The following is a 57,671-nucleotide window of genomic DNA, read 5'->3' as shown; positions in this document are numbered from 1 at the left end:
TCGGGGTCATTAAATGAAACTTGCTCTGCTAATGCATAATTAGGAAGTAACGCAGAAGACACTGCTGACACGGTTAAACCAGCAACACCAAGGGTGGATAGCCTTCGGATAAAAGTTCGTCGATCTATGTCACCGTGCGCATATTCGTCATACCAATCAAATGCAGATTGGGGGATAACAGGCAGTTCTGAACGATTTCTCATATTGGCTCCATCAACTGAATGCAGAAAGGTAGTATGTAATTTAGACTAATAATATGAACTAAACTAAGTTTCTTTACGTATGTTTACTCAGATTGGATGAGAGAGTTTGAGAAATGACCATTAATTCGGAATGTCTTTCAAGCAATGCAGGTTCAGTAACTGGATTTCCTCACTTCATCACAGGAGGTGGACGTCGTTTAGGGCTGGCGATCATCAAGCACCTTGTGCACCAAGGTGAGCAAGTGATAATGAGTTACCGCACCCATTCTAAAGAAGTGGATGAGTTAAGATCGCTTGGAGTTCATTGCATCAAAGCTGACTTCACATCTAAGAAGCAACTCGAAAAACTTATTTCTGAGATTCGAGCCGAGTATTCAGGACTTAGAAGCATTATACATAATGCTTCAGATTGGGCATCGGAAGCGGATGAGTTAGATCTGTACAGATTAATGGAACGTATGTGGCAAGTTCATGTGGCAGCACCATATCAAATTAATATGTCGTTACAACCTTTGCTCTGTCATGCAGCGGATCAAATAGGTATTGCTACGGACATCATCCACTTGACGGACTTTGTTGCTGAAAAAGGTAGTGATAAGCATATTGCGTACGCATCGAGTAAAGCAGGCCTCGCAAATTTAAGTGTATCCTTCTCACGCCAGCTAGCGCCAAAGGTCAAAGTGAATGCTATCGCGCCTTCTCTTTTAATGTTTCAAGAAGGCGACAATAAGGAATATCAGCAGAAAGCTTTAAAAAAATCGCTATTATGCCTAGAACCAGGTGAACAGGAAGGGGTTGCAGCGGTACAATACCTTCTGAATAGTCGTTACATGACTGGGCGTACATTGGCTTTAGATGGTGGTCGTCACTTAGCTTAGAAGTTTTGGCGTACCAAGTACATGTTAGACGAATTAGTGAGACAGGTATCGATATGACTACTGCAACGGCAGAAACAAGCAACGTTAGCCCTTTTGCGCTTTCAGCAGAGGCTTCTAAAGTTCGTGATGCTTTGATCAAGCATGGCCTAGAAACGCCAATGATTGATAATGGCTTAACCACCGAAGAAAAGTACCAACGAATCAAGTCAGCATTTGAAGATGTTGTTTACACACTAGGCCTAGACTTAACAGACGACAGTTTATGTGAAACGCCGCATCGTATCGCTAAGATGTATGTTAAAGAAATCTTTTCCGGCTTGGACTATAGCCAGTTTCCTAAGATCACAGTCATCGAGAATAAAATGAAAGTGGATGAGATGGTGAAGGTGAGCGATATCTCTTTCACTAGCACCTGTGAGCATCACTTTGTGACGATTGATGGATTGGCAAAAGTAGCGTATTTGCCTAAAAACAAAATCATTGGTCTTTCTAAAATAAATCGAATCGTACGTTTTTTTGGGCAGCGACCTCAGGTGCAAGAACGACTCACTCAACAGGTACTTGTAACATTACAAACGCTGCTAGAGACTGATAACGTGGCGGTGAGTATCGATGCGACGCATTATTGTGTGAAAGCTCGTGGTGTTATGGATGCCAGCTCATCGACTCAGACGACTGCATTAGGCGGGTTATTTAAGCGCAGTGACAAAACGCGAAGTGAGTTTTTAGCCAAATAAAATGGCTTGAGCATGTCTGAATAAGTTATACAAAGGGGACCTAGTGTCCCCTTTGTATTTTATGCATAGGAGAAGGAGGCTAGCTAACTGCTAATTGAGCGCGATCCTTTTGCTTAACAAACCACTCATTGAGATACAGAGCAAAAATAATAATCCCGCCACCAAATGCCAAACGAATGATGTCAGCATCACGGTTCCAGAATAGTACGTTCACCAAGATGCCGGCAGGAATCAAAAGGTTGTTTGCGACAGCCAATGCCCCCACATTTACCAATGTAGCACCCTTGTTCCAAGCAAAGTAACCGATACCCGATGCGATAACCCCTAGGTATACAAGAATACTCCATTGTAAAGTGGTGGTTGGTAGCTTCTCTGTATTGCCCAATAGTGCAAAGCAAGGCAGTACCACTAAAAAAGCACCAATGAAGAACCAGCCAAATAGCGTTAGCTGAGGCAGTTCGGAGGTTTGCTTTGCCATTAAGCGCTTATAACAGACTTGGCCTAAACCAAAGCAAAGGTTAGCACCTTGAACCAACAGAAAACCTTGAATGAAGCCTTCGTCTATTCCTTGATAGCGGATGCCAACTGCGCCTAAAACCGCAATGATGGCGCTGATAATGTAGCCAGAATGAAAACGTTTTTCCAAAATATCATTGATCAAAGCAATGTATATTGGTGTCATGACGGTAAAGAGTAATACTTCTGGAACTGAAAGGTGAAGAAATGACTGATAGTAAAAACCATACATAACGCCCAATTGACAGGCTCCAATTAGCATTAGCTTTATCGCCAATGGTTTTGGTGTTTGTCGAAACTTCATGAATGGTAGGAAGACCAGCATTGCCAATGTCACTCGCATTAAGACAGAAAACCAAGAATCAACCTGACCCGCTAAATACACACCTATCAGGCTAAAAGAGAAAGCCCAAAGTCCTGTCATTGCCAGTAAAATCCACATATTTGTAAACTCCTTGAATACGTCGCGCGAGTATAGATACCTTGGAATATTTAGTAAACTACAGTTGTTTTATATGGTTTACTATAGGTTTTATATTGATCGATTTTATGCTTTTTAAAATTTCTTTTTAGAAATCTATTGACCTTAAAAGACCGTTCCATATAATACGCTCCATTCCTTGCGGGAGTGGTGGAATTGGTAGACACGCTGGATTTAGGTTCCAGTGCTTCACGGCGTGAGAGTTCGAGTCTCTCCTTCCGCACCAAATTTAAAAGGCTGATCTAAATGTAGATCAGCCTTTTTGGTTTTTGTCATATGTACATGATTTTCAAGTGATTTTTAAATTCTAAAAATCACTTGACCTGATGAAGTGAATCCCTATAATACGCTTCATTCTTTGCGGGAGTGGTGGAATTGGTAGACACGCTGGATTTAGGTTCCAGTGCTTCACGGCGTGAGAGTTCGAGTCTCTCCTTCCGCACCAAATTTAAAAAAGCCGATCTATTTATAGATCGGCTTTTTTTATGCCTAAAACTTATTGTTGCTGAGCTAATACTATTTAGTAGTTAAACAAGTTTCATTTAGCTACTTTTCTTCGTTTTCCAGCGTATTTCGATGCAATAAGGTTGGGAAAAGGTACATCCAAAGCCCTACTACAGCGATTGTTCCAAAGCCCCCTAATACGATCGCTGGTACAACGCCAAACAATGCTGCCGTTGCCCCTGATTCAAATTCACCTAATTGGTTAGAGCTACCAATGAAAATCGAATTTGCAGCGCTAACACGACCACGCATATCATCGGGAGTCTCCAACTGCACTAGGGTTGAGCGGATAACTACGCTGATCATGTCTGATGCGCCTAATATAAACAAAGCAATCATTGACAGAATTAAGTGCTCTGATAGGCCAAATAAAATGGTAGCGGCACCAAAGGTTGCCACAGCAACATACATGATTTTGCCAACACTGTGAGTTAGCGGATGCCGTGCTAAATAGATCGACATAAGCAAAGCGCCAATGGCTGGCGCACAGCGTAATAGGCCTAAACCCCATGGGCCCGTATGTAAAATATCTTTTGCGACGATTGGTAGTAAAGCGGTTGCACCACCTAGAAGTACTGCAAACATGTCTAAAGAAACAGAACCCAAAATGAGTTTGTTGTTCTTTATAAAGCGAAGGCCACCCAATAAATGGTGTAAATCAACAGGTTGCTTAGCTTTTGCGACATAATTGTAGTGTAAGAAAAATAAGATGCAGCAAGAGACTAGAAAGCAAACCATGCTCGTCAAATAAAGTGTGGGTGCTACGAGTAAGTAAATCACCCCGCCTAGAGCTGGCCCTGCGATCACTGATATTTCTCGTGCTGAAGCAATGGCGCTTACTGCTCTTGATAGCAGTTCTGGAGGTATCAAGTTAGGTAATATTGCTTGGCCAGCGGGCATTTCAAAAGCTCGTGCTGTACCTATCATGACCGCACATCCATAAATCATCGTCGATGAAATAGTCTCGGTAAAGTTACCGTATGCAAGTATGCCAACAGTGGAGGCCATGATTAAGCGTGTACATATGCAAATAATGCGTCTGTTGTACCGATCTGCTACGTGACCGACTACAAGAGTTAGTATAAGTTGAGGCAGAAACTGGAAAAGGCCGACCAGTCCAAGGGCCATCGCACTGCCCGTAAGGTCATATATTTGCCAACCAATTCCTACGCTTAACATTTGAAATGCAAAAGAAGAGGCAATTTGTCCAATCCAGAAGTGTACAAAATTCTTTTGCTTGAATAACGAGGCAGGAATAGATGACATAGCTGTCCTTGGCAATAAAACGTAGGGTGTAGTGAATCATATCAACTAAATTTTGCAAATCTAGAGAGCATAATTCATATGCTCTCTTTATGCTTTTTTGGCGTTTTATTGTGTGCTGCTATCTAGTTTAGTTGGTTTTGAACTTGTCTCGGAGAAAGACCGAAATGTTGATGAAAACGGCGACTGAAATGACTCAGGCTTTGATAGCCAAGTTCCATACTGACTTCTGTGACAGAGCGACGTTGTTTCAAATATGAAAGTGCGATATTCATGCGACGTTGGTGTTGGTATTCGTTGGGTGTACAGCCCAAATGGCGCTTAAAAGTTTGATAAAAACGACTACGGCTCATGCAGGCCAGCTTGCTTAAATGATCGATGTCTAATGGTTGTGATAGGTTGCTTTCAATAAAACTTAAAGCATTCGTTAAACCATTTGCATCTGGGATCGTTTTTGTAAATTGAAGAAATGCCTCACGGCCATGATGTCGTAAAATACGTGTTACCAATTCACTGACACCAAAGTCAACTAATAGGTCTCTATCTGGGTCATTTTGAACAAAGTCACTTACCAGTCGATCAAGGACTTGTTGAGTGCCCTGCGTATGTAGGGTATGTAAGGGTTTGTTTGGATCAATAGGAGCCAATCCATCAACATTAGTAACATCATTCATTCGGTCACAAATTTGTGCGATACGCTCTTGAGAAATCTCCACTGTCAGGCAAGTAGTAGGGCGATCGATCTGCGCTTCAGGAAAATCAATCAGAACCTCTTCTTTTGGTGCCAAGATAAAAGATTCATGGGGTAGAAACGTGATGTCTTGCTCGTATTGGGTGTGCATGACTTTCGCGCCGGTCACCATTCCACAGTAAAGCAGAGCATCCGATTTCAAACTGACTTTATTGGCTTGCTCATAGGTATCATAAATACTCAGTTCAGAATGAGGTCCTGCAAAACAAACTCTATTTTCGACAAGTTTGGTTGGTTGCCGATGCAGAATTAAGTTTGTTGTTGAATGAGACATACACACCTCTTTAATTGTTGTTTGATGGCGGTGTTACAAAGTACTAAAACATCATTAACCCAAATTATAGCTGATGGTCAACTTTTATGGACTTACAGACAACTAATTTAGACTGTCAGGCAAGTAAGTTTGAATTCATGAGTCTACATTGAAAGTCATTGTTAAATATAAAACAAAACAACAATAACGGAGTAAACAGTATGATCTATGCTAAACCAGGTTCTGAAGGCAGCGTTGTTACCTTTAATGAGCAGTACGAAAACTTTATCGGTGGCGAATGGGTAGCACCTGTTAAAGGGCAGTACTTTGATAACGTTAGTCCAGTCGATGGTAAACCATTTTGTCGTATTCCACGATCTACTGAAGAAGATATCAATCTTGCTCTTGATGCAGCGCATGCTGCGAAATCGGCTTGGGCAAAAACATCTGTTCAAGCGCGTTCTCACATTCTATTAAAAATCGCAGATCGCATCGAAGCCAATCTTGAGGCATTAGCGGTTGCAGAAACTTGGGATAATGGTAAAGCAGTTCGCGAAACTCTAGCGGCAGATGTTCCTTTAAGTGCTGACCACTTCCGTTATTTCGCAGGTTGTGTTCGTGCTCAAGAAGGCTCAATTGGTGAAATTGATGAGAACACTGTTGCCTATCATTTCCATGAACCTCTAGGTGTGGTTGGTCAAATTATTCCTTGGAACTTCCCGCTACTTATGGCGGCTTGGAAGTTGGCTCCTGCGCTTGCGGCGGGTAACTGTGTCATTCTTAAACCAGCGGAACAAACGCCTGCCTCAATTCTAGTATTAGCAGACCTAATTAAAGATCTACTACCAGCGGGTGTACTGAACATCGTAAACGGCTATGGTGCCGAAGCAGGCCAAGCATTAGCGACAAGCACTCGCATTGCGAAAATTGCTTTCACTGGTTCAACACCTGTTGGTTCACACATTATGAAGTGTGCAGCAGAAAATATTATTCCATCTACAGTAGAGCTTGGTGGTAAATCCCCAAACATCTACTTTAAAGACATCATGAATGCGGAAGATGAATTCATCAGCAAGTGTGTTGAAGGTACCGTTCTAGCATTCTTTAACCAAGGTGAAGTATGTACTTGCCCGTCACGTTTATTGATTCAAGAAGATATTTACGATGACTTCATCAAGCTAGTCGTTGAGCGTATTGGTCAAATCAAGCGCGGCAACCCTCTTGATACTGAGACAATGGTCGGTGCTCAAGCTTCCCAAGAGCAGTTCGATAAGATTCTAAGTTACCTACAAATTGGTCGAGATGAAGGTGCAGAAGTTCTAATCGGTGGTGATTCGGAAGTGATTGAAGGCTTTAACGATGGTTACTACATCAAGCCAACGCTTCTGAAAGGTTCAAACGATATGCGTGTCTTCCAAGAAGAGATTTTCGGCCCTGTTGTAGCTGTGACAACGTTTAAAGACGAAGCAGAAGCGCTAGCGATTGCGAACGATACTGAGTTTGGTTTGGGGGCAGGTGTTTGGACGCGCGATACAAATCTTGCTTACCGAATGGGACGTGGCATTGAAGCGGGCCGTGTATGGATGAACTGCTACCACCAATACCCTGCACACGCGGCGTTTGGTGGCTACAAGAAATCTGGTGTAGGCCGTGAAACGCATAAGATGATGTTAGATCACTACCAGCAAACTAAGAACATGTTAGTGAGCTACGATATCAACCCATTAGGTTTCTTCTAAGGTCTTCTTTTACCCTGAGAATTGGCCCCCCAATTCTACTTTTGGCCCCCGTAAGGGGGCTTTTTTTTGGGGTTTATCTAGGTAATATCGCAATACCTTGTCTCTTGTAATATTTCTGTCATATAAAAGACATATAAATGTCACCAAAATGAAACATGCAAAAAATATTTGATTGGAATTTTCTCATTTAACCTAGCTTTGGGTTTTTATGAAAAACTTCTGAGTGTAGAATGGCGCACGTTTCAATTTGATGAAATTTGATGGATTAGTTTTTACATCGCTGGAAAAGTTGCTTGGGGTAGAGTAACCGGTTTTAAACCAACCAGTGTCGTTTAATAACTTAAGAAGACTCTTTTATGGATCTCGCAAATTACGGCTCAGAATCAAAGACCAGTCGCGGCAGTGAAGTTGTCCGCATTCTTATCGCGTTAGCGTTCGTTTTGGTAGCAGGCTTTTATGCTTACAGCCACGGCGAAGGTGTTTCTAACGTGTCCATCCTAGCTATTGCCGCTGCGTTTGGTGCCTACATGGCTCTGAATATCGGTGCCAATGACGTTGCGAATAACGTTGGTCCGGCGGTAGGTTCGAAAGCTCTGTCTATGGCAGGTGCGATCTTAATCGCTGCGATTTTTGAGGCGGCTGGTGCAATCATTGCTGGTGGTAGTGTCGTTGGCACTATTAAGAAAGGCATCATCAACCCTAATGCGATTGCTGATACAGCGACTTTCATTTGGATAATGATGGCTGCACTATTAGCAGGTGCTATCTGGCTGAACTTGGCAACTTACTTGGGAGCTCCGGTATCAACGACACACTCGATTGTTGGTGGTGTAATGGGGGCTGGTATTGCCGCTGGTGGCTGGGGTATTGCTAACTGGAGCCAAGTTGGTGCCATTGTTGCTAGCTGGGTAATTTCCCCTGCGTTAGGCGGTATCATTGCGGCGACGTTCTTGATTTACATTAAGCGCTCTATCACTTATCAAAGTGACATGATTGCAGCAGCGAAGAAAGTGGTTCCGCTTTTGGTGTCACTAATGGTCTGGGCATTTGCTACTTACTTGGCAATGAAAGGTCTAAAGAAGATCTGGAAGCTAGATATCATTACTGCTTTGATCATCGGTTTTGGCCTTGCTCTGACAGCTTACTTTGTTGTACGTCCATTGGTTGATCGTGCGGCTGAGTCTTTGAAAAATGAAAAAGATGCTGTCAATAGCTTGTTTACGATCCCATTGATTGTCTCAGCTGCATTACTAAGCTTTGCGCATGGTGCAAACGATGTTGCTAACGCTATCGGACCGTTGGCTGCGATTAACGATGCTTTGCTTCACGGGGGTGTATCCTCTAAAGCGGCTATCCCATTATGGGTAATGCTGGTAGGTGGTGTTGGTATCGCAATTGGTTTAGCATTATTCGGACCTAAGTTGATCAAAACAGTAGGCTCTGAAATCACTGAGCTTGATAAGACGCGTGCATTCTGTGTAGCAATGGCGGCGGCAATTACAGTAATCATTGCATCTCAGTTAGGTTTGCCTGTTAGTTCTACGCACATCGCGGTAGGTGGTATCTTCGGTGTTGGTTTCCTTCGTGAGTATTTGAAGCTGTCATACGAGAAGAAGCTTGCTCAGATTGAAAAACATTCTGCAAACTCTGGTCTAGGTGCTGATGAAACTCATGCATTCGTAGAACGCTTTAAAATGGCTGACGTAGAAGAGAAACGTGCGATTCTACGTGAAGTTAAAGCGCTACAGTCTTCAGCTCCGATCTCAAAAGAAGAGCGTAAGAGCCTTAAGAAGGCGACCAAGAAAGAGTTGGTAAAACGTTCTGCTTTACTTCGAATTGCCGCAGCATGGATCATTACTGTTCCAGCGTCAGCATTGTTGTCAGCAATTATTTTCTATGCGCTGCTTGGTTTCTCTGTAGCGTAACCAGCAAAAGCCTTTAGGAAAAAATTAAAAAACCGACCATGCATTATGGTCGGTTTTTTTATATGCTTAAGAAGGTTGAATTCATTAGGCGGAAGCATTGTGTCGACAAGTTTTCTAGTGACTATTATCGTCGGTGCTGCACTGGCTATAGCTGTCGTTTTAATTAGCGTTGGCGTGTTGCGTTTCTACAGTGAGCGTCAAGCTCAGCAACGACAGGAACTGGAACAGCTTGAAAAGCGTTGTGGCCGAATTGCCGACCTGCTTACTATTCTTACTGACCGTTATTTGCCTTTAACAACAAAAGTCGTTCTAGTTGAGTACTTAATTTCGAGTATTTCAACCCTTACTCGCCACAAAATGGCGCGCTCTTTAGAGCCAGAATTACCTGGCTTTATTCAACTTTTAGAAGAGCTAAAAATTGGTCAGCAAGCATCAATTAAGGATAAGGTGCAGACACATGTTCAACTCTCTCAGGTTCAACAGGGCTTACAGTCAATTCCTTTGCTATATCGTGGGCTTGTTAATAGTCAGCTTGTTGATAAAGCAACCGCTAAGGACCAAGTGACTCAAATTCGTTTTTCATTTTGTTTAGCGCATCATGACTTATTGCTAAAAGAAGCTGAGGCATGCTTAGAGTTGGATAAAAAAGCTGCTGCACTCGACAAATTACGATTAGCATTGGCTGAAATGGAGAAAGTCGTTACCTTTGAGCAGTCTGGGCCCGTGATAGAATCATTAAATTCCAGCATTCAGCGCATTGAAAACGAATTATTTGGAAAAAGCTCTAGAGTAAGCTAAGTCCTTTTGATATAAGAAATAAATAATAGAATTACTTTATTCTAACGGCGGCTTGGAAATAGAAACTTATGACGGCAATTATCGTAACGCTACTGTTGTTGATCATCGGTGGCTTTATTGCGTTTGCTATATTCCTACAACTGCGAGAGCAAGCTAGAATTGAACGATTGCGTAAGGCAGCGTTACTGAATAACCAATTACGCCAAGTGCGTCGTTATTTGGATGAAATGCCCGCCCAATATCAGCCTAAAGACATGCGGATATGGCTTTATAGTCGAATGATAGGTTTGTGTGATGAACTGCTGGCTATTCAAGCGGATGAGCAACTTTCTAGACGAAGGCGTTTCCTACAAGACGAAATGACTCAATTTCAAAGTAGCAAAGAGAAGCGTCGAGCAAAGCCTGTTGTAGATGAAATTCAGATCATGGAGCTTAAACGTTTGTTTGAGTCATTTCATGGTTATCTTCAGTCGACGAAATCTAATAAGCAAATCAGTGAAGAGGCTTTTGCTCGTTTTGACGAAATGCTTCACTGGTTCCGATATAAGGTTAATGCTGATCATCATGCCTACTTAGCGCGTCAGTTTTTTTTAACTCATAAAATGGACGATGCCATTAATGAATATAAAGAGGCTATTAATCAATTAAAGCCAATTGAAGAAAAAACTGAAGCGGCTGAGTTGATTAATAAATTCACTGAGACTATTCAAGAGATTGAAGATGATATGGCGCTGCAGCAACGGGAAGCTGAGCTGGAGGCCGAATCAAAAGGTGACAATGAGGCAGAGGAAGCCCTAGATGATGAATGGCAGAAATTTATCGACGATGGCGAGTTTCAACGAAAAAAACATTTCTGATTTCTACAAGACGCTTTTCATTAAATTTTCGTTGCGTCCCACAATGACTTCTGGCAAGTTCACGAGTATTTCTTAACAACCTTGTGGATGTAGGTATGAGCTTGGCCCTCCTGTCGGTTTTTATCCCGACTTTCTTTTTTGTATCAATCACTCCTGGCATGTGTATGACGTTAGCCATGACACTCGGAATGACTGTGGGGGTGAGACGGTCTCTTTGGATGATGGTAGGGGAGTTAACTGGGGTTGGTCTAGTCGCAGCCTTATCAGCTTTTGGTGTTGCTGCATTACTACTTAATTATCCTACGGTATTCACTGTCTTTAAGTACGCTGGAGGAGTGTATCTGGCCTATATTGGCGTACAAATGTGGTTGTCACGCGGTAAAATGGCGATCAAAATGGATGATGATGAAAAAAGAGCCAGTATTTTTGATCTCATATCCCAAGGGTTTATAACTGCTATTGCAAACCCTAAGGGCTGGGCCTTCTTCGTCGCTTTGCTACCTCCCTTTTTACATCCTGAACTACCGTTAGCAAATCAACTGGTCAGCCTCATTGCAATCATTCTTTTGCTCGAGTTTTGCTGTTTACTCATTTATGCGTCGGGTGGTCGAACTATGCGCTCACTATTAATGAAAAGCGGTAATGTGCGCATTATGAATCGAATTGCTGGCACTTTAATGATCGGTGTTGGTATTTGGCTTGCACTCGGTTAAGTGTTTGTTCTTGATTTTCTGGGTGAGCGCTTAGCCCCTGTTTTATCATTGGCTCTGGAGGGGCGTTTCTTCTTAAAGGTACGTTTAGTGGTCGGTGCCTTGGGGAGGTTGGTAAAGTTACTTATAGAGCCTTGACGAGCGCCTAAAATTAAATGGTCCAGCGCCTGATAAAGCTCATCCATAAAATGCTGGTATGGGGTAATATTCTTGCTAATATCATTCAGCATTGCCTCCCATTTTGCAGTCATATCTGGCACAGTGGCACTTTCCGGCAGAGCTTCAATTAGCGCTCTTCCAGTTGATGTTGAGTGAATTTGCTTGCCTTCTCTTTGTAAAAAGCTGCGTTTAAAGAGTAACTCAATGATGCCTGCACGAGTGCCTTCTGTACCGAGACCATCGGTTTCTTTCAAAATGGCTTTAATGGCTTTATCACTGACAAAGCGGTTGATACCTGTCATGGCAGCAAGCAACGTTGCATCGGTAAAGGCATCAGGTGGAGTTGTCTGCTTGGCCAATACTTCCCCTTGAAGACAATGAACTTGCTGTCCTACAGTCAATTGCGGTAATTCTGGCTCTTCTTTCTTGTTGCTAGGCATTAAAGATTTCCAGCCTTCTTTAACAACCGTAACGCCTTGGGCAGTAAATTGCCCCCCTTCAATTTCAATTATAATTTTAGTAGCGAGATATTCATAAGCTGGCATAAATTGAATAAGGTACTGACGGGCGATTAACTCGAAGATCTTCCGTTCGTCGTGGTTGAGTTTCTCGAAGGCGCCTAGTTGTTGTGTTGGAATAATGGCATGGTGAGCGCCAACCTGCTTATCATTCCAGGCTTTACTTTTTTGTGCGGGGTTCGCTTGCTGTGCGGCCTTTTGATATGGCAGAGACAAATCTTTAAGCTTTGCTAAGATGCTACTCGCTTGGGAAAACTGTTCAGAAGGTAAATAGCGGCAATCTGAGCGCGGGTAAGTAATCATTTGATGTCGCTCGTAGAGCGCCTGACATGTATCGAGTACCTTCTGAGCATTCATAGAGAAGGCTTTTGCCGCATCTATTTGCAACGCTGAAAGATTGTAAGGCAATGGGGCATTTTGTTTTTTAGGTATCTTATCAAACTGTTTTACAAAACCTGGTTTATCAGTGATCCGTCGAGCTACGTTTTCAGCAAGGGGGCGACTGAGCACTCGTCCTTCTTCGTCTTGATAGGGGGCGCAAGCTTCACTAGGTTGCCACTTGGCTTGGAAGGGCAAAGTATCTGTCTCAAGGTGTGCTACAACTTGGTAGAAGTCTTTTGGCACAAATGCTTCACGCTCTTTATCGCGTTTAACGACAAGTCCAAGAACAGGGGTCTGCACGCGACCGACCGAAAGCACACCATTATAACCGGCTTGACGGCCTTTTATGGTGTACGCGCGAGTGAGATTAATGCCATATAACCAATCTGCACGTGCGCGAGCTAGAGCAGAACGTGATAACGCTGAGAACTCTTTATTTGGCCGAAGTTTATTTAGGGATTTTTTTACGGCAGCAGTGGTTAAATCACTCACTAAAAGGCGCTGTGTTTGCTCAAGTTTATATTTTGGAATCTTTGCAAAATGGAGCACTTCATCGACAAGAAGTTGCCCTTCGCGGTCTGGGTCACCCGCGTGAACAATTGTCTGGGCATTTTTGAGTAGTTTTCGAACGACACTGAGCTGCTTTTTGGTATTACTTTTTGCCTTCCACTGCCATTCTTGTGGAATGATCGGTAGGTGGTCTAACTGCCATTGCTTATAATGAGGTGCGTAATCTTGTGGTTCCGCCAATTCTAATAAATGACCAATGCACCAAGTGACGCAATCGCCATTAGGCAATTCAATATAGCCATCGTGCTTTTTTTGGGGGTTGGGGAGGGCGTTGGCAATAGCGCGCGCAAGACTCGGTTTTTCTGCGATATATAAAATCATGGATGCACAAAATTTGTTACGTATATGTTTATTTATACAGTATTTTGTGCACCCAAGTCTATTGTAGTCGTTTACTTGAGAATTGGTACGACAAGAACTGGAATGCGGCTGTGATGAACGACTTTATTTGCAGTAGAGCCAATAACCATTTGGCCAATTTTACTGTGTGTGCGGCTGTTCATTACAATTAAGTCTGCACCGACTTTTTCAGCTGTTTTTTCAATGGCTTCTGCTGGTACGCCATTGACGACTTCAACTCTAGGTGCTTCCGTTAGGTTCTGCATCTCGTCTGCATGAGTTTTAGTAAACTCAGTTAGGTAAGCTTGAATGCGCTCATTAACAGTTTTGATTGCCTCGTCACGCATATTCTTAACCGTCTCTTCAGACATGTAATTATGAATCATATTAGCAGCTTGCGCGCTAATAGGCTCCATCGCATGCATTAGAACAACTTTAGCCTGATTTGAAATCGCAAGATTCATAACCAATTCCATAGCTTGAGTGGTTTTAGGCTCTAAATCGCATGCATATAAAATAGTGTTGATCTTAGGTAACATCGCTTATCTCCTTACATCGGATAATGATGTAGTCTAATCCTTCTTGACCAACTTGAAGTGACTTACATCAAGAAGTTTCTCGACTTATAAAAAATTCTTCTGGTTAAGGGTGTCATGATAGCCATCTACGATAAAACCAAGTGCTGCGGCAGTCAGTATAGTCCCCACAAAAAAGATCGTGGACCATTTCTGCTGTGTTGGGGTGGGGCTTACAAGCGAAGAAACGATTTTTTTCATGATCAGCTTCCTGTTAATACCATTTAATATTAATGATAATTAATATCATTAATGGTGTCTATAGTTTGTTTCTAAGCAGGTTGTCGGCATTATTGGGCGGTTATGGTATCCTTGCCGCCGAATTTATAACGACACAAAAGAGATTACATTATGTCTGAACTGTCTTTTGACACAAACGAAGCGAAAATCGCGTACGGTATCGGTCGTCAGATCGGTGATCAACTACGTGGTAGCGATCTTGGTGAATTATCTTTGGATCATCTATTTGCAGCCATTAAAGATGCGCTAAACGAACAGCCAATGGCGGTGCCTGCGGCAGAACTTGAAGCGGCTTTTGCTGAGCTTCAAGAAAAAATGGAAGCGAAATCTAAAGCTGCAGCGGCAGAAACTGTTGCAGAAGGCGAAGCTTTCCTTGCTGAAAACAAAGCACGCGAAGGTGTTCAAGTAACTGAATCTGGTCTTCAGTTTGAAGTGATCGAAGAGGGCACAGGAAATCAACCAGTTGCGTCTTCTACTGTTCGTGTTCACTACGAAGGTCGCCTAGTTGATGGTCAGGTATTCGACAGCTCTATCGCTCGTGGCGAGCCGATTGAGTTCCCTCTAGCTGGCGTTATTGCTGGCTGGACAGAAGGTCTTCAACTGATGAAGGAAGGCGCTAAGTACCGCTTCGCAATCCCTTCTGATCTTGCTTACGGCGCCCAAGGTGCTGGTGCGATGATCAAACCACATTCTGTATTGGTATTTGACGTTGAGCTAATCGCCATCGTTTAATCATCGGTACAAATAAAAATAGGAGCTTCGGCTCCTATTTTTTGACTCTCAAAATTCAGATTAAATATCACGAATCATTTTCACGTGAGGTTTGCCTGCTTCTAAGAAGATTTTTCCGTCTGTTTTAAAGCCATGGGTTTGATAGAAGAGCTGCACATCAACCATTGCATGAAGAAAAACCTGCTTAAGCTGCATTTCTCTAGCCACTTGAATGGCTCGACGTAAAAGCAAATTGCCATTACCTTGATGTCGGTAATTGGGTAAGACTGCTAAACGACCAATCTGACCATCTTCTGTTAAACGGCACACGCCAACAGGCACAGCAGTGGTGCCAAAGGCGACAAAGTGAACGGCATTTTCATCTTTAGCATCCCATTCATCTTGCTCATCAATGCCAAGTTCTAGAATGAACACTTGGCGTCGAACAAAGGTTAATTGCGCTTTACTACTGTTCCAATCAGATGTCAGTACTTTCATGCCGTTATTCGTCCTCGTAGGGCAGGGCTACCAATGCTTGGTGCTGAAGTAAAAAACGGAGAATTTCTGGTAATTGATCATGACGACTAAGATCTAAACCACTGAAGTCGAATTCTTCTTGATCGCAGATCGCTTGAACAAAATCAATCAGCGTTGCGTCTATTTCTAATGCGTTACCGTTACAGTATAGCGTGCAAGTGGTCATTTGTTCTTCATGATAATAACAAATGCGAGCGTCACCTGGTCGGATAAAAGTGTCACCTTTAAGGGCCTGTTCAAATGTCCCGTCTAGCTCGTCTTCGTTAAGTTGCGCACTGTACTCTGGGTATTTACTTTCGCTCATGGTTTCACCAAGCCAATTTGCCAGCAAAGTTGGTGAGTCGATCAACGACAGTAGCTTTTGTTTCAAGTGCTCAATATCACTCGCTTGGATTTGCGCATGGTGATCACGCTCTAATGGCTCTGGCGCGGCGAATCGATTCTTCTCATTGATCTCCTCACAAACCTTATCGGTAATACCTTGTAAGGCTGATTGAGCCGAGGGTGCACGGAAGCCAACAGAGAAGGTCATGCATTCGCTATCCAGGGCGCGGCCATTATGAGCAAAGTTAGGTGGCAAATATAATATGTCGCCTGCTTCTAATTCATAATCTTGCATTGGGTCGACATCAAAGTTGTCTAAAATATGAAGTCTGATCCCTTCAATATTTGAATCTTGATATTGCTCAGGTGCGAGTACTTGCCAGCGGCGTTTGCCTGCCATTTGTACTAAAAAGACGTCGTATTGGTCGTAGTGAGGGCCAACGCTACCGCCTTCCGTTGCATAGCTCACCATGACATCATCGACACGCCAGCTAGGTAGGAAGTTAAAACGTTCTTTTAGAGCTTGAACTTCTGGTACCCAATGGTCCACAGCTTGAACAAGCAGTGTCCACTCCTGTTCCGGTAGCTCTGCAAAGGTGTCTTCGTCGAACGGCCCTTGTAGTAATTGCCAAGGCGTTTCGCCTTGCTCGATAACGATACGGGATTCGACTTCTTCTTCCATAGCAAGTCCTGCCAACTCATCTGCACTAATTGGTAGCTCGATGTCTTTTGCTCCGCCGCGAATCAACAAAGGTTTCTTTTGCCAATAGTCTTGGTAGAAGGTTTTTGCACTAATACCAGCTAGGATGGTTAGAGGCGTATCGATATTCATAAAAAATTCTCATCAAAAAAAGAGCCGTTATAAAACGGCTCTTTGTATATAAGAAATAGCATTGGTTCTGAATTAGCCGCGAATCGCTTTCGCTTGAGCTACTGCATTACCAATGTAGTTTGATGGTGTTAGAGCTTTAAGCTCTTCTTTTGCTTGCTCTGGAAGTTCAAGCTTATCAACAAACTCTTGCATGATTTCTTGGTTGATTGTGCGGCCACGAGTTAGCTCTTTTAGCTTCTCGTATGGTGCTTCGATACCGAAACGACGCATCACGGTTTGGATTGGCTCAGCCAATACTTCCCAAGAGTTGTCTAGGTCTTCGTTTAGGCGAACGGCGTTAATTTCTAGTTTGCTGATGCCTTTTAGGGACGCTTGGTAAGCGATCAAGCTGTGGCCAAGGCCCACACCTAGGTTACGAAGAACCGTAGAGTCTGTTAGATCACGCTGCCAGCGAGAAATAGGCAGTTTTGCGCTTAGGTGGCCCATGATTGCGTTCGCGATGCCCAAGTTACCCTCAGAGTTCTCAAAGTCGATCGGGTTAACTTTGTGTGGCATAGTCGAAGAACCGATTTCGCCAGCGATCGTTTTCTGTTTGAAGTAACCTAGAGAAATGTAGCCCCAAACGTCACGGTCGAAGTCGATTAGGATGGTGTTAAAACGACAAATCGCATCGTAAAGTTCAGCGATGTAATCGTGTGGTTCGATCTGAGTCGTGTAAGGGTTGAACGTCAAACCCAAAGACGTTACGAACTTCTCAGCGTGTGCTTGCCAGTCAACTTGTGGGTAAGCAGAAAGGTGAGCATTATAGTTACCAACAGCACCGTTGATTTTACCAAGGAACTCAACAGCTTCCACTTGCTTGATTTGACGTGCAAGACGCGCTGCTACGTTCGCCATTTCTTTACCTACCGTACTAGGTGACGCAGTCTGACCGTGGGTACGAGAAAGGATAGATTGTTCAGCATGCTCGATGGCCAATTCTTCGATGGCAGCAAGGACTGCTTTCATTTCAGGAACGATGGCTTCAGCAAGTGCTTCGTTTAGCATCAATGCATGGGACAGGTTATTAATGTCCTCAGATGTACAAGCAAAGTGTACGAATTCAGAAACGGCAGCCAGCTCAGCGTTGTCGGCAATTTTACCTTTAATGAAGTACTCAACCGCTTTAACGTCGTGGTTGGTTGTTTTTTCGATGTCTTTGATGGCTTGAGCATCGGCTTCAGAGAAGTTTGCCGCTAGTTCATCAAGAATCGCATTTGCTTCAGCACTTAGTGCTGGTACTTCAGAGATTTCAGGGTGCGCAGCAAGCGCTTGAAGCCAACGTACTTCCACGATAACACGCATACGTAGTAGGCCGTACTCACTAACAGAGCGACGTAGCGCGTCAGTTTTAGAGCCGTAACGACCGTCGATCGGGGAAATCGCATTTAAGCTGGTTAATTGCATTGAGTAAACGCCTCGAACATGGTTTTTCAGGGAGCGGTTATTATAGGGGAAAGCCAAAGTCTGTGCCACGTTAACGGTTTGTAAATACAGCTGATTTAGTTCGACAAAACATTACATTAATGTTTTTTATAAAAAGAGAAGGGTTTAATATTATTCGTGCACGGTTTTTGTGCGTATTTAAGTGGGGATGGTTATGACAATCAGTCGTTTGTATGGCTTAGTGATTGGTGCAGTGTTATTAGTTCTAGCAGCGCTATATGCCTTGACAGAATATGGACTAACAGTAAATAAAGATGCGATTCAAAAAGAAGTGACATTAGCTAACGCCATGGGCGCTATGAAAGATACTCGCTACTACACAGTACAAGTACAGCAGTTTCTTACTGACATGGGCGCAACTCGAGGCGACGACGCTCTACCTGAAGCACAAGCCAGTTTAAAAGGTGCAAAAGAAAGTTTGGACTCTCTTGCAACCATTCTTCCTGAATACTCTGCTCAAGTATCATCCTTAAAGGGCAGTTTGGATCAGCTTTATCAATCCGGTTATACCATGGCTCTAGCCTATATCAACCAAGGCACTGAGGCTGGAAATGCGCTTATGAAAGGTGCTGGTGGTCTAGATGAAGCCTCAATTGCTCTTGCTGATGAGTTGAATAGTGTATCTGAGCAGATACAAGAGCTTCTCAATCAAAGTTCAAAGGATTCCATTGAAAAAATACATAGTACAGAAAATGTCTCTTTAATCAGTGCATTAGTATCTGCATTACTAATTGTTGGGGTATTGCTTATTCTACGTCATCGTACGCTACCTGATATCCGTAAACTGGAGCACTCGCTTCATGATATCGCTCAAGGTGCTCGTGATTTAACGGTGCGTTTAGATGAAGCTGGCAAGGATGAGTTGGCAGATGTTGCTAAGAGTTTTAACCGTTTCATCGCTAATTTAAATACCCTGATTGGTACGGTGCAAAGTCAATCCCATGAACTATCTAGTGTTGGCGAGCAAATGTTACAAGCCTCAGAGCGCACTCGCTCAGGCATGGAAGAGTTGCAGCATGAAACACTGGGGATTGCAGGAGCTGTTGAGGAGATGCAAGGCACCATTCGTTATGTTGCTGAAGGTGCGGATCAAACTGCGAATGCAGCAAAAGAGTCAGATGAATATGCTCGAGAAGTAACGGTCATTGTCTCTGATAATGCTTCCTCCATTACTCGTTTGGCGCACGGTGTAGACAGTGCCGCATCGGCTTTACAGTCATTGGAGAGCCAAACGGCAGATGTTGGCTCAATCTTAGATGTTATCCGAGACATTGCGGATCAGACCAATTTGTTAGCGTTGAACGCAGCTATCGAAGCAGCTCGCGCGGGTGAACAGGGGCGAGGTTTCGCGGTGGTGGCAGATGAAGTGAGAACGCTGGCTCAACGAACGCAAGAGTCTACCGAACAAATACAAGATATGATCACGAAACTGCAAGCTGGTGCTCATGAAGCAGTGAAAGTAATGTCGGCAAGTAAACAGCAAGCCGAAGAAACCGTCGCGAAATCAAGTGAAGCAACGGAAGCGCTTACGAAAATAGCATCGACTATCTCAAGTATGTCCGCGAAGGCGACAGAAATAGCAACCGCCATGGAGCAGCAAGCGGCAACGGCACAAACCATTGATGGTCGTATTCGCATGATACGTGATGAGGCTATGACCACTAGCGCCAATGCAACGCAAACCAATCAAGCCTCTAAAACGGTTTTAGATCAGGCATCTTCGTTGAGTAATTTAGTCGACTCTTACCGAGTTTAAACTTTCTTGCAATGAACAAAGGCGTCTTATGACGCCTTTGTTGTTTCTAATACTTTTCCTCGCAAATTTGAGCGTCGGTTTTAGTCTCTCTAAAGTCGTTTCCAGCCTCTAAACGTTTTTTTCTTAGTCATAAACTGAGTTCATCAGAAGGTCTTCCTTCCCCTAATCCTATCTTTGTAATAAAGGAAAAAACGATGAACGCAGCAGAATTACATGATCAAGCCATTGTGATCGATGGCTTAATTTGTGCGAAATGGAATCGCGAACTGTTTGAAGACATGGCAAAAGGAAAGTTAACTGCCGCGAACTGCACTGTGTCGTTTTGGGAAAATTTTGAAGGCACGGTTCGCAACATCGTGGAAATGAACCAGCTAATCGAAGCCAACAGCGATTTACTCACAAAAGTCTACACGACCAAAGACATTCTTCGTGCGAAAGAAGAAGGGAAGACTGGGGTGATGATGGGCTTTCAGAATGCCCACGCGTTTGAGGACCAGATTGGCTATGTTCAGGTTTTTAAAGACCTTGGCGTTGGCATTGTTCAAATGTGTTACAACACGCAAAACTTAGTAGGTACGGGATGTTATGAGCGTGATGGCGGTTTATCCGGCTTTGGACGTGAAATTGTCGCCGAAATGAACCGAGTGGGTATGTTGTGCGACCTGTCTCATGTGGGGCCTAACACTGCTAAAGAAGTCATCATCGAATCGAAAAAGCCTGTTGCTTACTCGCATTGCCTTCCTTCTGGTCTAAAAGAGCACCCACGAAATCGTTCTGACGAAGAGTTGAAGTTCATCGCCGATAACGGTGGCTTCGTTGGGGTAACCATGTTTACGCCGTTCCTACGTGCTGGGGTTAACGCAACCGTCGATGATTACGTTGAAGCGATTCAATATGTCTACAACATCGTGGGTGAAGATGCGATCGGTATTGGTACCGACTTTACCCAAGGCCACGGGGAAGATTTCTTTGAATACCTAACCCATGACAAAGGCTATGCCCGTCGATTAACACGTTTCGGTGAAATCATTAACCCAAAAGGCATTCGTACAGTTGGAGAGTTCCCAAATCTAACGGAAGCGCTTTTGCGTCATGGTTTTACTGAACGCCAAGTCTGCAAAATCATGGGTGAAAACTGGGTCAACTTGTTACGTGAAATCTGGGGTGAGTAGCAATTAACCAAAGTGTCGAAAAACGTCTTTTCGATAGGGCATAGAGTCGATTTCGGAAAAGTGACTAGCCTGTCGATTTGATTAAATGATGTCTTAACACGCGATATGCGATCCAGAACAGCAGAATTTGAGGTTTAAAAAATGGGTGTACACGCTCCTGAAATGCCAATTGAAGTAGATGATGAAACTGGGGTTTGGACAACGGATGCGTTGCCTATGCTGTATGTGCCACGTCATTTCTTTGTAAACAATCACATGGGAATCGAAGACGAAATTGGCGCAGAACGATACGCGGAGATTCTTTATAAAGCAGGTTACAAGTCTGCTTACTTCTGGTGTGAACAAGAAGCAGAGTGTCATGGGATTTCTGGCGCTGATGTATGGCATCACTATCTAAAACGTCTTTCTCAGCGCGGTTGGGGCTTCTTTATCACCGAGGAACTAGACATCGAGAAAGGCACTGCAAAAGTGAGATTAGAGAACTCTGCTTTTGTTTACCACTATGAAAAAATCCATGGAAAAAAAGTCAATCGCAAGATTGATTACATGTTTACTGGTTGGTTTGCAGGTGCCTTAGACCAGATTGCAGAAGCCCAAGGGTTAGCTGTTCGTACCAAAGCAGAGCAAACACAGTGCGCAGCAGAGGAAGGTTGCGATGTGGGTTACTTCGAAGTAACGCCGCTTTAATTATTACTAAAAATTGTCAGTCTATTGTTTGAGAAAGGCGGGGTTCTACTATGTCCCAGTTTGATGTGCTGTTTCAGCCACTAAATATTAATAAATTAACCATTCGTAACCGTATTGTCAGTACGGCTCACGCAGAAGTGTATGCAACGGATGGAGGCATGACGACGGATCGTTATGTGAAATACTATGAAGAAAAAGCCAAAGGTGGATGTGGCTTGTGTATTTGTGGTGGTTCCAGTGTTGTCTCGATTGACAGCCCGCAGAGTTGGTGGAGCTCTGTGAACCTATCAACAGACCGTATTATCCCGCATTTTCAGAACTTAGCTGATGCTGTGCATAAACACGGCGGCAAAATCATGATTCAGATTTCCCATATGGGACGTCGCTCCCGTTGGGACGGTGAAAACTGGCCTAACTTAATGTCGCCATCTGGTATCCGTGAGCCGGTTCACCGCGCGACGTGTAAAACCATCGAAGTGGAAGAAATATGGCGCGTCATCGGCGACTTCGCACAAGCGGCGCGTCGTGCGAAAGAAGGCGGCCTAGACGGTGTGGAACTGTCGGCAGTACACCAACACATGATCGACCAATTCTGGTCACCACGTGTCAACAAACGTACTGACGAATGGGGTGGTACTTTCGAAGGTCGTATGAAGTTTGGTCTAGAAGTAGCAAAAGCTGTTCGTGCAGAAGTGGGTCCAGACTTCGTTGTGGGGATGCGTATCACGGGTGACGAGTTCCATCCAGACGGTCTTAACCACGACGATATGAAACAAATCGCTAAGTACTACGATGACACGGGCCTAATCGACTACTTCGGTGTAGTAGGTTCTGGTTGTGACACGCACAATACGCTAGCAAACGTCATTCCAAACATGAGCTACCCACCAGAGCCATTCCTACACTTGGCAGCGGGTATTAAAGAAGTCGTCAGTGTTCCTGTCATTCACGCACAGAACATCAAAGATCCTAACCAAGCGAAACGTATCATCGAAGCAGGTTATGTAGACTTTGTTGGTATGACTCGTGCGCACATTGCTGACCCGCACTTCATTGCCAAGATTAAAATGGATCAAGTGGATCAGATTCGTCAGTGTGTGGGTGCAAACTACTGTATCGACCGTCAGTACCAAGGTCTTGATGTGCTTTGTATTCAAAACGCGGCGACGTCTCGTGAATACATGGGCATGCCTCATATTATCGAAAAAACCGAAGGACCAGTGCGCAACGTCGTTATAGTGGGTGGTGGCCCTGGTGGTATGGAAGCGGCACGTGTTGCAGCTGAACGTGGTCATAAGGTGACTTTGCTAGAGCGTAATGACGAATTGGGTGGGCAAATCACCATTGCATCGAAAGCCCCTCAACGAGATCAAATCGCAGGTATTACTCGTTGGTTAGTTATGGAGCTTGATCGTCTAGGCGTAGAGGTGAAAACCGGTGTGGCAGCCGATGTATCCGTAATCCGTGATTTACAACCTGATGTTTGTATCTTAGCGACGGGTGGTCGTCCATTCGTTGAACAAAACCCAGAATGGGGCGCTGAGGAAGGTCTAAGTGTGTCGAGCTGGGATGTGTTAACTGGCAAAGTTGAGCCAGGTAAAAATGTCCTGATCTACGACACCATTTGTGAATTCTCAGGTATGTCAGCAGCAGACTTCTTGGCTTCCAAAGGCTCTCTAGTTGAGCTTGTCACCGATGATATTAAGCCAGGTGTTGGTATCGGTGGTACGACATTCCCAACTTACTACCGTTCTTTATATGAGAAAGAAGTCATCATGACCTCTGACTTCCTGTTAGAAAAAGTATATCGCGAAGGTGACAACTTAGTGGCAGTGCTTGAGAACGAGTACACAGGTCAACGCGAAGAGCGTGTGGTAGACCAAGTGGTAATCGAGAACGGCACACGTCCAAACGAAGAGTTGTACTACGAGCTTAAAGGTGAATCTCGTAACAAGGGACAGATTGATGTGGAGGCTTTGTTCGACATCAAACCGCAACCAATTCTTTCTGAAAGTGGTGACGGCATGATCCTGTGGCGCCTAGGTGACTGTGTCTCACAGCGTAACACTCATGCGGCGATGTACGATGCCTTGCGCTTGTGTAAAGACCTTTAACCGTTTAGCCATTCAAAACTAAATCAAAATACTGAACCCAAGAGGCGGCACTACGCCGCCTCTTTAATGTTACATGGGGTGAAAGATGGTTATCGACTGGTTACCTTCTATTCTTATTGTTGTGCTGTTGCTATTAGGCGTAATTGGCATGCTTCGCCGAGCGAGTCTATGGCGCGCGGGACAACCAGAAAAAGTCAATATCATCGCTGGTCTAATGGCGATGCCAGGGCGCTACCTAAAAGATTTGCACCACGTGGTAGAACGCGACAAATACATGTCGAAGACTCACGTTGCAACGGGTGGTGGCTTTGTTCTGTCTATGGTGCTGGTGCTAGTGGTACACGTTTTCAAAGTTCAACAGCAGATTGTTGCTTGGGCTTTGCTTGGCGCACTATTGCTAATGCTTGTGGGTGCCTTCTTTGTATTCAAACGTCGTCTTAATCCACCTGAGCGCCTTTCTAAAGGTCCTTGGATGCGTTTGCCGAAGAGTTTGATCACGTTTGCTGTAACCTTCATCGTGCTGACGCTTCCTGCTGCGGGTATCTTGCCAGAAGGTACTGGCGGTATTGCTCTGATAATGGTGCTTAGCATTGGCGTCATCATTGGTCTTGGCGAGTTGTTATTCGGCATGGGCTGGGGTGGTCCAATGAAGCACGCTTTCGCGGGTGCGCTTCACTTAGCTTTTCACCGCCGTCCAGAGCGTTTTGGGGGTGGTCGTTCGACAGGTCTTAAGCCGGTTGATCTGACTTCTGCTGTGATCGGTGTAGCTAAACCAAGTGATTTTAAATGGAACCAGCTACTAGGTTTCGATGCTTGTGTTCAGTGTGGTAAGTGTCAGGCAATGTGCCCTGCTTTTGCTGCGGGACAGCCGCTGAACCCGAAAAAATTGATCCAAGATATGGTGGTGGGTCTTGCTGGTGGTACCGATGCGAATTACGCCGGCAGTCCATATCCTGGCAAAGAAGTAGGTCAGGCAAAAGGCAATCCAAACGAGATCATCACAGCGGGTCTTGTGAGCCAAGAAACCCTTTGGTCATGTACCACTTGTCGAGCCTGTGTAGAAGAGTGCCCAATGATGATTGAGCACGTCGATGCCATCGTTGACATGCGTCGTTTCCTAACCATGGAAAAAGGCGAGACACCAAATAAAGGTTCTGAAGTTCTAGAAAACATCATCGCGACAGACAACCCTGGTGGTTACGCGCCTGGTAGCCGTACTAACTGGGCGGCTGACCAAAACCTTCCGGTTATGAAAGACAAGAAAGAAGTCGACGTTCTATTCTGGGTGTCTGACGGTGCCTTTGATATGCGTAGCCAGCGTATCCTACGCGCCTTCGTTAAGCTTATGAAGGCGGCTAACGTTGATGTAGCGATTCTTGGTGATGAAGAGCGTGACAGTGGTGACGTAGCTCGTCGCCTAGGGGATGATGCAACGTTCCAAAGCCTTGCTAAACGTAACTTGGCGACTCTAGGTCAATACAAGTTCAACAAGATTGTGACAACCGATCCACACGCTTACCACTGTCTACGTAACGAATACGCTGATTTTGATAAAGATGGTGCCTTGGCAGGTGTTGAAGTGTTGCACCACACGACATTCTTGAACCAACTCGTTCAGTCTGGCGCGCTAAAACTTGACGCTTTCAAAGGCGGCAAAGTCACTTACCACGATCCATGTTACCTAGGTCGTTACAACGGTGAGTACGAAGCGCCGCGTGATCTATTACGTTCATTGGGTATTGAAATTGCTGAAATGGAACGCTCCGGTTTCCGTTCACGTTGTTGTGGCGGTGGCGGTGGTGCACCGATCACGGATATCCCTGGTGAACGCCGTATTGCAGACATGCGTATGGAAGATGCGAGTGCTACGGGTGCTGAGCTTGTGGCAGTAGGTTGTCAGCAATGTACCGCCATGCTTGAGGGGGTCGTTGAGCCTCGTCCACAAGTGAAAGACATCTCTGAAATCCTAGTGGATCAATTGATAGAGGAGGTTCACTAATGAGTGACATCATTCGTCGTGACCCACGTGCAGAATGGATTATGCGTAACCGTCTGCACCCACTGCATGAGCAATACGCAAGTCAAGAAGAGGGCGGCGAAGTTCGTGGTCCATCTGGCTTGATTCGTAAGTTCCCGCATAAAGTTGGCTTTATCGGTCCAAACGGTATTAAACGTATCGACCGTCTTAAAGGTAACGCAACTGCACCGAAAGGTAAGCGTTCTGCTGCAGCGCAAGAGGTTCAATTGCCTCTGCATAAAGTGGATAGCCCTGATTACTACATCATGGTGGTGGCGGATATGGTCGGTGGCCGTCTAACAGGCCACGATAAAGACATCCTAGGTCTTGCTCACAAGCTGATTGCTGAACAAGGCGGCAACGGTGCGGTTGTTGCCGTGTGCTTCGGGGAAGTGAAAGAAGAACACTTCGATACCGCCGGTGTTGACCGCGTACTGCATATCGAAGGTGAAGCTTTTGAAGGTTACGCGCCTGAAGCACGTGTACAAGCACTTGCTAAAGTGGAAGCACAATACACGGTTAAGCACTGGTTATTCCCAGACAGTATCCACGGTGGTTGTGACCTAGCTTCTCGTTTGGCTGCTCGTCTAGGTGAGCGTCCAGCGACTCAAGCCTGGCAAGTTAATGCTGAGCAAACCGTAAGCCGCGGTGCGTCTGCGAGCTTAGACATTACACGTCAAACACCTAAGATTCTGATGCTGCTTGAAGAGTGTGCTGACGCCATTGACGAAACGCGCCATGAAGCGACGCCAATGTCCCTTGATGATGTATCTGTTGCTGCAGCAACCATCAAAGACAAAGGTCTAATGGCTGTGGATCCTAATGCGATCCCAATGGCCGAAGCCGAGTTTATCTTGTCTGCAGGTAACGGTATCCATAACTGGGATCAGTTCCACGAAGCTGCACAAGTATTGGGTGCAACTGAAGGTGCCAGCCGTGTGGCGGTCGACGATGGCTTTATGCCACGTTCACGTCAGGTGGGTGCAACGGGTACTTGGGTGACAGCGCGAGTATACGTGGCAGTGGGTATCTCTGGTGCGATTCAGCACATGCAGGGTATCGGTCAAGTAGACAAAGTGGTTGCCATCAACACCGATGCAGGCTGTGACATGGTGAAACGTGCTGCGTTGAGCGTTATCGGTGACAGTGAAGAAATTCTAGCTGAGCTGATGAAGCTCGTTGCTGAACACAAGCAAACAAGCTTAAGCGATCAAGCGGAGGAGAATAGCAATGCCGCATAAAGTCATTTCTTTAATCTCTGTCGGTCGTCACCCGCAATCAGGCCGTTCTCGTCGTGCAGATCAGGACAGCCGTGCAGTAGAGCTTGGTCTAAAGCTCGCTGGTACCGGTCTAGATGTGGTTCATGCTGGAAACTCAGAAGAACCAGTTCTACGTCAATATGCTGGTATGGGGTTGCCAAAAGTGACGGTTTTGGAACAAGCGGAAAGTGCAGACGCATTGCCCGCATTGTCTAACTACTTGAAAGCTGAAAAAGCGGATATCGTGTTAACGGGTGTTCGCTCTGAAAGTGGTGAGTCATCGGGTATGACGCCATACCTTCTTGCAGAGCAACTAGGCTGGCCAATTGTTGCTCGTGTGGCGGACATTGTTGAAATCAAAGACGGTGAAGCACAGGTGCTACTGGCGCTTCCGCGTGGTCAGCGTCGTCAAGTAACGGTTAAGCTGCCGTTTATTGCATCGATTGATAATGCGGCGCAAGCGGCACGTCAAAGTGCATACGGTCCTGGCCTACGTGCCAAAATGGCTGCGCAAACGGGCTCAACAGAAGAAGATAATGTTCGTGTTAACTGGAGCGAGGCGCCAGCGAAAGCGCGTCCTAAGCGTTTGAAAGTTGTTAAAGCAAAAACCGCGGCAGATCGTTTCAAAGCGGCGACCGCTAAGCCACAAGGCGGATCGGGTAAAGTCATGAAAAACGAATCTGCACAGGAAAAAGCGCAAGCGATCTTTGATTTATTAATTGAAGAGAAAGTGATTCGCTAGCCCTATGATTAAAGGGGATGGCGTCTATCCATTCCCTTTAATTTACGTTACCTTTCTAAGCTATTATCCCGTCAAGATATAGAGAGTAATGGACAATGATGATTGTAGATTTGATTGATGAAGTGGACTTCAAAGAAAAAATGCTAGGAATTGGTGTACCTGCCAAGGACTGTCAAACGTTGGCCGCGACGGAGCAAACAACCAAAGATTGGTTAACTTCAAATCCAAATAACATCTCTGTATTGAAATCAGCCGTAGATGAATTAATTGCAACGCAAGCTACAATCTTACCTGAAGTTCATCAAGTCATGGCGCGCCTGTTACAGAACGATTAATCTTTTCTGATAAGAAATTAGTATTTTCTTATATTTAAGGCGTAAAGCGTTCAAACAATAAAAAAATCCTTTCTTCCCTTAACATCCTGTTTTTTATGCTTTATTTTAGAGCGGGAAAATGGTGTTCAGACACAAGTTAATAGTCTTTGCCCCATTAACAAGCACTCAGAAATTCAGCATATTTTAATGTCTATGCTTAAAATCAATGGTCGTCGTAACTGGTCATTATGTGTTCTAACGCTGTCGCATTTGGACACCAAGTAAGCAAATAGTCGTCGTACTATCACAGTACGGTGCAAAAAATGTGCGCTCGTAAACAAGCTCAAAATCAGAGCTTAAGACTAAAACTATTACATAAAACAGTGACTGTTCACCTAGACTCGAATGCTGGTGTGTCTAGGTGAGCGGTTGTTGATTCAACTAGGTGGAGTAACTTAATGGATCCAAAAATGAAGAGACGCCCAAAGTCGACGGATTACACGTCCGACTATAAAGCGGGGCAGGATAACGTCCAGATATTAGGGATGGATGTTAACAACCCCGTGTTTACGACAAGTGCATTAGTGATTATCGGCTTTATTGCATTTGCGCTACTTTTCCCTGCTGCTGCGAAAGAGTGGTTAAATGGTGCCAAAGGTTGGTCTATCAATTCCTTTGACTGGTTATTTATGATAGGCGGGAATATTTTCGTTCTGTTCTGTTTGGCTTTGATTCTGCTTCCTGTCGGTAAAGTGCGTCTTGGTGGTAGTGAAGCTCGCCCTGAGTTTACGACATTGTCTTGGTTCTCAATGCTATTTGCAGCGGGTATGGGTATCGGCTTGATGTTCTGGTCCGTGGCTGAGCCGGTAGCTTACTTTACAGACTGGTGGGGAACACCGCTTAATGTCGAGGCTCGTACAGATGAGGCCGCTTCTGCTGCCATGGGCGCAACCATGTTCCACTGGGGCTTACACCCATGGGCAATCTACGGTGTTGTAGCACTAGCACTGGCGTTCTTCTCATTCAACAAAGGTTTACCATTAACGATTCGTTCAGCATTCTATCCACTAATAGGTGAGCGTTGCTGGGGGCCAATCGGTCATGTCATCGATATCATTGCCGTTATTGCTACAATCTTTGGTCTGGCAACATCTCTTGGTCTCGGTGCGACACAAGCCGCAGGTGGTTTGAACTTCCTGTTCGGTGTTGAGAATACTATTTCAACTCAGATCGGCATCATCATCGTTGTGACAAGTATCGCAGTGCTATCGGTTATGCGTGGCCTTGATGGCGGCGTGAAAGTGTTGAGTAATATCAACATGACATTGGCTGCCGTTTTAGTATTGTTTGTAGCTATCTTCGGTTCACTGATTGGTTTCTTCGGCCACCTATTTAGCACCACAGTGTCTTACGTTGAGTACATTATTCCGCTTAGTAACTGGATTGGTCGCGACGACAACAAATTCTATGAAGGCTGGACGGTATTCTACTGGGCATGGTGGGTGAGCTGGTCGCCATTCGTAGGTATGTTCATCGCACGTGTCTCTAAAGGCCGTACAGTTCGCGAATTCATGATCGCAGTATTGTTGGTGCCAACGTTGGTATCTATTATTTGGATGTCTGCTTTTGGTGGCCAAGCGATCGATCAAGTACAAGGCGGCGTAGGTGCTCTTGCAGGCGGTCTAGGTGATGTATCTAGTGCGATGTTCCAGATGCTTGAAAATCTACCACTTAGTACACTGACGTCTATTGTTGCGATCATTTTGGTGTTGGTGTTCTTTATCACTTCATCTGATTCTGGTTCGCTGGTAATCGACTCGATTACTGCTGGTGGTAAAGTAGAAACACCTGTACCACAGCGTATTTTCTGGGCGTCAATGGTTGGTCTAATCGCTGGTGTACTATTGTTTGGCGGTGGCTCTGAAGCATTGAGCTCTCTACAAGCTGGTGCAGTGACAACAGGTTTACCGTTTACCGTCATCTTGCTACTGATGTGTGTAAGTATTTACAAAGGCTTGCGTTCAGAGCTTTATTAATACGTTCCTAACTAGCTAAGCGCTTAACAAAAACCGTTGTAGGGAACTGCAACGGTTTTTTGTTGGCATATGCACCGTTTCTGAGCAATAAATTTTATTTATGTTGTTTTTGCACCTTATTTGCTTGTTTCTAAATGTTTCTGAAGAGTTTTTTTTTGTTAATTAATTGATTCTAAATAACTTTTTAAATTCTTACTTCGACTGTTCTGGCAAGGTGCTTGCCTTATACAAGGTAATGCTTATGAACTATTGGAGTAACTAATGGAGACGTTTTTATCATCCTATGAGAATAAACTAAAGTCGTGGATTTATGATGTTAACTATTATGAAAAAAATCTTAAGTCCCTGAGTAGTTGGTGGGCACGTATTGCATTATTAGGAAAAATAAATAGCTTAGATGTTGCCGCTACAATATTGGATGATATGGACAGTGCCCGATCTCGGTTCCACCAATTGCAAGATAGCTTGATCGAAAATTTAATTCAGCAACATGGTCGTAAGGCATTATTGCACCACCAAACCCGCAGTCAGATGGCAATTGATGTGTTAATTCGTAACCTATTTGAACGAACTGCTGATATTGGTTTTCTTAGCGATGATCAGGTGGTAGGAGCATTTTTGAATCAAACTGAGCACTCTAAAGAGGATTGCTTGGCGATTCGTCAGCACCTGCAAAACTATGTTGATAAATATACTGTTTATAATGATGCTTTATTGATCACCCCAACAGGCGAAATCGTATTTCAACTTAGTCAGCAGAGCACTCGAAGTATCAAGGAACCTGTTATTGATAAAGCAATTCGTCAATCTTCAGGCTATGTTGAATACTTTGGTAAGAGTGCATTAATTGAAGATGGTAACGATCACCTTTTTTATGCTCACAAGGTAACTTACCAAGGTAAAGTGGTGGGCGTGGTTGTACTGAGTTTTCGTTTCAGGAATGAGATGCATGCTATCTTCGATACCCTTATTTCTGAGAATGACTCAACAATATATGTGTTAACGGATGATACCGGTAAAGTCATTTTTCAGAAAAGCCAAGCAGGTGGGGGTTACGTTCAACACCTCAATACAAAGGATGATATTTCATTAGTCCACTACAATGGACAAGAGATGTTGCTGATCAATACTCTTGGTAATGCGTATCAAGGGTATTCTGGTCCAAAGGGGTGGCGAGCTTGTGCTTTAATGCCTCTATCTTTATTTAAATCAAGGTCGGATAGTTCTGACATTAATTTTGAAAAATTGCCCCCGCTGAAAAATTTGTCAGGTATTTTCTCTTCAGATTTATTAGATATTCGTGATCGCTCAACACTGATTAATAATGATCTTGAACTTATCGTACTGAACGGCGTTATTACCGCTGCCCGAAATGATTCAGCTGAGTTCATGCCTGTGTTGGAGGCGATCAAAAATATCGGGCGGGACATTGATTCGGTCTTCGCTGACTCTATTGAATCTTTATTTTCTACAATATTGTCGAGTCAACTTGATGAAACGCGTCTTCATGCTGAAATGGCGGTCGACGTGATGGATCGAAACTTATACGAAAGAGCCAATGATTGTCGTTGGTGGGCATCGGATCCAAGGATTGGAGAAGCGTTACTCGAAAAGCCTGTTAATCATTCGCTGATTAACGAGATTCTTCAAGATATTCATGGTCTTTATACGGTATATCATGACCTTTATGTCTTTGATGGAGAGAAGAAATACGTTAGCACTTCTCTTAACAATCAAGCTTATTGTGGTGAAAAAGTAGCTGAATCTACGGCAGTATCCGCAACGTTTTCATTAAGGGATTTGCAAGCTTATAGTGTTTCAAATTTTGTTCCATGTTCTCTTTATAATGGGCAATCTACCTATGTCTATAATGGGGCCATTAGACACCCCGAACGACAGAATGAAGTGATTGGAGGGGTGGGAACCGTTTTTGATGCGACGCAAGAGTTCCGTGCGATTCTTAAGGATGTTCTTCCCGCTGCTTCAAAGGAGAGAGAATCGGCATCATTTGCTGTATTTACCAATGATGAAGGAGAGGTGATTTCCTGTAGTGATGATCGTTTGGCTGTGGGAACTTTGTTCTTTCCGGATATTGATCTTCAATTACTGAAAGAGCAAGGAAGCCTCTCTGAGGTATATGAATATAAATCCCAATATTATTTGCTAGGCGCAGCTTTGTCGAAAGGCTATCGTGAATTCAAAAATGATGATGGATACGTCAACCCTGTTATTGCTTGGGTCATGCAGCCTTGCTAGAAACAGTTTGACTAAAACAAGAAAAGCCAGCTTATTAGCTGGCTTTGACGTTGTTGAGCAACTATTTTTTTAAGTTTTTCTGAATGGTATCTGAATACCATTCTAGGAAGTTCATCACACCGAACTCGTAGGTTTCAGAGTATGGACCTGGCTGATAACCAATAGAGTTAATGCCTAGCTGATTCTGTTCCCCAAGGATACGGTCTTGATCATTGGTTGCATCCCAAACCTGGCGCAGACGATCTGGGTCGTAATCCTGGCCTTCCACAGCGTCTTTGTGGACGAACCATTTTGTTGTCACCATCGACTCTTGAGCTGAAATTGGCAGTACACGGAACACGATAAAGTGATCAGACTGCATGTGGTTCCAAGAGTTTGGTAGATGCAAGATGCGCATTGAGCCAAGCTCAGGGTTTTGAATGCGGCCTAGCATTTTCTTACAGCCCGCTTCGCCATCAATCGTCATAACCTTCGTGCCTTTTTTCAGTGGCATACGTACAATACGGTTGCGCTTACCTGGTCCAAAGCTTTTATGCTCGTGAGGAATGCCCTCAGCGTCCCACTTAGCCGCTTGATCTGCATAATGATCTAAGAAGTCTTGTGGCGCACGTGGGTCGTTCGTGTCATCCCATTCAAGAATGGTGTTTAACAATTCTGGGTGACTGCCAGCACAGTGGTAACACTCACGGTTGTTTTCCAATACAAGCTTCCAGTTAGCTTTTTCGTACATATTGGATTCAGCGGCTAATTTAGTGTTTTCGACATCGTAAGGAGCCATGTACTCTTCAAGCGTAGCTAAGAACTCATCAAAGTCACCTTCTGGTGCTTCTTTGCCTAGTGCAACGAAGATAAAGCCGCCAGCAGTTTTACAATGTGCTTTTTTCAGACCGTGCTGAGATTTATCGAAGCCATCGCCCATTTCGGTTCCCGCAAACAGCAGGTTGCCTTTCAAATCATATGTCCACTGGTGGTAAGGGCAGACTAGGTTTGCAACTTTACCACGGTGCTCAAGGCAGATACGTGAACCACGGTGGCGGCAAGTGTTATGGAATGCGTTAACAGAGCCATCTGCATCGCGAATCACCATGACAGGGTTTTGTGCAATTTCTACCGTGAAATAATCGCCACGCTTAGGGATTTCACTGGTCATGCCAACAAATAGCCATTCCTTTTGAAATACCTCTTCTACGTCTACGCGAAACATGTGAGGGTCGTTGTATAGCGGAGCGTCCAAGGAATAATTCGCAGGACGAGCTTCCAGCAGTTTTGACATTTCTGCGCGCGCATCTTCGATCGTAGAGTAACGCATGTTTAGCAGATCATTTTGATTCATGTTGAGTGATCCTCAATAACAAAAGCCGAGTTAATGTTGTTTCCCTCGTCGGAGCAACATGTCTTGGGCAGTTTCGACTGGCCCGTTGTCGTTATAATAATGACGCTATCGTCACCTAAGTTTGCATTTATAAAATGACCAAACACGACATCCTCTCATACATAAATCGACCTATCCCCTAGACAAAGCCTTGGTGTCATAGTGGATTGACTGCTATGAGCAAGTCGATGTCGTTAAAGGTCAACTCAATTCTGAAGCCTCGAACGACAATGCTCCCAATAGGTGAAACGTCAACGCCAATAAAGAGAGAGCCACTATGACAAACCCTACTACAGCTTCTTCGGCTGAATATCTTGCTCCCGTTAATACCCAGACTTGGGTTAATGGTCGTCACAACGTTCGCTGTGTAAGAGTTATTCAAGAATCTTGGGACGTAAATACGTTCTGTTTTATGGCGCAGCAGCCGGTCATGTTCTTCTTTAAGCCAGGGCAATTTGTCACGTTAGAGCTAGAAATAGAAGGCAAGCAAGTGATGCGTTCTTACACTATATCTAGCTCGCCTTCCGTGCCTTACAGCTTCTCCATTACGGTTAAACGTGTTCCGGGTGGTTTAGTGTCGAATTGGCTACATGACAACATGGATGTCGGCGTTGAGTTAGCTGTACATGGTCCTGTAGGGAACTTTAACTGTATTGATTTTCCAGCAGACAAAGTTTTATTACTGTCAGGTGGTGTGGGGATTACCCCTGTCATGTCTATGGCTCGTTGGTGGTTTGATACCAGTGCGGACGTTGATATTTCATTTGTTCACAGTGCACGTTCTCCTCGCGATCTGATCTATCCACGAGAGCTGGATCACATGGTTTCGCGAGTAAACAATATCAGTGTTCATACCATTGTTGAGCGAATGCACAATGGCTTAGCGTGGCACGGCTATCGTGGTTATCTTGATGAAACAAAGCTACTACTGACAACACCTGATTTCATGGAACGTGAAATATTCTGTTGTGGTCCTGCACCATATATGAAAGCGGTGCGTGAGTTGCTCAAGGCAAAAGGTTTTGACATGAGCCGCTATCATGAAGAGTCCTTTGGTGAAACGCCAGAAGCGATCGTCGAAGATGCCATTGAATTGGCTGAGGTTGCACAGGCAGAAGCTGACGCTCTGGACTCTGCTGATATGCACCGCGTGGAAGTCATCAGCAGTGGCATGACAATGAGTGTTCAAGTTGCGCCAAGTGAAACACTGCATAATGCCGCAGCTAAGTTGAACCTTCATATTCCTAAAGCGTGTGGTATGGGTATCTGTGGTACTTGTAAGGTGCTGGTAAAAGAAGGTGAAACACATATGGAAGCCAATGGTGGTATTACAGACGAAGATGTAGCAGAGGGCTATGTATTATCTTGTTGTACCGTTGCTAAATCTGATGTTGTGATTGAATACTAATATTGTCTGAGGGAGTCCTATGGAAGCGGAACATATAGAAATTGCCGAGTTCATAGGGCGCTACCCACCTTTTTCATTTCTCCCCCAAGACGCGCTGTATTCAGTCGCGTCTGCCATCGAAATTAGTTATTACCGCCAAGGCGCTGATGTGTATTGTTTTGGCGATGAAATACACGACTTCTGCTTTATTCGTAGTGGTTCAGTTGAGATCTACCGTCGTAATGGGCACCTCTACAACCGTCTTAGTGTGGGTGATGTGTTTGGCCAGCTTGGCTTATTGATGAAAAATAGAGTGCGTCTGCCTGCACGTGCTTTAGAAGACTCTCTTATCTACTTTGTGCCGGAAGCACTATTTAATGAGCTTTGCGATAACTTTGATGAGTTCGCTTACTTTGTTGAGGTGGACGATAAACGTAAGCTCAATAAAGAAGTTCAACAGCAGCAAGAAGATAATGCCTTATCCAGTGTCAAAGTGGGGGCGCTAATCGCCCGTGCGCCAGTGATGATTTCAACTCAAGCCAGCGTGCGGCAAGCGGCCCAGATAATGACCGAAGAGTCTGTGTCATCACTTTTGATTATTGAGCAAATCACTTCCTTTGAAGACGGGGGAGGGGAGCGTAAAAAACTGGTTGGGATTCTCACGGATCGCGATCTCAGAACACGGGTGGTTTCTCAAGGCATTGATTTGGAAACCCCTGTTACCGAAGTGATGACGGCCTCCCCGAAAACTCTTGATAAAGAAACCTACGTATTTGAAGCCATGTTAATGATGCTGCGGTTTAACTTGCATCATTTGCCGATTATTGAGCATGGTAGTCCAATTGGTGTGGTCGCTATCTCTGATATTGTGCGCCATGAATCTAAGAACAGTCTTTACATTGTTGGTTTAATTCATCGGCAACAGACACTCGCTGAATTAGCGCTTGTGGCGAATGATGTACCAGCCTGTTTTGTTCGTATGGTAGGACAAGAATCCAGTGCACACATGATTGGCAGTGCTATGTCAGTCATTGGTCGAAGCTTTAAGCAGCGTTTGTGTGAGCTGGCCGAAGAAAAGCTAGGGCCGCCGCCAGTGCCTTACTGTTTTTTGGCTTTGGGTTCCATGGCTCGTGATGAGCAATTGCTTATTACGGATCAAGATAATGCATTGATATTGTCTGATGATTACGAGGCAGCGAAGCACGGTGACTATTTTGAGTCTTTGGCCGAGTTTGTCTCCGAAGGGTTAGACCGTTGTGGGTATCCATATTGCAGTGGGCGTATCATGGCCACTAACCCTAGATGGCGAAAAACACTATCAGAGTGGCGTACATGTTTTGCTGACTGGATTGATGTTCCTAATCCTGATGCCTTGCTTAATTGCTCTGTCTTTTTTGATCTAGAAGGTGTTTGGGGGAATGTTGCATGGGCGGATGACTTGTACCAATTTATCGTAAACCGAGCCCAGAAAACGCCTAAATTCCTTGCTAGTTTGGCGCGAAATGCCTTACTACGAACCCCGCCACTTGGTTTTTTCAAAGAGTTTGTCATGGAGCAGGATGGTGCCCATCGCCGCACAATCAACTTGAAACGACGTGGTACGGCGCCATTAGTGGATGTTATCCGAGTGCATGCATTGGCGATTGGGTCTCTGGCGAGAAACTCCAGTGAGCGACTCGAGGATGTGATTGAATCAGGTATTTTACCGGACAAGCGAGGCCAAGAACTGAAGTACGCTTTGGAGTATTTGGCAATGGTACGGATACGTCATCAAGCGGAAGACGTGGAGTCAGGAGAGGACGTAGACAATACCATTGAGCCTGACAAGCTATCTGATATTGAAAGGCGCAATCTAAAAGAAGCGTTTAACGTCCTCAGTAGTAGTCAGCGTTTTTTAAAATATCGCTACCCTTTTTCCTAAGTTGAGTCGTGCACATGCTTACACACCAGCGGCGTTTTTCATGGCTTGATTATTTGCAAGAGCAAAGTATAAATTCTCAGGAGCCTTTGCTTAAGTGCTTTTATCAATCGCAATTGGACTTCATACAAGATAAGACATTACGGTCAACTGAGTTTGTCGCTTTGGACTTTGAGACAACGGGGCTGTGTCCAGAGAAAGATGAAATCGTCAGTATTGGGCTGGTTCCATTTACTCTTCAGCGTATAAAAGTGGCTCAAGCAAAACACTGGCTAGTGCGTCCCCAAGGGCAACTCTCGGACGAGTCGGTGGTGATTCATGGTATTACGCATTCTGATTTATCCCAAGCCCCCAGTTTGGATAAGGTGCTGCAATCCCTGCTACCTGAATTACAAGGCAAGATAGTTGTTGTGCATTATCAATTCATCGAACGCGAATTTCTGGCTCAAGCATCGGCTCGGTTGATGGGAGAAGAGTTGATTTTTCCTATGATTGATACCATGGCGATTGAGGCTCGGTGGCACCGCATGGGATGGCGCTCTGAATTGAAGCGATGGTTTGGCGTTAAGCAAGTTTCGATTCGGCTTGCTGATAGCCGCGTTCGTTATGGTTTACCACGCTACCAGATGCATAGCGCACTGACCGATGCGATCGCGACGGCCGAGTTATTTCAAGCACAAGTCAGACACCGTTTTTCAGGTGAGGATTATGTTTCAGATATCTGGCAATAAGTGTGCGTTATGCCCTAAAAGGGGGCTAAATGTGTCCGCGGAATTTTTTTATTTGGGTTAAGCAAATGAAACCACTTTACTCTATGTTTAGGAATGTGGTCTGTGTCATGTCCAATGACGACATTTTGTCGTTATGAGTTAAATTTAGCTTGGTCGTTTTTGGTTAAAAATGGTTTGATTGGTGTCGCTCACGTGATATTTCATCAGAGAGGCTCAATTATTATACGATGTCTGTTTTGGAGCATTTATTCACTAAACAGACAACAAAAGTGGAGAGACGTATACCCAACAGCTAACTGTCGGTCCGTCATAATAAAAATAAGTGAATATAGCCTGTTTGGCCTGCTAATTGCTTACGCTATATATCACGAATAAGAGGGCACACTCATGGTCTCAACTTCCCAAACGAATGGTGCATCCAGCAATAAAAAAGTGACGCGAGTCGGTTTTCTTTTGCTTGATAATTTCACAATGATTGCTTTGGCTTCTGCTCTTGAGCCATTGCGAATGGCCAATCAGCTCTATGGAGAAGAGCTTTATCAATGGTGTATGATCACTGAATCTGGCGACCCTGTCAGTGCAAGTGATGGCTTAAGTTTATCTGCCGATACCTCTATGTATGATGTTCCTGAACTGGATATGATTATCGTAGCAGGTGGACTTGATATTACGAGGGCATTCACCTCCAAGCAGGTCAATTGGCTACAACAAAAAGCAAGAAAAGGGATTACATTAGGCAGTATTTGTACTGGTGCTTACGTGCTGGCTAATGCTGGATTGCTTGATGGATACAATTGTAGTGTGCATTGGGAATGTATGACGGCTCTTCAAGAAAGTTTCCCTAAAGTCCGTTGTAATAACCGTTTGTTCTCAATGGACGAAGGTCGCTTTACAGCCACCGGTGGTAGTGCTCCTCTTGATATGTTTCTAACGATTATTGCTCGTGAGCACGGTGCTAAACTTTCTAGTGCTGTGTCTGATATGTTTATTTGCGATCGTATCCGAAGTGAATTTGATCAGCAGCGAGTTCCTTTGCGTCAGTTGAACAAAGGTGGTTGTAAACCGAAGCTGGTTGATGTGATTGAATTGATGGAAAACAACCTGGAAGAGCCAATTGATCTAGATGAATTGGCGGCATTTGTGGATGTGTCTAGACGTCAATTGGAACGTATGTTCCATAAGTATCTAGACTGCTCTCCGTCACGCTACTATTTAAGACTTCGACTAGATCGTGCTCGTCAGTTGTTGAAACAATCGAGTATGTCTATTGTTGAGATTTCAGCCGCTTGTGGTTTTATCTCAACGCCTCACTTTAGTCGTTGCTATCGAAAACATTTGGGGATATCGCCGAGGGATGAGCGTAAAGTGGCGTGGATGGGAAATATTACTCCAGTTGACCCTGAATCTGTTGGTAATCTTGTATACATGCCTCACTCTACCCGAGCGTTGAATAATGCTCATGCGGAGCCAAGCTTTGGTTCGATTGCTGTGATGAGCTAGACTCGACCGTTTCAAGTTCTTTAAAAGGGCCTCGTAGTAGGCTCTTTTTTATGTCTGTAACGAAATAAATGTAAAAAAAAACCACTCGATTTCTCGAGTGGTTTTTTGATCATTAAAACTGCTAGCTAAAGTCTAAATTATAGAGACTCAAGTGCCGCGTTGAATGTCGCACTTGGGCGCATTACTTTCGCAACTTCTTCTAGGTTCATGTGGTAGTAACCTTCCAGGTTAGCAGCAGAACCTTGAACAGTGTTTAGCTCTTCAACAATTTTCGCTTCGTTCTCAGTCAGAGTCTTCGCAAGTGGCGCGAACTTAGCAGCCAATGCAGCGTCTTCTGTTTGGGCTGCCAATTCTTGTGCCCAGTACATCGCTAGGTAGAAGTGGCTACCACGGTTATCGATGTCGCCGATCTTACGAGAAGGTGACTTGTTGTTATCTAGAAGCTGGCCAGTCGCTTTGTCTAGGCAAGTTGCCAGTACTTTCGCTTTTTCGTTACCTTGCTTGATGCCAAGCTCTTCGAACGATACTGCTGTCGCTAGGAATTCACCTAGAGAGTCCCAACGTAGGTAGTTTTCTTCTTGAAGCTGCTGTACGTGCTTAGGCGCAGAACCACCAGCACCGGTTTCGTACATACCACCGCCATTTAGCATTGGTACGATAGATAGCATTTTCGCAGACGTACCTAGCTCCATGATTGGGAATAAGTCAGTTAGGTAGTCACGAAGTACGTTACCTGTTACTGAAATAGTGTCTAGGCCACGGATGATGCGCTCCATTGAGAAACGGATCGCTTCGTTGTAAGACATAACACGAATATCTAGGCCTTCAAGATCGTGGTCTTGTAGGTATAGAGCAACTTTCTTACGTAGTTCGTTATCGTGCGCACGTTCTTCGTCCAACCAGAATACCGCTGGTGTGTTAGAGTTACGAGCACGAGTAACACCCAGTTTCACCCAGTCTTTGATCGCAGCGTCTTTCGTTTGACACGCACGCCAGATATCACCAGCTTCTACTTCGTGTTGCATTAATACGTTGCCAGCTGCGTCTACGACACGCATTACACCGTTAGCTTTTGCTTCGAATGTTTTGTCGTGTGAACCGTATTCTTCCGCTTTTTGAGCCATTAGACCAACATTTGGTACTGTGCCCATTGTCGTTGGATCGAATGCGCCGTTTGTTTTACAGAAGTTGATCACTTCTTGGTAAATACGTGCGTAAGTTGACTCAGGCATCACTGCTTTAGTGTCTTTAGTCTTGCCGTCACGGCCCCACATCTTACCAGAGCTACGGATCATCGCTGGCATAGACGCGTCTACGATGACGTCAGAAGGTACGTGTAGGTTAGTGATACCACGTACAGAGTCTACCATTGCGATTTCAGGGCGGTGCTCGTAGCAGTCGTGGATCGCTTGAAGGATTTCGTCTTGTTGTGACTGTGGAAGTACCTTGATCTTATCAAGAACACTGCCTAGACCGTTGTTAGGGTTAACACCGATTTCTTTGAACACATCACCGAACTTATCCCATACTTCTTTGTAAAATACAGTTACTGCGTGACCGAAAACGATTGGGTGAGACACCTTCATCATGGTTGCTTTCACGTGCAGTGACCACATAATGCCCGCGTCTTTAGCTTCTTGTAGAGACGCTTCGAAGAAGTCACGTAGCTTGCTTGCGCTCATGCGCATGCTGTCTAGTACTTCGCCTTCTAATAGAGGAAGCGTTTTCTTAAGCTCAACGTTACCAGCTTGGTCAACAAACTCGATACGAACGTCTTGTGCTTTGTCCATTGTTACGGACTGCTCAGATGAGAAGAAATCGCCGTCACGCATGTAGTCTGCGTGAGTTTGAGAAGTTTTCTTCCATTCGCCCATCGAGTGTGGGTGTTTACGTGCGTAAGCCTTCACCGCTGCTGGTGCACGACGGTCAGAGTTACCTTGACGAAGAACTGGGTTAACTGCGCTACCTAGCAATTTTGCGTAACGTGCTTGAACTTCTTTGTCTTCTTCAGATTCTGCTGTTTCTGGGTAGCTTGGGATAGCATAGCCTTGGCTTTGAAGTTCCTTAATTGCAGCGTTTAACTGTGGGATAGAAGCTGAGATGTTTGGTAGCTTGATGAAGTTTGCATTTGGATCAGCTGTTAACTCACCTAGGAAAGAAAGACCATCTTCAACGCGTTGATCTTCTGGAAGACGATCAGAGAACGCTGCAAGGATTCGGCCAGCTAATGAAATATCCGTAAGTTTTAGCTCGATGTCTGCTTCTTTCGCAAATGAACTAAAGATTGGCAGTAGTGAAGCTGTTGCAAGTGCTGGTGCTTCGTCTGTCAACGTGTAGTAAATCGTTTGTTTTGACATGTAATTCCCCTAACATTCTGGCTAGTTAGCCGCTTGGATAGAAGGTGACTTTTGGCCGCCATTCCCAGTAATCAATTCAATTATGATTAAAATTTTGGTCAATATACTACCTCAAATGGTGGTTTGAGAAATATTGACCGCGAATATAGTCAAGATTGATCTAAATGATTGTGGCGTATAATGGTAGATCAGCAAGAAGCTCACTGCATTATGGGCTCCTTGCATGATGTATTGAGAAGTAACTTAGAAACGGGCTTCCAATTGCTTGATGAGTGCTTTGCGCTTAAAGATTAAGTGCCAACGTCGACCACCAACTTGACGCCAAAGCATGGCGGCACGAACACCTGCCATCAACAACGCTCTCACTTGGTTCGCTGTATGAGGCTGTTGCAGATGTCGAGCGTCCCCATGTACTTGTATACGAAACGACATTTTACTAAGTGTTTCTTGGTACATGCCTGAGATACCGGCAATCATATTTTCATGTAGCACAGAATCAAAATGCTCTTTCTGGCGTTCCACTTGTGATAAGTGTCTACCAATTGCATTTAAGGTGTTGTCGTCTTTTTGCAGTTTGGATTCGAGATGAATCATGCTTAGCGCATAGCGAATAGTGTCTGGGTTAATCGCATCGCGACCTTTCCCCATTACTTCTTTGGCAATGCGACGACCTAAAGCCAAGTTACCCTGACAGTCGAATGAGCCACCGTAAATATCCTCCGTAGAAGAGGAGTTTACGACCAAAATGCTTTCAAGTAGTGGCTTACTGTATGCTTCGTCTGCGGTGCCTTTGCGTGCCAAATTCGCAACCAGCTCTGCCGCTTGAAAAATAGCGGAGAGGGCAATGGCTTGCTCTTTTAAATCGTGTTGCATTGCTTACTCCAGTTAGACATGCCTTTACTTGTTAAAAGCAACGTTAATGATGCCACCACCAAGGCAGTGCTCACCAATGTAAAAGACAACGGATTGCCCTGGTGTAATCGCTCGCTGAGGTTCTTTGAAGCTGACTTCAACGCGACCATCGGCTAATTCTGAAATCGTACATTCTTGGTCTGGCTGACGGTATCGGCACTTCGCCATACAAGTTAGCGGCATGTTTGGCTTTTCACGCGCGACCCAATCGAAGTTATCTGCAATAAGGTGCGTTTTAAACAGGGATTCGTGTTGGCCACCTTGTGTGACAACCAGCACGTTACGCTGAAGGTCTTTTTCTACTACATACCATGGCTCATCAGGGTATTTTGATAGACCACCTATGCCTAAGCCTTGGCGTTGACCAATGGTGTGATACATCAAACCGTGGTGTTTGCCAATGATGTCGCCTTCCAACGTTTCAATATTGCCTGGCTGGGCAGGTAAATATTGCTCAAGGAAATCTTTAAAACGACGTTCGCCAATAAAACAGATGCCTGTGCTGTCTTTTTTATTGTGCGTAATTAAGTCGTACTCTTCGGCAAGGCGGCGAACTTCTGGTTTTTCCAGTTCGCCCACGGGGAAGAAGGTGCGACCAATTTCATCTTTACCAACCGCATAAAGGAAGTAGCTTTGATCTTTGTTATTATCAAGGCCTTTCAGTAGAACGGGTTGTCCATCCACCTCACCACGACGAACATAGTGTCCGGTCGCAATGTAGTCAGCGCCTAATTCTAAAGCGTATTCTAGGAACGCTTTGAATTTGATTTCTTTGTTGCACAGGATGTCTGGGTTAGGCGTGCGTCCGGCTTTGTACTCCTCAAGGAAATGCTCAAATACATTATCCCAGTATTCTGCAGCGAAGTTCGCCGTATGCAGATGAATACCTAATTTGTCACAGACAGCTTGTGCATCCGCTAAATCTTCCTTAGCTGTGCAGTACTCAGTGCCATCGTCTTCATCCCAGTTCTTCATGAACAAGCCTTCTACTTGGTAGCCTTGTTGTTGAAGCAATAGGGCAGAAACAGATGAATCGACACCACCGGACATACCGACGATAACTTTAATAGATGCGTTTGGGTTTTCTTTACTCATGATTGCTCTCTAATAGTTGAAACGGGGTAAAGGCCCGTCATTAGAATAAGTGTCATATTGTATCTGAACGTTTGATCAAGATCTTTATTTTGCTTCCAAGTGATGATTATTAATCATATTGATAGGGAAGTTTTGACCATTTTCAAAGTCGTTGATGCATTCCAAGATTAGCGGGCTACGCTGAGGGTGTTGCTCAATTTCCTCTCTTGTAAACCAACCTGCGGACAGAATGTCTGGATCTAGATTATCGGTCATATGTGCGACGGTTTGGCAAATGACGCAAATCCGATGGTAAGTATCGGCTCCCGCAAAGGGGGTGAATGCATACATGCCTAAAATCCCTGTCGGTTCTACTTGCCAACCCGCTTCTTCCAGTGTTTCTCTGATCACTGCTTGTTGGAGTGACTCACCGTTTTCCACGTGTCCGGCTGGTTGGTTGAGAACGATCTGACCGTCTTGTGTTTCTTTGACCATTAGATAGCGCCCGTTGTCCGCTATGAGGGCGGCGACGGTGAGATGAGGCAGACTTTCGCGCTTTTTCTTGTTCAAATTCTTTTACCTGTGCTGCTAATGTTTCTGTGGGTTCTACTATTTCATAGGTACCAACAGGGATATTTTCAACTGAGTATGGGCCAATCGCAGCACGAATCAAGCGAAGCGTTGGAAAGCCAACATGGGCCGTCATGCGACGCACTTGTCGGTTTTTTCCTTCCGTGATTTGTAGCTCAATCCAGCTAGTTGGAATGCTTGCGCGTTCCCGAATTGGAGGCGTTCGTTGCCAGATATTGGGGGCTTCGATGCGTTGACATTTAGCTGGCTTGGTTGGTCCGTCTTTTAGCTCAACGCCTTTTTCAAGTTGATCAATCGCTTCTGCTGTGATGTCACCTTCCACTTGAACCCAGTAGGTTTTTGGCATTTTGAATGTTGGTGAAGCAATTAAGTGTTGAAGTGGGCCATGATCAGTCAGTAACAGTAGTCCTTCTGAGTCATAATCTAAGCGACCGGCTGGATAGACGTTTGCAATGTCGACATAGCTTGCAAGAGTGTCTTTATCACCGTCGTGGGTAAATTGACTAAGGACTTGGAAGGGCTTATTGAGTAGCAGTAGCATCTTAATACATGAGTGGTTTATTAATAAAAAAGTCTAGACGCCAAAAAGCACCTAAGGTGTCCATCATACCAAAGGTGCTTAGGTGTTAACGACTTTTAAAACTCATTAAGTCGTCTTTTAAGAACGAGCTAGCCTATGTTTAAGCCGTTTCGGCTTCGCGCTCTATCACAGCGGAAGTCGCTTCTGATGTAACAGGAGTGATTTCAGTTGCGTGCAAACCTCTTTTGCCCGGTGTCACGTCAAACGTGACTGCTTGGCCAGCCTTTAGTGTCTTGTAGCCTTCAACGTTGATCGCTGAATAGTGAATGAACAAATCTTCTTCGAAACTGTCAGATACTATAAATCCGTATCCTTTTGCGTTATTAAACCATTTAACGGATCCACGATGCATGAGTCACTCCTTCAATACTCTTTAGGCCCGATTAGCCGAACCGCAAATAAGCGTTGTAAACACATTCGTTGCAATCTATGAGGCCAAAGATCTGTTAAACTCCGTATAAATTTACAGGGTTTAATTGTTTGACTTTTAACCACACTCTAGTTGAGCGTAGAACTCTATCGTGGATTTGTAAAATTCTTATTGTTTTCCAGTTTCTGAGTAATCAGATATTGTGAAAATGCAAATTAACGTGAATATTTGTAGTGTTTGAGGTCCCAGATGTTTGCATCGGAGCAAATTAAGCTAAATTTAGAGGACGATGATTTTGGTCATTCATCAACTGCCATTGCGCCTGATGAAACCGAGCTTAAGCCACCATCCATGTATCAGGTGGTTCTTTTTAATGATGATTACACGCCAATGGACTTTGTCGTGTTTGTTCTACAACGCTTTTTTAATATGGATGCAGAGAAAGCCCAGCATGTAATGATGGAAGTGCATACCAAAGGTAAAGGTATTTGTGGCGTTTACCCATATGGTATTGCAGAAACCAAAGTAGCTATGGTGCAGCAGTTTTCAGAACAAAATGAGCACCCCCTAATGTGCGACTTGCAACAAGTCGAATGATTTCAAGAGAGGGATAAGCGATGCTAGATAAAGAACTAGAACAAACCTTGAATAATGCCTTCAAAGCCGCTCGAGATAAGCGTCATGAGTTCATGACCGTAGAGCATTTATTATTGGCGTTGATTGACAACGCTGCAGCGTCAAAAGTACTTGAGGCGTGCGGTGTCACTTTAGAAACTTTGAGCAAGGAGTTAGAAGAGTTCGTCGACAGCACCACCCCTCTTATCCCAGAAGGCGATCAAGAGAGGGAAGTGCAGCCGACTCTTGGCTTTCAGCGCGTTCTTCAGCGTGCCGTCTTCCATGTTCAGTCCTCAGGAAAACGTGAAGTGACTGGCGCGAATGTTCTTGTTGCGATGTTCAGCGAACAAGAAAGTCAGGCAGTGTATCTTTTACGCCGTCATAACGTAGCGCGTATCGATGTGGTTAACTTTGTTGCCCATGGTATTTCAAAGCTGGGCGATGCTTCTTCACAAGAAGATTCTGTAGAGCATGACGATGAGGATAGTGAAGATACCGCTAAGGCGCCATTGCAAAAATACGCTACCAACTTAAATGAAGAAGCTAAAGCAGGCCGTATTGATCGCTTGATTGGTCGTCAATACGAAGTTGAGCGTGTGGTTCAAACATTATCTCGTCGTCGTAAGAATAACCCTTTGTTGGTTGGCGAGTCTGGAGTGGGTAAAACCGCTATTGCCGAAGGCCTTGCGAAACGTATTGTTGATGGTGAAGTGCCTGATGTTATCGCTGATGGTGTGGTGTACTCACTGGATCTAGGTGCACTGTTGGCGGGCACTAAGTACCGTGGTGATTTTGAAAAGAGACTTAAGCATTTACTTGGCGAGTTGAAAAAGTTACCTAACGCTATTTTGTTTATTGATGAAATTCACACGATTATTGGCGCAGGTGCGGCTTCTGGTGGTGTGATGGATGCGTCCAACCTATTGAAACCTGCATTGAGCTCTGGTCAATTACGTTGTATCGGTTCTACGACCTTCCAAGAGTTCCGAGGCATCTTTGAAAAAGATCACGCCTTGGCTCGTCGTTTCCAGAAAGTGGATGTGAACGAACCAAGTGTGGATGATACCTACGAAATTCTTAAAGGCATTATTGGCTCATTCGAGGAGCATCACAAAGTCAAATATGAAGATGCAGCACTTAAGGCGGCTTCAGAATTGGCTCAGCGTTATGTTCCGGATCGTCATATGCCTGATAAGGCGATTGATGTGGTTGATGAAGCGGGAGCGTATCAGCGCCTTCAGCCTGAAGATTCTCGTAAAGAAACCATCACGGTTGAAGATATTGAAGAGATCGTTTCAAAGATTGCTCGCGTGCCAGTGAAAGCGGCTAACTCGGACGATCGTAAAGTGTTGGGTAATCTTGAACGCAACCTGAAAATGGTTGTGTTTGGTCAAGATGGGGCGATTGAATCCTTATCTGATGCAATCAAATTATCTCGTGCTGGTTTGAAAGCAGAGCAAAAACCTATCGGTTCATTCCTAATGGCGGGCCCAACTGGTGTTGGTAAAACCGAGGTGACACGTCAATTAGCTAAAGCATTAGGCCTTGAGCTGATTCGCTTCGATATGTCCGAGTACATGGAGCGTCATGCTGTGTCGCGTTTGATTGGTGCGCCACCAGGCTACGTAGGATTCGATCAGGGTGGACTTCTAACGGAAGCGGTAACCAAGAATCCTCACAGTGTTGTGTTGCTTGATGAGATCGAGAAAGCGCATCCTGAGGTGTTTAATCTACTGCTTCAAGTCATGGACCACGGCACGCTTACAGACAACAATGGTCGTAAAGCCGATTTCCGCAATGTCATTCTGATCATGACGTCTAACGCGGGCGCAGAAGTGCTGGCTAAACGTTCAATTGGCTTCTCATTGCAGGATAATTCGACTGACGGCATGGAAGTGATTAATAAAACCTTCACACCTGAGTTCCGTAACCGTTTAGATGCGGTGATTCAGTTCAAGCAATTGGACGAACAAGTGATCTTCAATGTGGTTGATAAGTTCCTTGTAGAGCTTCAAGCGCAACTTGACTCAAAAGGTGTCATGATTGAAGTCAGTGATACTGCTCGTGGTTGGTTGGCAAACAAAGGCTATGATCGTCAAATGGGCGCTCGCCCGATGGCTCGTGTGATTCAAGAGCACTTGAAGAAACCATTGGCAAATATGATCTTGTTTGGTGACTTAACCGAAGGTGGAGTTGTATCAGTTTCGCTAAATGAAGAGAAAGACGAGCTGGATTTCTCCGTACGCAAAGAAGCGGTGAGCTGTTAAGAGTAGCTCACCCAGCTTCTTCATTTTCGTCTATTAGAGACACGAACGCCGCTTAACCAGAGGTTAAGCGGCGTTGTTGTTTTACGCTATCGTGTTAAATTAACGAGAACGGTAAACGATGCGACCTTTGGACAAGTCGTAAGGTGTTAGTTCAACCTTTACCTTGTCACCAGTCAAAATACGGATGTAGTTTTTGCGCATCTTACCAGAGATGTGTGCAGTCACAACGTGACCGTTTTCAAGTTCTACGCGGAACATGGTGTTTGGAAGGGTATCGACAATCGTACCTTCCATTTCAATGCTGTCTTCTTTTGCCACAATCAGTGTCCTGTTCTTAATTAAGGTTAAGCATGGTCTCGCTATTTAGGCTAGAAATAGGCTTGTGATTGGCGAGTTTGCTAAAATTTCGGCGGTATTTTGCCCAAAATACCCTAAAAAAGCAAATTTAGTCTGCCTTAAACTCCACTTGGTGAGTGCACTTTGCTAATGCGAGCTGATTTAGCGGTGCGTTGCGAGTGGGGGTTGGTACGTAGCTTTGAAGGTTTGCAACGAATGACTTTTTCGACATCATCTTTGCGCCAAGTGATATCAAGTGATCTGACTCAACTTGACAATCAATCAACTCAATACCTAGCTTGTTTGCCATCTGACAGAACTGCCATAGAGCCACTTTTGAGCCATTAGGGCGTAAAGAAAACATTGATTCACCAAAAAACATTTTTCCCATAGCGATACCATAGAACCCCCCTGCAAGCTCTTGGTTTTGAAACACTTCGATCGAAAAAGCATATCCAATACGGTTTAGATTCGAGTACGCCTCAATGATTTCGTCTGAAATCCATGTGCCCTCTTTTTGGACTCTAAGTTTGCTGCAGGTTTTGATGGTTTTTAGAAAATTATCATTTACTCGCCAAGTCCAATCGCCATTTTTTATACACTTCCTGAGTGACCTACTTAAGTGAAACTGTTTTGGCTTTAAGGTGCAGCGTTCAATCGGGTGCCACCACAGAATTGGATCAGGATCACTGTACCAAGGAAAAAAGCCGTGTTGGTAAAGGTGAATGAGGCGCTCAGGTTTCAGGTCGCCTCCCACCGCAGAGAGCCCTTCTGGTTCTAAAAGAGCTTTGAATGGGTCAGGTGTATCGAAGACTGATTCAGTCAAGAGAACCAGTTCTTGTGCCGTATTTTCGCTATTTGTCGAGTTTTTGTGCATGAATCGTCTTTTTTTGGGCTGTTATATACGATTATTATCCATAATTTTTGACCTATTTTGCTAGCAATTGTTCAGTGTTTGTTTGAAACAAATGGTTTTAATGTAATTATGCATACAAAGAGTACTAAACTCGCACAGTTTCGTGTGTTGATATTCTGTTTTTGTCATTAAGACATAAATGAAAACCCAAAAATGCAAAAAAAACTCAAAAAAAGTGCTCATAGTGCTTGACCAGTAAAGGAAAACTTGGTTTTAATCAGGTTAGTTCGAAGCGGTGAGTAAAAAAAACCAAACGCATTGCTTTATAAGAGCTGAAAATTTTCTAGTGTTGTGCATTTGTCACAAAACTGAAATTGATGGGTTTTATGATACTTGAGTCGTTGATTTGTCAGCGTTTCTTAGAATAGGTAGTAAAACCTTTCAAGAAGGTCTTGAGACCGAACATATATAATTAAAGGGGAATCTTGAATGAAAGCGATTAAACTTGCTTCTGTTTTCGCGGTATCAGCTGTTGCAGCTGCAGTATCTACATCAACTTTCGCAGCTGAGCCAGTTTTTTCTGGTACTGCTGGCGTTGAGTACACTAGCTACTACGGTGACTCTTCAGCTACTGGTGATCTAGCTGACGGTACTGACATCGGTGAGCTTGAGCTTTCTGTTGACACTGGTGTTGTTTACGCAGAAATCGAAGTTGCAACTACTGGTGCTGATGAAGCGACTACAGTTGGTTTTGAAAAACTTTACGTTAAACAAGGCGCTGTATCTTTCGGTCGTTTCGACGGTTCTGTAGCAGCTGGCGCGTTCATGGGTATGGATGAGATCGGTTACACTGGTGTTGATCTACGTACTGAAGACGGCGACACTGATAACACTGGTGTACGTTACTCAGTAGCTCCAGGCCTAACTGTTGCTCTTGAAGCTACTAACAACGACGTAGGTGACTCTGAAGTTGGTGGTGCAATCTCTTACGTTGCTGACCTAGGTGCTGCTAAAGTTGGTATCTCTGGTGGCGTACTAGGTGATGCAAATGCAGTTAACGTTGGTGCACAATTCAACGCTGGTCCTGCTACATTCTCTGTAAACTACGGTGTAGGTGAGCGTCAAACAGCTACTGGCACAACTGACCACGAAGAAGCTGGTGTAGGCATCGAGTTTGCTGCAACTGATGCTCTTACTCTTACTCTTCAATACGCTAACGAGCTAGAGCAAGAAATCGACGGTACTTACTTCATCGCTGCTTACGCTGCTGGCGATCTAACTTACTACTTCGAAAACTACAACGGTGAAAATGCTGGTATGGAAGCAAACATCGTTGGTGTTAAAGCTTCTTTCTAAGATTTCCCTATCTTAGCAAAAGCGAAAGCCAGCCTTCGGGCTGGCTTTTTTTATGGTAAGCTTGCAGCCTAACATTGGCTAAATACATTGGAAGGTGGCTTTTGACACAAGCAGAACGTGAGTCTGTACGATCACTGATCTGGGGGACTTTTGCAAAGCAGGCAGCGTTTATTACAGCATTGCTGTTTTTTTTATTTTTTGCTTTTGCAACTTACAGTTATAACCCAGATGATGCAGGTTGGTTTTACTCTGGTAGTGGGGGACCCATAACAAACTCTATGGGACCAGTAGGAGCGATGCTATCGGATTTGTTATCTGCTTTTTTTGGTAGTCTATTTTATTCTTTGCCAATTCTTTTCCTCGTTGTGGCTTTTATCATTTGGCGTAATCCGCACAAAATGATTCCGGTAAACAATGCCATCCTTTGCTCCATCGGCAGTATTTTATATTTAGCGACTGGATCTGCTTTATGCTTTCTACATACTGTTGGTAATGTTTCTCTTCAATTTGGTGCTGGCGGGATTTTAGGTCAAGCGTTTGGGCAGCTTCTGTACCATTGGATTGGGTACGATGGTGCGACGCTTGTCAGCTTGGCAGCATTTCTTTTAGCAATCACACTACTTGCTCAGATTCACTGGTCCCAATTATTGGAATATATCGGTGAGCGCGCAGAGTTTATTTCCCTTAAAGTTGCTAATGCTCTAAAGCGTGGTGAGGACAAAGATGACGAAGAACAAGCTGATTCTAAAGCGACCACAAAGAAAGACAAGGCAAGAAAGCTAAATGCTTCTAAGGTTCCTGATCAGGCCTTTGATGAAGACGAGTTGGATAAGCCTGCGATTTTCCGCAAGAGGCAACTCTCTGAAACGCAATTAAGTGAAAAAGAACAAGTTGATGAGGAGTCATCTTCGGGCCTCTGGCATACGATTAAAAGTAAATTTCAGCGACAGCGAGATGATGAGGCATCAGTTAGTTCTGAAAATCAGAAGCGAGAACATCAAGAGCCAAGCTTTGCGGGCTTAGATGGCGTTTCTTTTGATGACGATAAATTTGATTTCAAAGATACCCTCTATATTGAAGAGGACGATAAAGAGGTCCGTTTTGATGAGGTTTGGGAATCAACACCCAAAGCACCAGCTAAGAAAGCAGAAATAGCGAAAACTCCAGAGATACCGAATGCGGAACAAAAATCCTATGAGGGTCAGCTTAATGTTCCATCGACTCAAAACGATGAAGACGATCTGCCAAGAGCTGTTGAGCTTGTTAAATCTAAATCAACCAATTCAGAGGGAAAATCTGCTCGTCAGCCGCAACCCGATTTAAATGCTCATAGACCGGCAGTGAAAACTCTTTCGGAAGCAAAACAATTAGATGGCTTAGGTGGTCCTCACACGGAAGTAGAGCGAAGTGAGGCGGCTTACACGTTACCTGATAGGAGTGTGCTAACACCGCCAAAACCTAAAAAGGGTGGCTATACCGAAGAGGAGTTGCTTGACCTTTCAGCCTTGCTAGAGCAGCGTCTATTGGATTTTGGCGTCAAAGCTGAAGTGGTCGAGGTAAATCCCGGACCAGTTATTACGCGTTTCGAAATTCAACCAGCGCCGGGTGTGAAGGTTTCACGTATTACCAACCTTGCCAAAGACCTTGCGCGTTCATTAAGTGTGATGAGTGTGCGTGTCGTTGAAGTCATTGCAGGTAAGTCAACGATCGGTATTGAAATCCCTAACCAACATCGAGATACGGTTTACTTCTCTGAAGTGATTAACACCCCTTTGTACGACAATGCTTCATCTCCGCTAACCTTGTCATTAGGTCACGATATTTCAGGCGAACCCGTTGTGGTGGACTTGGCTAAAATGCCTCACGTGCTTGTAGCGGGTACAACAGGCTCAGGTAAGTCCGTTGGGGTGAACGCCATGATCTTAAGTATGCTACTTAAATCAACGCCAGATGAAGTGCGTATGATCATGGTGGATCCGAAGATGTTGGAGCTTTCTATTTACGAAGGCATTCCGCATTTGCTAACACCTGTTATCACGGATATGAAAGATGCCGCAAACGGTTTGCGTTGGTCGGTAGATGAAATGGAGCGCCGCTATAAACTGATGTCGAAACTGGGGGTGAGAAATATCGCTGGTTTTAACAAAAAGGTACGTGAAGCGGCTGCAGCGGGGCAGCCAATAGAAGACCCTCTATGGACACCGGAAATGGCGATGTTCTCAGAAGATGGAGTAGCGAGAACGGTACCATATCTTGAACCCCTTCCTTACATCGTGATTGTTGTCGACGAATTTGCCGACATGATGATGATTGTAGGTAAGAAAGTCGAAGAGTTGATTGCTCGTATTGCGCAAAAAGCCCGTGCAGCGGGGATACATTTGGTGTTGGCAACACAGCGACCATCGGTAGATGTTATTACGGGCTTGATTAAAGCCAATATCCCAACACGAATGGCGTTCCAAGTGTCATCGAAAATAGACTCTCGAACTATCTTAGACCAGGGGGGGGCCGATCAATTGCTTGGTATGGGGGATATGCTTTACTTGCCAGCAGGATTGCCAACCCCTATTCGTGTTCATGGAGCTTTCGTGTCTGACGAAGAAGTGCATGCAGTGGTAGAAGAATGGAAAGCCCGTGGTGAACCAGATTATATCAATGATGTGACGGTTAGCGCGGAAGACCTTAGTGCTGGAGGGGGCGGTGAAGATCAAGACCCACTTTATGACGAGGCTGTGAAAATTGTGGTTGAAACACGTAAAGCTTCAATTTCATCCATTCAGCGTAGATTAAAAATCGGTTATAACCGAGCCGCAAACTTGGTGGAAGCGATGGAGTCAGCTGGATTAGTTGGGCCGATGGGAACGAACGGTCAGCGTGAAATTTTAATACCTGAATAAGGTGGAAGATTGGGCTAGGAGAAATTATGAAGCATTTGTTCGCAGTATTAGGATTAATGTTGAGTGCTACAGCTGTTGCGCAAACTGCAGCAGAGTCTTTGACGGGGCTGTTAGACCAGAATCGCAATATAGAAGGCGAATTTCGTCAGATGACGAATAACGAGCAGGGTGAAACCGTGCAAAATAGCGAAGGCGTTTTCTTGCTCGCGGCTCCGAATCGTTTTGTTTGGGACACAGTTACCCCTTTTCCACAGCGTATTATTTCTGATGGTGAATGGGTCACAATTTGGGATGTTGACCTAGAACAGGCCACACGTAAGCCATTTTCTGGCTCCGTTGGCAATTCTCCTGCCGCGCTGTTAGGAGAGTCAGCAGAAGATGTGTTAACCCACTATGAAGTAAAAACACTAGCTGAAAATACATACCAATTGTCGCCAAAAGAGCAAGAAGACCTATTTGATACGTTAACGTTATCGTTCGACAATAAGAAGATCAGTGCCATGAGTATTAAAGATGTTCTAGGGCAGACAACGATAATTGAGTTTGCCAATATTGAAACACACAATGGTGTATCAGAAAGCAACTTTGTTGTGAAGCTACCAGACTCGGTAGATGTTATGTTTGAGCAGTAAGCAATGGATGATTTATTTGCCGCGGACAATATAAACCCCATGGCGCCTCTGGCTGCGCGTATGCGTCCAGAGACATTAGATGAATACGTTGGCCAGCAGCATTTAGTGGGAGAAGGCAAACCTCTACGCAAAATGATTGAACGCCGTCAGGGTCATTCGTTTATTTTATGGGGGACTCCTGGCATTGGCAAAACCACCTTTGCGAAGCTCTTTGCAAATTCTTTGGATGCAAAATTCATTGAATTGTCTGCTGTAATGTCCGGTGTGAAAGAGATTCGCGCGGCGGTAGACGATGCTAAACAATGGCGCCTCATGACACAAAAGGCCACCTTGTTATTTGTGGATGAGGTGCACCGCTTTAATAAATCCCAGCAAGATGCTTTTTTACCGTTTATTGAAGATGGCACCTTTCTTTTTGTCGGTGCCACAACGGAGAATCCAGCCTTTGAGCTGAACTCGGCGCTACTGTCTCGTGCCCGTGTTTATCGCTTACAGACGCCAAGTGTTGATGATCTGCAAGATGTGATGACACGGGCGCTCGCTGACCCTATACGAGGGTTGGGCAAACGAAATATCCAAGTAAGTGACCATCATTTAAATGTTTTGGCGCAAGCCGCAGATGGGGATGTGCGTCGTAGTCTGAATTTTCTTGAAATACTGGCAGATTTTGTCGAAGACGGCGAAACCATTACCGATGAGCAATTAGAAAACGTGCTCGGGGGTAGTATTCGCCGCTACGACAAAGGTGGTGATGTGTTTTATGACCAGATTTCTGCTTTTCATAAATCCATTCGAGGCTCATCGCCTGATGGTGCGTTGTACTGGATGGCGCGTATGCTGGATGGTGGTTGTGACCCGCTATATATTGCTAGGCGTTTACTAGCGATTGCTTCAGAAGACATTGGTAATGCTGATCCAAGAGCGTTACAGGTGGGGTTAAACGCTTGGGACATATTTGAACGAGTAGGGCCTTATGAAGGCAACAGAGCCATTGCTCAAGCAGCTGTTTACATGGCTTGTGCGCCGAAGAGTAATGCGGTGTATCGAGCTTTTAGTCAAGCACTAGAAAGTGTCAGACATCATCCGAGTCTTGAGGTGCCGAACCATCTAAGAAATGCACCGACTAGCTTAGCTAAGGACATGGGGCATGGGGAAGATTATCGTTATGCCCATAATGAACCGAATGCTTATGCGGCGGGTGAATCTTATCTCCCACAGGAAATTGCAACGGAGCGCTATTATCTGCCAACGGACCGAGGTCTAGAGAAGAAAATTGGCGAGAAGCTTGCTTGGCTTGAGCAACAAGACCAGCAGAGTCCTTTGCAACGCTATTCAAATGGAGATACATAGTTATGATGTACATCATGATCGCTTTAGGTGGGGCGCTAGGTGCGCTATCGCGTTTTGCCATGGGAAAGTGGGTTAATAGTTTCTGGCAAGCGCAATATCCGATGGCGACAATGTCAATCAATATTCTGGGCAGTTTTTTTATGGGTATTGCCTTCGTGATGATTAGTGAGCGTTTGCCAAACTTGGAGCCACTTCGCCCGTTAATAATGGTGGGCTTTTTAGGGGCATTTACGACCTTTTCAACTTTTTCCTTAGAAATCGTCTCACTATTGAACCAGCAGGCTTGGCTAAGTGCCTTAAGCTATTTATCATTGAGTTGTTTGCTAGGTGTGTTGGCATTGGCCGCAGGCATTGGCCTTGCGCGAGTCTTTTAAGACCAACCCTACGCAGTTTTCATCTATTTAATTACATAAGGTTTTGTTGCAGCGATGTTAGACATTAAAGCTCTACGTGCGGATCCAGAAGCGATTGCCGCTTTATTGAAGAAAAAAGGCTTTGATTTAGATGTGGCGACTTTCTCAAGTTTAGAGGAGCGTCGCAAAGCAGTTCAAATTGAAACAGAAACGCTGCAGCAGTCTCGTAACTCCGTATCAAAAGAAATCGGCGCAGCGATGAAAGCTGGTGATAAAACACTAGCAGAAGAGTTGAAATCAAAAACAGCGACGCTTGGTGATGATCTGGCGGCAGCGAAAGCACAACTTGATGATATTCAAGCGCAGATGGATGCACTATTAGAGAGCATTCCAAATATCCCTCATGACTCTGTGCCAGAGGGTGCAAGCGAAGATGATAATGTTGAGATTCGTCGTTGGGGTGAACCACGTACATTTGATTTTGAAGTCAAAGACCACGTAGATGTAGGTGCGGCACTAGGTATGCTTGATTTCGAGATGGCCGCAAAGATCACTGGCTCACGTTTTGCGGTGATGCGCTCTGATCTTGCTCGTTTGCACCGTGCGTTGATTCAATTCATGTTGAATACACACATTGAAGAACACGGTTATTCTGAAATCTATGTACCTTACCTAGTGAATGCCGCGTCTCTGCGTGGCACAGGACAACTGCCTAAGTTTGAGCAAGATTTGTTCAAAGTGCCGGTAGACAAAGACAGCGGCAACAGTGATCTTTACTTGATCCCAACCGCTGAAGTGCCAGTAACGAACGTGGCTCGTGATGAAATTCTAAACGATGCAGATCTGCATCAGAAATTTGTTGCGCATACCCCATGTTTCCGCAGTGAGGCTGGCAGCTATGGTCGTGACACACGCGGTATGATCCGTCAGCACCAATTCGAAAAAGTTGAGCTGGTACACATCTGTCGCCCAGATCGTTCAACTGAAGTATTAGAAGAGTTGATCGGCCATGCTGAAACCATCCTTCAGAAGCTTGATTTGCCTTACCGCACGGTAGTGCTATGTGGAGGTGACCTTGGTTTCTCTGCTCACAAAACCTACGATATCGAAGTGTGGCTTCCAGGCCAGCAGAAATACCGTGAGATCTCATCTTGTTCAAATATGTGGGACTTCCAAGCGCGCCGCATGCAAGCTCGTTGGCGTAACCCTGAAACAGGTAAGCCAGAGTTGGCACATACATTGAATGGTTCTGGTTTAGCGGTAGGTCGTACTTTGGTAGCGATTCTTGAAAACTACCAAAATGCCGATGGAACCGTCACAGTGCCTGAAGCACTGGTGCCATATATGGGCGGGAAAACACAAATCGGTTAATACGATTTCGTTTTGTATTGTCAAAGGCCCCGTATGCGGGGCCTTTCTATTTGAGAAAAGATTGTTATGACAGGTAAAGTATATTTAATCGGTGCAGGACCGGGTGATCCGGATTTGTTAACGATGAAGGCACATCGTTTATTAACTGCAGCGGATGTAGTGCTTTATGATCGTCTAGTGGGTGAGCAAATCATTGCTATGATCCCA

Annotated in this window: 50 protein-coding genes and 2 tRNA genes (2 of these 52 cut by a window edge); 33 read left to right on the top strand and 19 right to left on the bottom strand. The window is 44.6% G+C overall.

Annotated elements, in window-relative coordinates; all coding sequences use genetic code 11:
• A protein-coding gene (locus JHD44_RS11680; RefSeq protein WP_199462921.1) for a dienelactone hydrolase family protein crosses the window boundary here: on the bottom strand, positions 1-203 show its 5' portion. 694 nt of this gene lie to the left of the window's left edge; the window shows 203 of its 897 coding nt (coding positions 1-203); it begins with the start codon at positions 201-203; its stop codon lies off the left edge, out of view.
• Between the two features lie 113 nt (positions 204-316).
• Between JHD44_RS11680 and folM the strand changes: the two genes are divergently transcribed.
• Positions 317-1,081: a dihydromonapterin reductase gene (folM, locus tag JHD44_RS11675; protein WP_199462920.1), complete on the top strand. Its 765-nt coding sequence runs from the start codon at positions 317-319 to the stop codon at positions 1,079-1,081.
• A 53-nt stretch (positions 1,082-1,134) separates the two neighbouring features.
• Entirely contained in the window at positions 1,135-1,818 is a 684-nt protein-coding gene (gene folE, locus JHD44_RS11670) for a GTP cyclohydrolase I FolE (RefSeq protein WP_199462919.1), read from the top strand.
• A 79-nt stretch (positions 1,819-1,897) separates the two neighbouring features.
• On the opposite strand, the gene JHD44_RS11665 is transcribed toward folE, so the two are convergent.
• Positions 1,898-2,776 carry a carboxylate/amino acid/amine transporter gene (locus JHD44_RS11665; RefSeq protein WP_199462918.1) on the bottom strand — a complete coding sequence of 293 codons (879 nt, stop codon included), beginning with the start codon at positions 2,774-2,776 and terminating at the stop codon, positions 1,898-1,900.
• Positions 2,777-2,956: 180 nt separating this feature from the next.
• Between JHD44_RS11665 and JHD44_RS11660 the strand changes: the two genes are divergently transcribed.
• Together JHD44_RS11660 and JHD44_RS11655 are read left to right on the top strand one after the other, a co-directional pair.
• Positions 2,957-3,041, top strand: a tRNA-Leu gene (locus JHD44_RS11660).
• Between the two features lie 134 nt (positions 3,042-3,175).
• Positions 3,176-3,260, top strand: a tRNA-Leu gene (locus JHD44_RS11655).
• A 101-nt stretch (positions 3,261-3,361) separates the two neighbouring features.
• Here the strand turns inward: JHD44_RS11655 and JHD44_RS11650 are convergent.
• The gene (locus JHD44_RS11650; protein WP_199462917.1) at positions 3,362-4,585 is read right to left on the bottom strand and encodes an MFS transporter; all 1,224 of its coding nucleotides are present in this window, start codon (positions 4,583-4,585) and stop codon (positions 3,362-3,364) included.
• Positions 4,586-4,707: 122 nt separating this feature from the next.
• Complete coding sequence (locus JHD44_RS11645) at positions 4,708-5,607, bottom strand: helix-turn-helix domain-containing protein (RefSeq protein ID WP_199462916.1); 900 nt, start codon at positions 5,605-5,607, stop codon at positions 4,708-4,710.
• A 200-nt stretch (positions 5,608-5,807) separates the two neighbouring features.
• On the opposite strand from JHD44_RS11645, the gene JHD44_RS11640 reads away from it, so the two are divergent.
• From JHD44_RS11640 to JHD44_RS11620, 5 genes are all read left to right on the top strand, one after another.
• Positions 5,808-7,325 (top strand): aldehyde dehydrogenase family protein, encoded by a 1,518-nt coding sequence (locus tag JHD44_RS11640; protein WP_199462915.1) that lies wholly within the window; start codon positions 5,808-5,810, stop codon positions 7,323-7,325.
• 356 nt (positions 7,326-7,681) lie between these two features.
• Positions 7,682-9,250: an inorganic phosphate transporter gene (locus tag JHD44_RS11635; protein ID WP_199462914.1), complete on the top strand. Its 1,569-nt coding sequence runs from the start codon at positions 7,682-7,684 to the stop codon at positions 9,248-9,250.
• 99 nt (positions 9,251-9,349) lie between these two features.
• On the top strand, positions 9,350-10,048 hold the full coding sequence (locus tag JHD44_RS11630) for a hypothetical protein (RefSeq protein ID WP_199462913.1): 699 nt from the start codon (positions 9,350-9,352) through the stop codon (positions 10,046-10,048).
• 68 nt (positions 10,049-10,116) lie between these two features.
• The gene (locus JHD44_RS11625) at positions 10,117-10,905 is read left to right on the top strand and encodes a hypothetical protein (protein ID WP_199462912.1); all 789 of its coding nucleotides are present in this window, start codon (positions 10,117-10,119) and stop codon (positions 10,903-10,905) included.
• Between the two features lie 95 nt (positions 10,906-11,000).
• Positions 11,001-11,618, top strand: a complete 618-nt coding sequence (locus JHD44_RS11620; protein ID WP_199462911.1) for a LysE family translocator — start codon at positions 11,001-11,003, stop codon at positions 11,616-11,618.
• On the opposite strand, the gene JHD44_RS11615 is transcribed toward JHD44_RS11620, so the two are convergent.
• The 3 genes from JHD44_RS11615 to JHD44_RS11605 form a co-directional block, all read right to left on the bottom strand.
• On the bottom strand, positions 11,615-13,564 hold the full coding sequence (locus JHD44_RS11615; RefSeq protein WP_199462910.1) for a DNA topoisomerase III: 1,950 nt from the start codon (positions 13,562-13,564) through the stop codon (positions 11,615-11,617). The genes JHD44_RS11620 and JHD44_RS11615 overlap by 4 nt on opposite strands.
• A gap of 71 nt (positions 13,565-13,635) precedes the next feature.
• A complete protein-coding gene (locus JHD44_RS11610) occupies positions 13,636-14,121 on the bottom strand; it encodes a universal stress protein (RefSeq protein ID WP_199462909.1) in 486 nt (161 codons plus the stop codon).
• A gap of 84 nt (positions 14,122-14,205) precedes the next feature.
• On the bottom strand, positions 14,206-14,358 hold the full coding sequence (locus tag JHD44_RS11605) for a hypothetical protein (RefSeq protein WP_199462908.1): 153 nt from the start codon (positions 14,356-14,358) through the stop codon (positions 14,206-14,208).
• A gap of 150 nt (positions 14,359-14,508) precedes the next feature.
• On the opposite strand from JHD44_RS11605, the gene JHD44_RS11600 reads away from it, so the two are divergent.
• On the top strand, positions 14,509-15,129 hold the full coding sequence (locus tag JHD44_RS11600; RefSeq protein ID WP_133560576.1) for an FKBP-type peptidyl-prolyl cis-trans isomerase: 621 nt from the start codon (positions 14,509-14,511) through the stop codon (positions 15,127-15,129).
• Positions 15,130-15,189: 60 nt separating this feature from the next.
• On the opposite strand, the gene JHD44_RS11595 is transcribed toward JHD44_RS11600, so the two are convergent.
• From JHD44_RS11595 to purB, 3 genes are all read right to left on the bottom strand, one after another.
• The gene (locus JHD44_RS11595; protein WP_199462907.1) at positions 15,190-15,606 is read right to left on the bottom strand and encodes a GNAT family N-acetyltransferase; all 417 of its coding nucleotides are present in this window, start codon (positions 15,604-15,606) and stop codon (positions 15,190-15,192) included.
• A 4-nt stretch (positions 15,607-15,610) separates the two neighbouring features.
• Positions 15,611-16,801: a cupin domain-containing protein gene (locus JHD44_RS11590; RefSeq protein WP_199462906.1), complete on the bottom strand. Its 1,191-nt coding sequence runs from the start codon at positions 16,799-16,801 to the stop codon at positions 15,611-15,613.
• A gap of 72 nt (positions 16,802-16,873) precedes the next feature.
• Entirely contained in the window at positions 16,874-18,247 is a 1,374-nt protein-coding gene (gene purB / locus JHD44_RS11585) for an adenylosuccinate lyase (RefSeq protein WP_199462905.1), read from the bottom strand.
• Between the two features lie 193 nt (positions 18,248-18,440).
• Here purB and JHD44_RS11580 point away from each other — a divergent pair, with 193 nt between their 5' ends.
• The 10 genes from JHD44_RS11580 (at position 18,441) to JHD44_RS11535 (ending at position 32,639) form a co-directional block, all read left to right on the top strand.
• Positions 18,441-20,042: a methyl-accepting chemotaxis protein gene (locus JHD44_RS11580; RefSeq protein WP_199462904.1), complete on the top strand. Its 1,602-nt coding sequence runs from the start codon at positions 18,441-18,443 to the stop codon at positions 20,040-20,042.
• 194 nt (positions 20,043-20,236) lie between these two features.
• On the top strand, positions 20,237-21,214 hold the full coding sequence (locus JHD44_RS11575; RefSeq protein ID WP_133560567.1) for a dipeptidase: 978 nt from the start codon (positions 20,237-20,239) through the stop codon (positions 21,212-21,214).
• A gap of 141 nt (positions 21,215-21,355) precedes the next feature.
• Positions 21,356-21,901 carry a DUF5943 domain-containing protein gene (locus JHD44_RS11570; RefSeq protein WP_199462903.1) on the top strand — a complete coding sequence of 182 codons (546 nt, stop codon included), beginning with the start codon at positions 21,356-21,358 and terminating at the stop codon, positions 21,899-21,901.
• A gap of 50 nt (positions 21,902-21,951) precedes the next feature.
• Entirely contained in the window at positions 21,952-24,015 is a 2,064-nt protein-coding gene (gene dgcA, locus JHD44_RS11565) for a dimethylglycine demethylation protein DgcA (RefSeq protein ID WP_199462902.1), read from the top strand.
• A gap of 85 nt (positions 24,016-24,100) precedes the next feature.
• On the top strand, positions 24,101-26,014 hold the full coding sequence (locus tag JHD44_RS11560; protein WP_199462901.1) for a (Fe-S)-binding protein: 1,914 nt from the start codon (positions 24,101-24,103) through the stop codon (positions 26,012-26,014).
• The gene (locus JHD44_RS11555; RefSeq protein WP_199462900.1) at positions 26,014-27,273 is read left to right on the top strand and encodes an electron transfer flavoprotein subunit alpha/FixB family protein; all 1,260 of its coding nucleotides are present in this window, start codon (positions 26,014-26,016) and stop codon (positions 27,271-27,273) included. Before JHD44_RS11560 ends, JHD44_RS11555 begins: the two co-directional genes overlap by 1 nt.
• Positions 27,263-28,033 carry an electron transfer flavoprotein subunit beta gene (locus JHD44_RS11550; RefSeq protein WP_199462899.1) on the top strand — a complete coding sequence of 257 codons (771 nt, stop codon included), beginning with the start codon at positions 27,263-27,265 and terminating at the stop codon, positions 28,031-28,033. Before JHD44_RS11555 ends, JHD44_RS11550 begins: the two co-directional genes overlap by 11 nt.
• A 95-nt stretch (positions 28,034-28,128) precedes the next feature.
• Positions 28,129-28,368, top strand: coding sequence for a hypothetical protein (locus tag JHD44_RS11545; protein ID WP_199462898.1), 240 nt, complete (start codon positions 28,129-28,131; stop codon positions 28,366-28,368).
• Between the two features lie 449 nt (positions 28,369-28,817).
• The gene (locus tag JHD44_RS11540) at positions 28,818-30,383 is read left to right on the top strand and encodes a BCCT family transporter (RefSeq protein WP_233402050.1); all 1,566 of its coding nucleotides are present in this window, start codon (positions 28,818-28,820) and stop codon (positions 30,381-30,383) included.
• A gap of 261 nt (positions 30,384-30,644) precedes the next feature.
• Positions 30,645-32,639 carry a cache domain-containing protein gene (locus JHD44_RS11535; RefSeq protein WP_199462896.1) on the top strand — a complete coding sequence of 665 codons (1,995 nt, stop codon included), beginning with the start codon at positions 30,645-30,647 and terminating at the stop codon, positions 32,637-32,639.
• A 61-nt stretch (positions 32,640-32,700) separates the two neighbouring features.
• On the opposite strand, the gene JHD44_RS11530 is transcribed toward JHD44_RS11535, so the two are convergent.
• Positions 32,701-33,972 (bottom strand): aromatic ring-hydroxylating oxygenase subunit alpha, encoded by a 1,272-nt coding sequence (locus JHD44_RS11530; protein ID WP_199462895.1) that lies wholly within the window; start codon positions 33,970-33,972, stop codon positions 32,701-32,703.
• A 316-nt stretch (positions 33,973-34,288) separates the two neighbouring features.
• Here JHD44_RS11530 and JHD44_RS11525 point away from each other — a divergent pair, with 316 nt between their 5' ends.
• From JHD44_RS11525 to JHD44_RS11510, 4 genes are all read left to right on the top strand, one after another.
• Positions 34,289-35,419: a hybrid-cluster NAD(P)-dependent oxidoreductase gene (locus JHD44_RS11525; protein ID WP_199462894.1), complete on the top strand. Its 1,131-nt coding sequence runs from the start codon at positions 34,289-34,291 to the stop codon at positions 35,417-35,419.
• 19 nt (positions 35,420-35,438) lie between these two features.
• Complete coding sequence (locus tag JHD44_RS11520) at positions 35,439-37,319, top strand: DUF294 nucleotidyltransferase-like domain-containing protein (RefSeq protein ID WP_199462893.1); 1,881 nt, start codon at positions 35,439-35,441, stop codon at positions 37,317-37,319.
• A 14-nt stretch (positions 37,320-37,333) separates the two neighbouring features.
• Positions 37,334-38,047, top strand: a complete 714-nt coding sequence (locus tag JHD44_RS11515; RefSeq protein ID WP_199462892.1) for a 3'-5' exonuclease — start codon at positions 37,334-37,336, stop codon at positions 38,045-38,047.
• Positions 38,048-38,434: 387 nt separating this feature from the next.
• Complete coding sequence (locus JHD44_RS11510; RefSeq protein WP_199462891.1) at positions 38,435-39,547, top strand: GlxA family transcriptional regulator; 1,113 nt, start codon at positions 38,435-38,437, stop codon at positions 39,545-39,547.
• A 137-nt stretch (positions 39,548-39,684) separates the two neighbouring features.
• On the opposite strand, the gene JHD44_RS11505 is transcribed toward JHD44_RS11510, so the two are convergent.
• The 6 genes from JHD44_RS11505 to JHD44_RS11480 form a co-directional block, all read right to left on the bottom strand.
• Complete coding sequence (locus JHD44_RS11505) at positions 39,685-41,904, bottom strand: NADP-dependent isocitrate dehydrogenase (protein ID WP_199462890.1); 2,220 nt, start codon at positions 41,902-41,904, stop codon at positions 39,685-39,687.
• Between the two features lie 243 nt (positions 41,905-42,147).
• Complete coding sequence (gene hflD / locus JHD44_RS11500) at positions 42,148-42,777, bottom strand: high frequency lysogenization protein HflD (protein ID WP_199462889.1); 630 nt, start codon at positions 42,775-42,777, stop codon at positions 42,148-42,150.
• A 24-nt stretch (positions 42,778-42,801) separates the two neighbouring features.
• A complete protein-coding gene (gene mnmA, locus JHD44_RS11495; protein WP_199462888.1) occupies positions 42,802-43,911 on the bottom strand; it encodes a tRNA 2-thiouridine(34) synthase MnmA in 1,110 nt (369 codons plus the stop codon).
• Positions 43,912-43,995: 84 nt separating this feature from the next.
• Complete coding sequence (locus JHD44_RS11490; RefSeq protein ID WP_199462887.1) at positions 43,996-44,385, bottom strand: NUDIX domain-containing protein; 390 nt, start codon at positions 44,383-44,385, stop codon at positions 43,996-43,998.
• Positions 44,318-45,022 carry a pseudouridine synthase gene (locus JHD44_RS11485; protein ID WP_233402048.1) on the bottom strand — a complete coding sequence of 235 codons (705 nt, stop codon included), beginning with the start codon at positions 45,020-45,022 and terminating at the stop codon, positions 44,318-44,320. The genes JHD44_RS11490 and JHD44_RS11485 overlap by 68 nt, the downstream gene beginning before the upstream one ends.
• A gap of 139 nt (positions 45,023-45,161) precedes the next feature.
• Positions 45,162-45,413: a cold shock domain-containing protein gene (locus JHD44_RS11480; protein ID WP_199462886.1), complete on the bottom strand. Its 252-nt coding sequence runs from the start codon at positions 45,411-45,413 to the stop codon at positions 45,162-45,164.
• A gap of 267 nt (positions 45,414-45,680) precedes the next feature.
• On the opposite strand from JHD44_RS11480, the gene clpS reads away from it, so the two are divergent.
• Together clpS and clpA are read left to right on the top strand one after the other, a co-directional pair.
• On the top strand, positions 45,681-46,028 hold the full coding sequence (clpS, locus tag JHD44_RS11475) for an ATP-dependent Clp protease adapter ClpS (protein WP_199462885.1): 348 nt from the start codon (positions 45,681-45,683) through the stop codon (positions 46,026-46,028).
• 20 nt (positions 46,029-46,048) lie between these two features.
• Positions 46,049-48,313, top strand: a complete 2,265-nt coding sequence (gene clpA, locus JHD44_RS11470) for an ATP-dependent Clp protease ATP-binding subunit ClpA (protein ID WP_199462884.1) — start codon at positions 46,049-46,051, stop codon at positions 48,311-48,313.
• Positions 48,314-48,412: 99 nt separating this feature from the next.
• Here clpA and infA read toward each other — a convergent pair whose 3' ends face one another.
• Together infA and aat are read right to left on the bottom strand one after the other, a co-directional pair.
• Positions 48,413-48,631, bottom strand: coding sequence for a translation initiation factor IF-1 (infA, locus tag JHD44_RS11465; RefSeq protein ID WP_055461515.1), 219 nt, complete (start codon positions 48,629-48,631; stop codon positions 48,413-48,415).
• 127 nt (positions 48,632-48,758) lie between these two features.
• Complete coding sequence (aat, locus tag JHD44_RS11460) at positions 48,759-49,526, bottom strand: leucyl/phenylalanyl-tRNA--protein transferase (RefSeq protein WP_199462883.1); 768 nt, start codon at positions 49,524-49,526, stop codon at positions 48,759-48,761.
• A 468-nt stretch (positions 49,527-49,994) separates the two neighbouring features.
• On the opposite strand from aat, the gene JHD44_RS11455 reads away from it, so the two are divergent.
• The 7 genes from JHD44_RS11455 to cobA form a co-directional block, all read left to right on the top strand.
• Positions 49,995-50,861 carry a hypothetical protein gene (locus JHD44_RS11455; protein ID WP_199462882.1) on the top strand — a complete coding sequence of 289 codons (867 nt, stop codon included), beginning with the start codon at positions 49,995-49,997 and terminating at the stop codon, positions 50,859-50,861.
• Positions 50,862-50,962: 101 nt separating this feature from the next.
• Positions 50,963-53,758 (top strand): DNA translocase FtsK, encoded by a 2,796-nt coding sequence (locus tag JHD44_RS11450; protein WP_199462881.1) that lies wholly within the window; start codon positions 50,963-50,965, stop codon positions 53,756-53,758.
• A 26-nt stretch (positions 53,759-53,784) separates the two neighbouring features.
• The gene (lolA, locus tag JHD44_RS11445) at positions 53,785-54,390 is read left to right on the top strand and encodes an outer membrane lipoprotein chaperone LolA (protein ID WP_199462880.1); all 606 of its coding nucleotides are present in this window, start codon (positions 53,785-53,787) and stop codon (positions 54,388-54,390) included.
• A gap of 3 nt (positions 54,391-54,393) precedes the next feature.
• On the top strand, positions 54,394-55,740 hold the full coding sequence (locus tag JHD44_RS11440) for a replication-associated recombination protein A (RefSeq protein WP_199462879.1): 1,347 nt from the start codon (positions 54,394-54,396) through the stop codon (positions 55,738-55,740).
• A 2-nt stretch (positions 55,741-55,742) separates the two neighbouring features.
• On the top strand, positions 55,743-56,114 hold the full coding sequence (crcB, locus tag JHD44_RS11435) for a fluoride efflux transporter CrcB (protein WP_199462878.1): 372 nt from the start codon (positions 55,743-55,745) through the stop codon (positions 56,112-56,114).
• A 54-nt stretch (positions 56,115-56,168) separates the two neighbouring features.
• Entirely contained in the window at positions 56,169-57,464 is a 1,296-nt protein-coding gene (gene serS, locus JHD44_RS11430) for a serine--tRNA ligase (protein ID WP_199462877.1), read from the top strand.
• A 66-nt stretch (positions 57,465-57,530) separates the two neighbouring features.
• On the top strand, positions 57,531-57,671 hold the 5' portion of the coding sequence (cobA, locus tag JHD44_RS11425) for a uroporphyrinogen-III C-methyltransferase (RefSeq protein WP_199462876.1). Its footprint extends 600 nt past the window's final position; only the first 141 of its 741 coding nucleotides appear in the window; its start codon is at positions 57,531-57,533; its stop codon lies beyond the right edge, outside the window.

Source organism: Marinomonas ostreistagni (assembly GCF_016461785.1).
Lineage (GTDB): Bacteria > Pseudomonadota > Gammaproteobacteria > Pseudomonadales > Marinomonadaceae > Marinomonas > Marinomonas ostreistagni_A.
The sequence above is the reverse complement of the archived record's forward strand: the minus strand, read 5'-3'. Positions and strand labels throughout refer to the sequence as shown.

Coding starts and splice junctions, on each gene's coding strand:
- folE (WP_199462919.1), top strand. CDS start 1,135: ATGACTACTGCAACGGCAGAAACAAGCAACGTTAGCCCTTTTGCGCTT.
- JHD44_RS11550 (WP_199462899.1), top strand. CDS start 27,263: ATGCCGCATAAAGTCATTTCTTTAATCTCTGTCGGTCGTCACCCGCAA.
- JHD44_RS11575 (WP_133560567.1), top strand. CDS start 20,237: ATGAACGCAGCAGAATTACATGATCAAGCCATTGTGATCGATGGCTTA.
- JHD44_RS11515 (WP_199462892.1), top strand. CDS start 37,334: ATGCTTACACACCAGCGGCGTTTTTCATGGCTTGATTATTTGCAAGAG.
- JHD44_RS11485 (WP_233402048.1), bottom strand. CDS start 45,022: ATGCTACTGCTACTCAATAAGCCCTTCCAAGTCCTTAGTCAATTTACC.
- JHD44_RS11540 (WP_233402050.1), top strand. CDS start 28,818: ATGAAGAGACGCCCAAAGTCGACGGATTACACGTCCGACTATAAAGCG.
- mnmA (WP_199462888.1), bottom strand. CDS start 43,911: ATGAGTAAAGAAAACCCAAACGCATCTATTAAAGTTATCGTCGGTATG.
- JHD44_RS11570 (WP_199462903.1), top strand. CDS start 21,356: ATGGGTGTACACGCTCCTGAAATGCCAATTGAAGTAGATGATGAAACT.
- JHD44_RS11440 (WP_199462879.1), top strand. CDS start 54,394: ATGGATGATTTATTTGCCGCGGACAATATAAACCCCATGGCGCCTCTG.
- JHD44_RS11525 (WP_199462894.1), top strand. CDS start 34,289: ATGACAAACCCTACTACAGCTTCTTCGGCTGAATATCTTGCTCCCGTT.
- aat (WP_199462883.1), bottom strand. CDS start 49,526: ATGCACAAAAACTCGACAAATAGCGAAAATACGGCACAAGAACTGGTT.
- hflD (WP_199462889.1), bottom strand. CDS start 42,777: ATGCAACACGATTTAAAAGAGCAAGCCATTGCCCTCTCCGCTATTTTT.
- JHD44_RS11505 (WP_199462890.1), bottom strand. CDS start 41,904: ATGTCAAAACAAACGATTTACTACACGTTGACAGACGAAGCACCAGCA.
- lolA (WP_199462880.1), top strand. CDS start 53,785: ATGAAGCATTTGTTCGCAGTATTAGGATTAATGTTGAGTGCTACAGCT.
- JHD44_RS11665 (WP_199462918.1), bottom strand. CDS start 2,776: ATGTGGATTTTACTGGCAATGACAGGACTTTGGGCTTTCTCTTTTAGC.
- JHD44_RS11545 (WP_199462898.1), top strand. CDS start 28,129: ATGATGATTGTAGATTTGATTGATGAAGTGGACTTCAAAGAAAAAATG.
- serS (WP_199462877.1), top strand. CDS start 56,169: ATGTTAGACATTAAAGCTCTACGTGCGGATCCAGAAGCGATTGCCGCT.
- clpS (WP_199462885.1), top strand. CDS start 45,681: ATGTTTGCATCGGAGCAAATTAAGCTAAATTTAGAGGACGATGATTTT.
- JHD44_RS11520 (WP_199462893.1), top strand. CDS start 35,439: ATGGAAGCGGAACATATAGAAATTGCCGAGTTCATAGGGCGCTACCCA.
- JHD44_RS11595 (WP_199462907.1), bottom strand. CDS start 15,606: ATGAAAGTACTGACATCTGATTGGAACAGTAGTAAAGCGCAATTAACC.
- JHD44_RS11455 (WP_199462882.1), top strand. CDS start 49,995: ATGAAAGCGATTAAACTTGCTTCTGTTTTCGCGGTATCAGCTGTTGCA.
- JHD44_RS11510 (WP_199462891.1), top strand. CDS start 38,435: ATGGTCTCAACTTCCCAAACGAATGGTGCATCCAGCAATAAAAAAGTG.
- JHD44_RS11605 (WP_199462908.1), bottom strand. CDS start 14,358: ATGAAAAAAATCGTTTCTTCGCTTGTAAGCCCCACCCCAACACAGCAG.
- JHD44_RS11560 (WP_199462901.1), top strand. CDS start 24,101: ATGGTTATCGACTGGTTACCTTCTATTCTTATTGTTGTGCTGTTGCTA.
- JHD44_RS11650 (WP_199462917.1), bottom strand. CDS start 4,585: ATGTCATCTATTCCTGCCTCGTTATTCAAGCAAAAGAATTTTGTACAC.
- dgcA (WP_199462902.1), top strand. CDS start 21,952: ATGTCCCAGTTTGATGTGCTGTTTCAGCCACTAAATATTAATAAATTA.
- JHD44_RS11635 (WP_199462914.1), top strand. CDS start 7,682: ATGGATCTCGCAAATTACGGCTCAGAATCAAAGACCAGTCGCGGCAGT.
- JHD44_RS11625 (WP_199462912.1), top strand. CDS start 10,117: ATGACGGCAATTATCGTAACGCTACTGTTGTTGATCATCGGTGGCTTT.
- crcB (WP_199462878.1), top strand. CDS start 55,743: ATGATGTACATCATGATCGCTTTAGGTGGGGCGCTAGGTGCGCTATCG.
- folM (WP_199462920.1), top strand. CDS start 317: ATGACCATTAATTCGGAATGTCTTTCAAGCAATGCAGGTTCAGTAACT.
- JHD44_RS11535 (WP_199462896.1), top strand. CDS start 30,645: ATGGAGACGTTTTTATCATCCTATGAGAATAAACTAAAGTCGTGGATT.
- JHD44_RS11580 (WP_199462904.1), top strand. CDS start 18,441: ATGACAATCAGTCGTTTGTATGGCTTAGTGATTGGTGCAGTGTTATTA.
- JHD44_RS11640 (WP_199462915.1), top strand. CDS start 5,808: ATGATCTATGCTAAACCAGGTTCTGAAGGCAGCGTTGTTACCTTTAAT.
- JHD44_RS11490 (WP_199462887.1), bottom strand. CDS start 44,385: ATGGTCAAAGAAACACAAGACGGTCAGATCGTTCTCAACCAACCAGCC.
- JHD44_RS11590 (WP_199462906.1), bottom strand. CDS start 16,801: ATGAATATCGATACGCCTCTAACCATCCTAGCTGGTATTAGTGCAAAA.
- JHD44_RS11615 (WP_199462910.1), bottom strand. CDS start 13,564: ATGATTTTATATATCGCAGAAAAACCGAGTCTTGCGCGCGCTATTGCC.
- JHD44_RS11620 (WP_199462911.1), top strand. CDS start 11,001: ATGAGCTTGGCCCTCCTGTCGGTTTTTATCCCGACTTTCTTTTTTGTA.
- JHD44_RS11645 (WP_199462916.1), bottom strand. CDS start 5,607: ATGTCTCATTCAACAACAAACTTAATTCTGCATCGGCAACCAACCAAA.
- JHD44_RS11610 (WP_199462909.1), bottom strand. CDS start 14,121: ATGTTACCTAAGATCAACACTATTTTATATGCATGCGATTTAGAGCCT.
- clpA (WP_199462884.1), top strand. CDS start 46,049: ATGCTAGATAAAGAACTAGAACAAACCTTGAATAATGCCTTCAAAGCC.
- JHD44_RS11530 (WP_199462895.1), bottom strand. CDS start 33,972: ATGAATCAAAATGATCTGCTAAACATGCGTTACTCTACGATCGAAGAT.
- JHD44_RS11555 (WP_199462900.1), top strand. CDS start 26,014: ATGAGTGACATCATTCGTCGTGACCCACGTGCAGAATGGATTATGCGT.
- JHD44_RS11600 (WP_133560576.1), top strand. CDS start 14,509: ATGTCTGAACTGTCTTTTGACACAAACGAAGCGAAAATCGCGTACGGT.
- JHD44_RS11480 (WP_199462886.1), bottom strand. CDS start 45,413: ATGCATCGTGGATCCGTTAAATGGTTTAATAACGCAAAAGGATACGGA.
- purB (WP_199462905.1), bottom strand. CDS start 18,247: ATGCAATTAACCAGCTTAAATGCGATTTCCCCGATCGACGGTCGTTAC.